46 protein-coding genes and 1 pseudogene (2 of these 47 running past the window's edge) are annotated in these 57,671 nt (G+C 63.3%); 34 read left to right on the top strand and 13 right to left on the bottom strand.

Going from position 1 to position 57,671, the window contains the following annotated elements; translation table 11 throughout:
• Together NFU04_RS04290 and NFU04_RS16480 are read right to left on the bottom strand one after the other, a co-directional pair.
• Positions 1-538: the 5' portion of a tyrosine-type recombinase/integrase gene (locus NFU04_RS04290; protein ID WP_251308269.1), read on the bottom strand. Its footprint begins 479 nt before the window's first position; only the first 538 of its 1,017 coding nucleotides appear in the window; the start codon lies at positions 536-538; its stop codon lies off the left edge, out of view.
• Between the two features lie 44 nt (positions 539-582).
• Positions 583-726 (bottom strand): annotated as a pseudogene (locus tag NFU04_RS16480) (helix-turn-helix domain-containing protein); the annotation flags it as partial.
• A gap of 121 nt (positions 727-847) precedes the next feature.
• Here NFU04_RS16480 and NFU04_RS04285 point away from each other — a divergent pair.
• Positions 848-1,720 carry a hypothetical protein gene (locus tag NFU04_RS04285; RefSeq protein ID WP_251308268.1) on the top strand — a complete coding sequence of 291 codons (873 nt, stop codon included), beginning with the start codon at positions 848-850 and terminating at the stop codon, positions 1,718-1,720.
• A gap of 109 nt (positions 1,721-1,829) precedes the next feature.
• Here the strand turns inward: NFU04_RS04285 and NFU04_RS04280 are convergent, their stop codons facing one another.
• The 3 genes from NFU04_RS04280 to NFU04_RS04270 all read right to left on the bottom strand — a co-directional run bounded on the left by NFU04_RS04280 (position 1,830) and on the right by NFU04_RS04270 (position 5,733).
• Positions 1,830-2,882: an IS481 family transposase gene (locus NFU04_RS04280; protein ID WP_251308267.1), complete on the bottom strand. Its 1,053-nt coding sequence runs from the start codon at positions 2,880-2,882 to the stop codon at positions 1,830-1,832.
• A 210-nt stretch (positions 2,883-3,092) separates the two neighbouring features.
• Positions 3,093-4,547, bottom strand: coding sequence for a YfjI family protein (locus NFU04_RS04275; protein WP_251308266.1), 1,455 nt, complete (start codon positions 4,545-4,547; stop codon positions 3,093-3,095).
• A gap of 499 nt (positions 4,548-5,046) precedes the next feature.
• A complete protein-coding gene (locus tag NFU04_RS04270; protein ID WP_251308265.1) occupies positions 5,047-5,733 on the bottom strand; it encodes a YagK/YfjJ domain-containing protein in 687 nt (228 codons plus the stop codon).
• A 697-nt stretch (positions 5,734-6,430) separates the two neighbouring features.
• Between NFU04_RS04270 and NFU04_RS04265 the strand changes: the two genes are divergently transcribed.
• The 6 genes from NFU04_RS04265 (at position 6,431) to radC (ending at position 10,093) form a co-directional block, all read left to right on the top strand.
• Positions 6,431-6,748 carry a hypothetical protein gene (locus NFU04_RS04265; RefSeq protein WP_251308264.1) on the top strand — a complete coding sequence of 106 codons (318 nt, stop codon included), beginning with the start codon at positions 6,431-6,433 and terminating at the stop codon, positions 6,746-6,748.
• Positions 6,749-6,815: 67 nt separating this feature from the next.
• Positions 6,816-7,784 carry a DUF932 domain-containing protein gene (locus NFU04_RS04260; protein ID WP_251308263.1) on the top strand — a complete coding sequence of 323 codons (969 nt, stop codon included), beginning with the start codon at positions 6,816-6,818 and terminating at the stop codon, positions 7,782-7,784.
• Between the two features lie 116 nt (positions 7,785-7,900).
• Positions 7,901-8,086 (top strand): hypothetical protein, encoded by a 186-nt coding sequence (locus NFU04_RS04255; RefSeq protein ID WP_251308262.1) that lies wholly within the window; start codon positions 7,901-7,903, stop codon positions 8,084-8,086.
• A gap of 10 nt (positions 8,087-8,096) precedes the next feature.
• Entirely contained in the window at positions 8,097-8,861 is a 765-nt protein-coding gene (locus NFU04_RS04250; protein WP_251308261.1) for an ERF family protein, read from the top strand.
• A gap of 111 nt (positions 8,862-8,972) precedes the next feature.
• Positions 8,973-9,584, top strand: coding sequence for a lambda exonuclease family protein (locus NFU04_RS04245; RefSeq protein WP_251308260.1), 612 nt, complete (start codon positions 8,973-8,975; stop codon positions 9,582-9,584).
• An 11-nt stretch (positions 9,585-9,595) separates the two neighbouring features.
• Entirely contained in the window at positions 9,596-10,093 is a 498-nt protein-coding gene (gene radC / locus NFU04_RS04240; RefSeq protein ID WP_251308259.1) for a RadC family protein, read from the top strand.
• Positions 10,094-10,215: 122 nt separating this feature from the next.
• Here radC and NFU04_RS04235 read toward each other — a convergent pair whose 3' ends face one another.
• The 3 genes from NFU04_RS04235 to NFU04_RS04225 all read right to left on the bottom strand — a co-directional run bounded on the left by NFU04_RS04235 (position 10,216) and on the right by NFU04_RS04225 (position 13,764).
• On the bottom strand, positions 10,216-11,916 hold the full coding sequence (locus tag NFU04_RS04235) for a DUF262 domain-containing protein (protein WP_251308258.1): 1,701 nt from the start codon (positions 11,914-11,916) through the stop codon (positions 10,216-10,218).
• Between the two features lie 159 nt (positions 11,917-12,075).
• Positions 12,076-13,098, bottom strand: coding sequence for a helix-turn-helix transcriptional regulator (locus tag NFU04_RS04230; protein WP_251308257.1), 1,023 nt, complete (start codon positions 13,096-13,098; stop codon positions 12,076-12,078).
• Between the two features lie 57 nt (positions 13,099-13,155).
• A complete protein-coding gene (locus tag NFU04_RS04225; RefSeq protein WP_251308256.1) occupies positions 13,156-13,764 on the bottom strand; it encodes a DUF2201 family putative metallopeptidase in 609 nt (202 codons plus the stop codon).
• A 223-nt stretch (positions 13,765-13,987) separates the two neighbouring features.
• On the opposite strand from NFU04_RS04225, the gene NFU04_RS16475 reads away from it, so the two are divergent.
• The 12 genes from NFU04_RS16475 (at position 13,988) to NFU04_RS04165 (ending at position 38,335) form a co-directional block, all read left to right on the top strand.
• Entirely contained in the window at positions 13,988-14,302 is a 315-nt protein-coding gene (locus tag NFU04_RS16475; protein WP_459382064.1) for a hypothetical protein, read from the top strand.
• A 248-nt stretch (positions 14,303-14,550) separates the two neighbouring features.
• On the top strand, positions 14,551-15,099 hold the full coding sequence (locus tag NFU04_RS04215; RefSeq protein ID WP_251308255.1) for a YkvA family protein: 549 nt from the start codon (positions 14,551-14,553) through the stop codon (positions 15,097-15,099).
• Between the two features lie 219 nt (positions 15,100-15,318).
• Positions 15,319-15,540: a methylation-associated defense system helix-turn-helix domain-containing protein MAD1 gene (gene mads1, locus NFU04_RS04210; RefSeq protein WP_251308254.1), complete on the top strand. Its 222-nt coding sequence runs from the start codon at positions 15,319-15,321 to the stop codon at positions 15,538-15,540.
• 2 nt (positions 15,541-15,542) lie between these two features.
• Entirely contained in the window at positions 15,543-19,709 is a 4,167-nt protein-coding gene (gene pglW, locus NFU04_RS04205; RefSeq protein ID WP_251308253.1) for a BREX system serine/threonine kinase PglW, read from the top strand.
• Between the two features lie 11 nt (positions 19,710-19,720).
• Positions 19,721-21,082 carry an AAA family ATPase gene (locus NFU04_RS04200; RefSeq protein WP_251308252.1) on the top strand — a complete coding sequence of 454 codons (1,362 nt, stop codon included), beginning with the start codon at positions 19,721-19,723 and terminating at the stop codon, positions 21,080-21,082.
• The gene (gene ptuB / locus NFU04_RS04195) at positions 21,075-21,707 is read left to right on the top strand and encodes a retron Ec78 anti-phage system effector HNH endonuclease PtuB (protein WP_251308251.1); all 633 of its coding nucleotides are present in this window, start codon (positions 21,075-21,077) and stop codon (positions 21,705-21,707) included. The genes NFU04_RS04200 and ptuB overlap by 8 nt, the downstream gene beginning before the upstream one ends.
• A 32-nt stretch (positions 21,708-21,739) precedes the next feature.
• Positions 21,740-25,426, top strand: coding sequence for a BREX-2 system adenine-specific DNA-methyltransferase PglX (pglX, locus tag NFU04_RS04190; RefSeq protein ID WP_251308250.1), 3,687 nt, complete (start codon positions 21,740-21,742; stop codon positions 25,424-25,426).
• Positions 25,427-25,445: 19 nt separating this feature from the next.
• The gene (locus tag NFU04_RS04185) at positions 25,446-29,153 is read left to right on the top strand and encodes a DUF6079 family protein (RefSeq protein WP_251308249.1); all 3,708 of its coding nucleotides are present in this window, start codon (positions 25,446-25,448) and stop codon (positions 29,151-29,153) included.
• Positions 29,153-31,990, top strand: coding sequence for a BREX-2 system phosphatase PglZ (gene pglZ, locus NFU04_RS04180; RefSeq protein WP_251308248.1), 2,838 nt, complete (start codon positions 29,153-29,155; stop codon positions 31,988-31,990). The genes NFU04_RS04185 and pglZ overlap by 1 nt, the downstream gene beginning before the upstream one ends.
• A gap of 10 nt (positions 31,991-32,000) precedes the next feature.
• A complete protein-coding gene (brxD, locus tag NFU04_RS04175) occupies positions 32,001-33,320 on the top strand; it encodes a BREX system ATP-binding protein BrxD (protein ID WP_251308247.1) in 1,320 nt (439 codons plus the stop codon).
• Positions 33,317-35,449, top strand: a complete 2,133-nt coding sequence (locus NFU04_RS04170) for a DEAD/DEAH box helicase (RefSeq protein ID WP_251308246.1) — start codon at positions 33,317-33,319, stop codon at positions 35,447-35,449. The genes brxD and NFU04_RS04170 overlap by 4 nt, the downstream gene beginning before the upstream one ends.
• 54 nt (positions 35,450-35,503) lie before the next feature.
• Positions 35,504-38,335 (top strand): SEC-C metal-binding domain-containing protein, encoded by a 2,832-nt coding sequence (locus NFU04_RS04165; protein ID WP_251308245.1) that lies wholly within the window; start codon positions 35,504-35,506, stop codon positions 38,333-38,335.
• Positions 38,336-38,919: 584 nt separating this feature from the next.
• Here NFU04_RS04165 and NFU04_RS04160 read toward each other — a convergent pair.
• Positions 38,920-39,240: an antibiotic biosynthesis monooxygenase family protein gene (locus tag NFU04_RS04160; protein ID WP_251308244.1), complete on the bottom strand. Its 321-nt coding sequence runs from the start codon at positions 39,238-39,240 to the stop codon at positions 38,920-38,922.
• A gap of 204 nt (positions 39,241-39,444) precedes the next feature.
• On the opposite strand from NFU04_RS04160, the gene rnk reads away from it, so the two are divergent.
• The 3 genes from rnk (at position 39,445) to NFU04_RS04145 (ending at position 41,827) form a co-directional block, all read left to right on the top strand.
• The gene (gene rnk / locus NFU04_RS04155; protein ID WP_251308243.1) at positions 39,445-39,858 is read left to right on the top strand and encodes a nucleoside diphosphate kinase regulator; all 414 of its coding nucleotides are present in this window, start codon (positions 39,445-39,447) and stop codon (positions 39,856-39,858) included.
• 81 nt (positions 39,859-39,939) lie between these two features.
• A complete protein-coding gene (locus NFU04_RS04150) occupies positions 39,940-40,554 on the top strand; it encodes a LysE family translocator (protein WP_251308242.1) in 615 nt (204 codons plus the stop codon).
• A gap of 91 nt (positions 40,555-40,645) precedes the next feature.
• The gene (locus NFU04_RS04145; protein ID WP_251308241.1) at positions 40,646-41,827 is read left to right on the top strand and encodes an EAL domain-containing response regulator; all 1,182 of its coding nucleotides are present in this window, start codon (positions 40,646-40,648) and stop codon (positions 41,825-41,827) included.
• A gap of 12 nt (positions 41,828-41,839) precedes the next feature.
• Here NFU04_RS04145 and NFU04_RS04140 read toward each other — a convergent pair whose 3' ends face one another.
• Both NFU04_RS04140 and NFU04_RS04135 read right to left on the bottom strand, forming a co-directional pair.
• Complete coding sequence (locus tag NFU04_RS04140) at positions 41,840-42,340, bottom strand: copper chaperone PCu(A)C (protein WP_251308240.1); 501 nt, start codon at positions 42,338-42,340, stop codon at positions 41,840-41,842.
• 76 nt (positions 42,341-42,416) lie between these two features.
• A complete protein-coding gene (locus NFU04_RS04135; RefSeq protein ID WP_251308239.1) occupies positions 42,417-44,066 on the bottom strand; it encodes an acyl-CoA dehydrogenase family protein in 1,650 nt (549 codons plus the stop codon).
• Positions 44,067-44,209: 143 nt separating this feature from the next.
• On the opposite strand from NFU04_RS04135, the gene NFU04_RS04130 reads away from it, so the two are divergent.
• The 5 genes from NFU04_RS04130 to NFU04_RS04110 all read left to right on the top strand — a co-directional run bounded on the left by NFU04_RS04130 (position 44,210) and on the right by NFU04_RS04110 (position 49,278).
• Positions 44,210-44,758, top strand: coding sequence for an NUDIX hydrolase (locus NFU04_RS04130; protein ID WP_251308238.1), 549 nt, complete (start codon positions 44,210-44,212; stop codon positions 44,756-44,758).
• A complete protein-coding gene (locus tag NFU04_RS04125; protein WP_251308237.1) occupies positions 44,755-45,693 on the top strand; it encodes an AAA family ATPase in 939 nt (312 codons plus the stop codon). Before NFU04_RS04130 ends, NFU04_RS04125 begins: the two co-directional genes overlap by 4 nt.
• 14 nt (positions 45,694-45,707) lie before the next feature.
• A complete protein-coding gene (locus tag NFU04_RS04120; protein ID WP_251308236.1) occupies positions 45,708-46,631 on the top strand; it encodes a DUF58 domain-containing protein in 924 nt (307 codons plus the stop codon).
• Positions 46,628-48,691 carry a transglutaminase TgpA family protein gene (locus tag NFU04_RS04115; protein WP_251308235.1) on the top strand — a complete coding sequence of 688 codons (2,064 nt, stop codon included), beginning with the start codon at positions 46,628-46,630 and terminating at the stop codon, positions 48,689-48,691. Before NFU04_RS04120 ends, NFU04_RS04115 begins: the two co-directional genes overlap by 4 nt.
• Positions 48,692-48,780: 89 nt before the next feature.
• Complete coding sequence (locus tag NFU04_RS04110; protein ID WP_251308234.1) at positions 48,781-49,278, top strand: glutathione peroxidase; 498 nt, start codon at positions 48,781-48,783, stop codon at positions 49,276-49,278.
• Here the strand turns inward: NFU04_RS04110 and NFU04_RS04105 are convergent.
• Entirely contained in the window at positions 49,275-49,682 is a 408-nt protein-coding gene (locus tag NFU04_RS04105) for a DUF7079 family protein (protein WP_251308233.1), read from the bottom strand. The genes NFU04_RS04110 and NFU04_RS04105 overlap by 4 nt on opposite strands.
• A 173-nt stretch (positions 49,683-49,855) precedes the next feature.
• On the opposite strand from NFU04_RS04105, the gene fabV reads away from it, so the two are divergent.
• The 3 genes from fabV to NFU04_RS04090 all read left to right on the top strand — a co-directional run bounded on the left by fabV (position 49,856) and on the right by NFU04_RS04090 (position 52,422).
• Positions 49,856-51,061, top strand: coding sequence for an enoyl-ACP reductase FabV (fabV, locus tag NFU04_RS04100; RefSeq protein ID WP_251308232.1), 1,206 nt, complete (start codon positions 49,856-49,858; stop codon positions 51,059-51,061).
• A 49-nt stretch (positions 51,062-51,110) separates the two neighbouring features.
• On the top strand, positions 51,111-51,311 hold the full coding sequence (locus tag NFU04_RS04095; protein WP_251308231.1) for a hypothetical protein: 201 nt from the start codon (positions 51,111-51,113) through the stop codon (positions 51,309-51,311).
• Between the two features lie 130 nt (positions 51,312-51,441).
• A complete protein-coding gene (locus tag NFU04_RS04090; protein WP_251308230.1) occupies positions 51,442-52,422 on the top strand; it encodes a GlxA family transcriptional regulator in 981 nt (326 codons plus the stop codon).
• Here the strand turns inward: NFU04_RS04090 and NFU04_RS04085 are convergent.
• Entirely contained in the window at positions 52,419-53,066 is a 648-nt protein-coding gene (locus NFU04_RS04085) for a class I SAM-dependent methyltransferase (RefSeq protein ID WP_251308229.1), read from the bottom strand. The genes NFU04_RS04090 and NFU04_RS04085 overlap by 4 nt on opposite strands.
• 117 nt (positions 53,067-53,183) lie before the next feature.
• On the opposite strand from NFU04_RS04085, the gene NFU04_RS04080 reads away from it, so the two are divergent.
• The 4 genes in view from NFU04_RS04080 to astD are tightly spaced (at most 47 nt apart) and all read left to right on the top strand, a layout consistent with a single transcriptional unit that may run on beyond the window.
• Complete coding sequence (locus tag NFU04_RS04080; RefSeq protein WP_251308228.1) at positions 53,184-54,398, top strand: aspartate aminotransferase family protein; 1,215 nt, start codon at positions 53,184-53,186, stop codon at positions 54,396-54,398.
• Positions 54,399-54,445: 47 nt separating this feature from the next.
• Positions 54,446-55,510: an arginine N-succinyltransferase gene (locus NFU04_RS04075; protein ID WP_251308227.1), complete on the top strand. Its 1,065-nt coding sequence runs from the start codon at positions 54,446-54,448 to the stop codon at positions 55,508-55,510.
• Positions 55,510-56,526: an arginine N-succinyltransferase gene (gene astA / locus NFU04_RS04070; protein WP_251308226.1), complete on the top strand. Its 1,017-nt coding sequence runs from the start codon at positions 55,510-55,512 to the stop codon at positions 56,524-56,526. Before NFU04_RS04075 ends, astA begins: the two co-directional genes overlap by 1 nt.
• A 9-nt stretch (positions 56,527-56,535) precedes the next feature.
• A protein-coding gene (gene astD / locus NFU04_RS04065; protein WP_251308225.1) for a succinylglutamate-semialdehyde dehydrogenase crosses the window boundary here: on the top strand, positions 56,536-57,671 show its 5' portion. The gene runs 334 nt beyond the window's last position; the window shows 1,136 of its 1,470 coding nt (coding positions 1-1,136); the start codon lies at positions 56,536-56,538; its stop codon lies off the right edge, out of view.

Below are 57,671 nucleotides of genomic sequence, written 5' to 3'. Positions count from 1 at the left end.
TGGCTTGCAGTAACTCGCCCAGGTCCTCGGTGGTCAGGTAGACGTGGCGCTCGTTCTTCGGTGACTTCTTCTTCAACTTGTCCCCCAGTGGCCGGTCCAGCCAGCCCCATTCGCGGTAGGCCAGGTTCAACACCCGCTTCACTACCTGGATATGGTTGTTGATGGTGCTCTGGGCCCGGCCCTTGCGGCGAAGGTCCCGCGCCATCTCCCGGGCCCGGTCGAGCGTCTCCTGCCCTAGCAGCACCCGGTCGCCCATGTAGTTGGCCACCGGGCGAATGGCCTTGATCTGGCTGGTCACGTCGTACTCGTCGATCCACCGCTCCAACCCCTCGAGGAAGGTGCGCCGCGGCTGGCGGCCCATCACCTCGCCGTGGAAAACGGCCTCGTTTAGTTCAGCTTCGCGCTTGGCGGCATACTCGCGTGCCTGGCGTTCCCCTTCTCGATCCCCCGTAAACGTTCGTTGATGTCGCTGACCGTTGTGCGTTTCCGTAACCACCCACCGGTCACGCTTTTCCCTGTATCGGACGGTGATTCCCATGTGTTGCGTTCCCCTGTCTGGGGGCCGCGCTTGCAGCCCTCAGCGTACCTCTCCACTGCGCTTTGCTCAAAGCGCACAGCAGTGCCTATCTGGACGAAACCGATACGGTGCTTGTTGCCATACACCCAGCTCAGGCTCATGCCCAGCCATTCAGCAACCTGCTCGGGTCTCAGTAGTGCTCTGGCCATCGCTGTTCCCTTCATTGGCTGGCTTGATGACCCAATCTTTGCAACCGTCTGTCAGCCGTGTACCGGCGATGCATGATGCTCTCGAATTTTTAAGGTTGGCTGTTGACTAAGATGGATTGGCGTGCTCTCGCCGTCCGGCGAATCTGGGTGGCCTCAGCCTGATGCTGGTGTTATAAAAACTAAATGGCTTGAGATGGGAGGTGGTAGAGACGTGGCGACTTTAGATCCTTGGTACCTGATCTTTGATAAAGCTGGAGATCTTGTTGACGCTTTATTGCACGAGCAGCCAAAAGGTGAGTTTGATGCGATTGATTTTGAAGGCACGATAAGTGACACCGTAGAGAAAATTGCAAGCGCGGAATTCAATCCTCAAGAAGATTGGTCGGTAATCATACGGCCAGTGAATAATGGTGAGAAGCTCGATGAGAAAATAGACCGCCATTTCGAAATTGCTGTACGTCAGTCAGTATATGTTCGTATTTTATATGAATATAACATGGGAAGAATAAAAGAAAATTATTCCGAGAGTTCACAGCCTGGAATGCTGATGAAAGTTGGAGAGACAATGCTTTCCGCTTTTGCTTGTGCTCAACAGCATGCCACGGCATGGCGGATTTTAAAGGAGGTTCGTAACAAGAGTTACGATAAGAGATCTCAAGCCGCGAATCAGATCAAAGCTGAGAAAAAATCAGAAAGGGAGTTATTGCTCCGTAGTTTGATAGAGCCAGCACTTGAAAGACTTCGCCCAAGTGGTAATTGGCGGAGCCATGTTTTCGCTGCACAGGTGATAGCAAAATATATATCAGAAATATCTTCTTCATGCTCCCTTCCTATCTCGGATAATGAAGATGAGCTTTCTGAAAAAATCGAGCGAATGATTTTCACGGAGTCGCGACTCAGGAAGGCTTACAATGAAAATGCAAAACAGCCGCTTGACGAGCCGGCGAAGACGCGAAAAATGAATATGCAGGTTAATTTTGGTGAGAAAAAGTAGAAGTAGGGTAGGAGGCACACATTTATGCCGCAGCCCTATTCCAACTGGATTGAATATGTGTGTACAGTGACGGTATTCACCTGACACATGCCCCCGTGGGTCTCTACAGTTAAGCAGTGTTTTCTGCCGTTTTCCTGGGTTCCTTTTTCGGTGTTTTGGGGAGCCCTTTCTTGAAGACGGCATAGGGCGTCATACCCTTCATGTTGCGCCCTTGGTGTGGGCGCTTCGTGTTGTAAACGACCAGGTAGTCCTCAAGGTCTTTCTGCATTTCCTCCACGGCTTCGTACCACTTGGTCCGACCCTGGATGCGGAAATGCTCGTCCAGCAGCGTTCGGTGTAGCCGCTCGACGAAGCCGTTACTCTGGGGCCGGCGTACCTTGGTGGTGCGGTGCTCGATCTCCTCCAGCTGCAGAAATAGTTCGTAGGGGTGTTGGTCCTTGCGGCCGCAGAACTCGCGGCCGTTGTCACTGAGCACGGTGCTGATCTTGGCACTGTGTGACTCGAAGAACGGCAGCACGTCGTTGTTCAGGACATGGACCGCGGTGATCGGCAGCTTGCTGGTGTACAGACGCCCCCAGGCGTAGCGACTGAAACAGTCGATGACGGATTGCAGGTAGACCTTGCCAACGCCCTTGAGCGTGCCGACGAAGAAGGTGTCGACGGCAACCAGCTCCCCGGTATGGTGGACCTCGATATGGCGTTCACGGAACTCCGGGCTGAATCGCTCCAGATGACGCACTTGGTCTTCGGTGAGCTCGATCTTCTGCTCACGTGTGGCCCGCTCGAGTCGCAGGAGGCGTTCGTGGCGAGTCAGCAGGTCATGGCGCCCCCAGACACCTCTCACACCGGTCGAGCTGACCTGGATGCCACACAGCGCCAGCTCTTGAGAGACCCGTACAGGGCCATGCGTCGGAAAGGCCAGGCTATGGTCGAGAATGGCCGCTTCGATCGCTTCACTGACTCGGTTGGGATGAGGGCCCCGCGGCCCGGGCAGTTTGTCGACTAGCCCTTCTGAGCCGAAGGTTTGGTAGTTGCGGCGGATCTCATAGAACTGCTGGCGGGAATAGCCCATCAGCTTGCAGGCCTTGCTGACGTTCTGTAAATCCTTGGCCAGCTCTAGGAGACTGAGCTTGCGTCGTGCTACTTTTTCCTCGGTGGTCATAGTCGTTTCCTCATGGGGTCATGGTCGAGCGTCAGACACTCGTCCTATAACCCACGAGGGGCACTATGGCCACTTTGCTTTCAACGGCCGACTGTCAGGTAAATACCATCACACCTCATGGCTTAAGTCCATTGGACAGGCCGGATTGCACCCTGCTTCCTCGGGCGCTTAGTACTTGCCGCCCCGTAGGGCGGCAAGGGAAAAAGAATATCAGAGCATGCTCAGGTCTGGCGGCCCCTGCCAAGGCATTAAGTCGATGTAGCGTGTTCGGTGGTGATTAAAAACTACCACCTGCTGATGGGCTATCAGCACATCTAGAGCGTCCTTGAGGCGCTTTCTATCACGCAGCGAACGTGGGGCTCGTTGGCGTACATCGTTGTACCGCATGATACGCCAGTTGAACTGCCGGAGCTCATTGAACCACTCGGTTAGCCGATGAGCATCTTGCTCTTCCTGGGGAGGTGGCATGAATACCTGCTGGAAGTGGCCAGAGTGATAGAGGCTGATATCCATTGCCATCAACACTGTCTCGGGGATGATCCCCCCCTCATGGCCCTCGAAAATGTGTATCAACGCCGCTACGCGAGCCACATTTTCCGCAAGCTTTGAACCATGATCGGGGCATGCCTCGTAATACCCGCCTGGGCCCATCTGTCGTTCGATCTCATTGGCCACTTGTACCCAGCAGGCCGCCCCCTCTTTTGTGAATTCCAGTACCTCACGCAGCGTGTCAGGCGCTTGAGTCAGAATCAGGTTCTCCTGCGTCAAGGTGGCCAAGCGTGCCTCAGCCTGCTCCCAGTTATCCCATGCCGGGGCACAATTCAACGAGTAGAAGCGCTGACCGCGAAACGATGGCGGTGCGCATACGAGGAAACGGGCAAGCATTCCAGAGTCCCTTGCCTGTTGACCCTGAGTTTCCATGTACTTTTGCAGGATGCCGGGCTGAACCATCAGCAGCAGCATCAGACGAGCATCGTCCAGCACGATATCTTCCTTGGTGGCCCTTGTAATGACCGTGCTACCGCCACTCCACAGTGAGTTGATGTGGCTGCGTGCCCGGTTCATGGCTCCCTTGAAGAAGACTTCCGCCTCGTCGGTGGCTAGGGCGGCGCTGGGGATGGCCTTTTCCAAGGCCGAGAATAGGGCTTCGGGCGTGGTGTCTTCATACAGCAGCCGGAACTCGCGGGGAGGTTCGGGCCTACGCTGATGCAGCTCTCGCAGCAATTGACGTTCACTCTCCGCTGTACCGCCTTTGGTCTGTTTGCGGTAGATTGCCTGCGTCAGCACCTTCTCCTCGGTACGCCACTCCTCTAGCTCCCCTTGGTAGGCATCCAACCGTTTGCGCCACTCCCTGCGCTGCTTGCGTTGCTCCTCTTGGATGGGATGCAGCACTTTGTCGGTAAGAGGGGATTTACCCTCACCCGATCCTGCCACGCCCAGTACGTTGATCGAGGTTGGCTTGATCGCACCATAGGGCATCTTCAAGTCGTAGCGTCCCTGAGCCACCATGCTGACCCCTGCTAGCAGGGTCAGAACGGTGAGATCCATCGACACCTTACAGTTCTGACTGAGCTCATTGCAGGATCGCCACAATAAAGTAGGTGCGACTCGTTGGGCATTGAAGTGGCCCGGAACAGGCAGTACCGGGTGGAAGGGGTGGTTCATTGTCACTCTCCTGTTGGGGGTGGGTGCCACAAGGCCTCGTTCTGTGGCAGGGCCGAGAGTGACGCTTCTAACGCAACATGGGATCAGCACTCCTTGAGAAACTGAAATTGACAAGGAGGGGTGTTGACATTGTAAGTAAAATGATTTCCAGAAATTAAGTGTCTGAGAGCGTCAGCGCAGTCGATGTGGTTATTCTGGCTACCAGTAGCCGGAATAACCGGTTCCTGGGGGATTTTGGGGGCTGCGCCGCATGCCTATGAGCAACTTGTTCAGGTAGTGCTTAATAAATGTGATAGAATGTTTTGTTATATAAATAGTCCTTTCATTGCCTTTCTTCTGGGCACTATTGGGCCTGCCACGTGCTTTGCCACCGAGAGTGGATGCCGTCTCGGGCTGTCGATAGGGGGTAATGGATTGGGGACTGACGCCGATGATGGTCTGATCCGAGCTTAGGTGGCCTGTCAGGTGGTCCAAGGATGGGGCTACTTCAGTTAAAAGCCTATCGGCGACTGCCCTCGTGACAGCGGATGCCCTGGGCGATCGGCTTGGAATAGGCCTTGCATAGATAGCTCGCCGCGTAGAACACCTGGGAGAAGGTCGCTGCGTCATCGCGGTGCAAGCAGTACACATAGGGCTGGCGTGTCAACTTGTCCGTGGCGACGTGAACCTTCCCCGCCATGTCGTGGATGGGCCAGCCAATCGCCCAGCTCCAGGCCCTGACACAGCGGTGGTAGAGATTGTCCAGCTCGTACCCCCCATCGAAGGAGGGGGAGAAGCTGCCCAGCGAGCAAAAGGCGTCATAGTTGAGCAGCAGCATCAGGTGGTAGTGGGGCTTGTCGCTGGTGTCCTGCTCTCGGGCCCATAGGTAGCGGATCTCGGTGTGGTACTTGGTGCCTGCCGCGTCGAGCTCCTTGCGCAAGGCGTAGAAGAAGCGACTGAGGCAGGCATTATCGGCGTGGATCGGTCCCGGTGGCATGTTCTGGGGGAATCGGAGGTCAAGACGGAACGCCAAGGTGCGGTTCTGCTGGGTGATGGTGTGCTGGAGTACCCGCAGGGTGGTCTCCAGGTAGTTCTCGATCTGCGGTCCTTGCTTACGCTGCTGGACCGGCAGCCCTTGGTACCAGTCATCGTAGTAGAGGCGGAGCTTGGGATTGTGGGGGTGACGCTTGGGGCTAGCCGTGAACATGGGAGTCTCCGGGGTGTCGCTCATGACACACGCGCACACGGCTCTCTCCGTCGTGAAGCGGTGGCTGTGGGTGAGGTCATTGGGGGGTATGGGTCTATCGTCGCTGGCCCCTTGGTAGGGGGACGTGGCGATCAAGGGACGTCAGCGCTTATGCGTAGCGCTATGGGGTGCTGGTCAGGTGGGCGCTTGTCTGGGAATCGCCTGTGGAAGGCGATCCTCTGTGGTGTCTGATCATCATGGGGGGTGATACTTCCTGTCGGTACTGTCATGGGCATGGCTGTGCTGCCATGCTTATTCCTCTGATGCTTTCTCCCTTTTTGGTAATGGGCTTCTCTGGCCTCTTCCTATGGGAGAGTCGGAGGCTCTGAAAGGCCTCCTCCCTTGGGGGGGCTACTCCTCTGTCCCTTCTGTTTTGTTATTACTATTGGGAATGGGGCCGCTGCCGCATATTACTATTACCGTCATAATGCCGACCTTGATGGTGGCATCATTACGATGCGATGCGTGATGGTCGTTGGTGTCTGTGTTGATGAGCCTTTACCAGAGCTGGAAATAATAATTCCATTTAATCAATAAGATAATGGAACCCCGTCGGGCTCACAATATCCTGCTAGCCAGTAAAAAAATGTTCAGACCTATATCACTCCTGCGAGTCGAGCCCTCCATAGGCTCGTTTCACCAGCACAGGAGATTCGATATGCCCCCACCCTGCTCGCGCTGTGACTCGCAGCGCGTGATCAACCTCGAGACCGCCCGCAAGCTGGGTACTGCTGCCGGCGCCCTGATCGGCACCGTGAAGGGAGCATATACCTCGCTCTATGCCCCCAGTCGCTGGATGACTGCCTCCACTTCTTTCCCCATGACCCGCATCGCCGCGGCGGTAGTGGCCGCGACATCGGGAGGTATCGCCGGCGCCGCTGCCGGGCAGCAGATAATGCAGTACCTCTTCACGCCCGGTGAGGGCACGCCCTGGCTGTGCCTGGGCTGCGGCCACGCTTTCCGCATTCTCGTCTGACCCCTGCTCTTTCCCTTCCCCCTATCCACCGGCGATCTGCCGGCTTTTTTCCTTAAGGAGCTTTTCCATGGCACACCAAATCGAACAAATGGCCTACGTTGGAGATACCCCCTGGCACGGTCTGGGGCAGCAGCTGTCCCGTCATCAACCGCTGGAGGTCTGGCGGCAGCAGGCCGGCATGGACTGGCACATCGAGGAGTCCCCGGTGCGCTTTATCGCCGAGGAGTCCGGGCACCTGGGCAGCATCCACTCCTTCCCGGAACAGAAGGTGCTCTACCGCTCGGATACCCGGGCACCGCTGTCGGTGGTCTCCCAGCGCTACAAGGTGGTCCAGCCCGAGGAGGTGCTGGAGTTCTACCGGGATCTGACCGAGTACGCAGGCTATGAGCTGGAGACCGCCGGGGTGCTCAAGGGAGGCCGCAAGTTCTGGGCGCTGGCTCGCAGTGGCCTGGGCACGGCCCTGAAGGGGCAGGACCAGGTCAACGCCTACCTCCTGCTGGCGACCTCCTGTGACGGCTCGCTGGCAACGGTGGCGACGCCGACATCGGTACGGGTGGTGTGCAACAACACCCTGACCATCGCCGTGGACGGCATGGCGCAAGGGGTGAAGGTGCCGCACAGCACCGAGTTCAACCCACAGCGCGTCAAGCAGCAGCTGGGCATCTCGGTCTCACAGTGGGATGACTTCATGTATTGCATGAAGACCCTGGCGGAGCGCAAGGTGAGCCAGGAGGAGGTGAGGACGTACTTCCAGTCGGTGATCTGCAACGCTGAGACGCCGCTGGATGATCCCTCCAAGCTGCCCAACGTCCGGGCACTCAACCGCGTCCAGAAGCTGTTCCATGGTGAAGGGCGTGGTGCTCGTCTGTGTACCGCGCAGGGCACCGCCTGGGGCCTGCTCAACGCCATCACCGAGTACGTGGATCACGAGAAGCGCGCCCGCAGCAACGACTACCGTATGGACTCTGCCTGGTTTGGCCAGGGGGCGAGCCTCAAGGACAAGGCACTGGAGTCGGCCATGGCGCTGATCGCCTGAACGGCTACATGGCCTGCGACAGCAGCGGTCATACACGCCCCCCAAACCATCCCATTCCCATCACGGCATAGCGCCCGGCCCACCACGGCCGGGCGTTTTTGTCTCTGGAGGATTCCATGTCATCGCGAATGTCATTCGAGATCTGCCGCGCCCTGACCCAGCTGACCCGCCAGTTGCTGGGGGCCGGTGAACGTGAAGCCCAGACCCATGTGCTGGCCAAGGGTCTGGTCTATCGCGTGGTCGTGTCCTTAGAGCCGGTACCCACCGAAGAGCTCCAGGATGTCATCAACCGCTACCTGTGAGGTGATTCCCATGGCAACACGCATTCCTCCCCAGAGCCGCCGGGGCAGTCAGCCCAACGGCCAGCTCACCACCGAGCCGACAACTCAGCCCCTGCAGGAGAGCACCGCGATCATCCAGGTGATCGAGCGGGCCGCCCTCAATCCCGAGGTCGATATCGACAAGATGGAGCGCCTGCTGCAGATGCAGGAGCGCGTGCTCGACCGCGAGGCGCTGATGGCCTACAGCGCCGCCATGGCGGCCATGCAGACGGAACTGCCGAGCATCGCCGAGCGGGGCAAAACCAACACCGGCTACTACGCGACCCTGGAGGATATCGTCGACACCGTTCGGCCGATCATGAAGAAGCATGGCTTCGCGGTGAGCTTCCGTATCCAGACCCAGGAGCGCGGTATTCAGGTTACCGGCGTGTTGATGCACAAGGACGGTCACCGGGAGGAGACCAGCATGCTGCTGCCGGCCGATACCAGCGGCAGCAAGAACGCTGTGCAGGCCTTCGGTTCCTCGACCAGCTACGGCAAGCGCTACGTGCTATGCGCTCTGCTCAACATCACCACCCGCGGGCAGGACGACAACGGCCATGCCGCCGTCCCGGTGAAGCTCGTCACCCCCTTCCAGGCAGGGCAACTCAGGCAGTTGATAGCGGCCTGTCCGCCCACGACCCAGGAGTGGTTCATCGGCAAGTACGGCAAGGCCGAGTACGTACCACGCAGCGACTTCGACAAGCTGCGGGCCTCTCTGCACAAGCGCGCTGTGCCCCGTCAGCAACGTCACTGATCTATCACCAGGTCGCATCCCCTACTTCCATCAAATACCCATGACACCCGCATACACCGGCGAGGGACTGCCCCTCGCCGCTATGCCGTCGTGTCTCGCAGGAGAATCGTCATGCAGATCCTGGCACTCGATCAGGGCGCGCCCGAGTGGCATGCCGCCCGTCTCGGCATCGTCACCATGTCCGAGCTGAAGACGCTGCTGGTCAAGGGAAAGGGGGCGGGCGGCTTCGGCACTGGGGCCATCAGCTACATGCACCAGCTGATTGGTGAGCGCATCACTGGCGAGCCCAGTGATGCCTTCCAAGGCAATGCCCATACTCAGCGTGGGCACGAGCTGGAGCCCGTGGCCCGCGAGCTCTACCATGAGGCCACCGGCCTACCCCGTCTGGAGCAGGTCGGCATCATCCTCAACCACGGGGTGGGCTACTCGCCCGACTGCCTGGTGGACAGCAATGGCCTGGTAGAGATCAAGACCAAGTTGCCCAAGTACCAGATCGAGCTGCTGCTGGCCGACGAGCTGCCCCAAGAGCACGTCGCCCAATGTCAGGGCGGTCTGTGGGTCAGCGAGCGGGAATGGATCGACTTCGTCAGCTACTGGCCGGGGATGCCGCTGTTCGTGAAGCGCGCCTATCGGGATGAGGCGCTGATCCGAACCGTCGCCGAGCGCATAGAGGCGTTCTACGAAGAGCTGGAGCGCCGCATGGCCTTGGTCATGGCGGCCTGAGGAGATACCCCATGAACCACCGCAAACTGAGAGCCGGCGAAGTCGCCGGCACCTATCGCATCACGGACACGGTCACCGAAGCGGAGCTCCTGAGCATCGCCAAGGCTTTTGCTCGTCGCCGACTGGCCAAGGGGCGCAAGATCACCCAGCCGGCGCTGGCCTTTGAGTACCTGCAGATCCTGTTGCAGGAGTACGAGCACGAGGTGTTCAGCGCCGTCTTCCTAGACAGCCAGCACCGTGTAATCAGCTTCGAGGAGCTGTTCCGCGGCACTATCGATTCGGCCAGCGTCTACCCCCGTGAGGTGGTCAAGCAGGCCCTGAAGCACAACGCCGCCGCCATGATCCTGGTCCACAACCACCCCTCGGGTGACCCCGAACCCAGCGACGCCGATCGGCGCATCACCCAGCGGCTGAAGGAGGCGCTGGGGCTGGTAGAGGTCCGGGTCATTGACCACATCGTGGTCGGCAGCGAGCGTTGTGTGTCTTTGGCAGAACGCGGCAACTTGTAGAACGCAAAGTCTGTTGGAGACCAGGGTGGATCGCGTCATAGCGCCGGTGCTGCCCTTGGGGGCGTCACTGGCGCTATGACGGATTCTTTTTTTTTTGGATTCTCAGGCTATATGCATGATGATCAGGGTGTCAGGTCCTCCCAGTAATGTTCGGCCCATTCGACCAGGCTCTTCTCACGCTCTTCTATCTGCTCCAGCGTCCAACTGCTGTATTCGTCAGCCAACTCGCGGGTGATAGCCAGGCCGGTTTGAGCGTACTCTTTCCTCTTCTCGGCATAGGGTTTTCGTCCCAGGCGGCTATTCACCGCTGGTGGTAGCACCACCAGGTTGCCTAGCCAGTGCTTAATCTCCTGCTGTTCCGGCGTGACTTGTTCGTAAAGTGCCTGCCATGCTGAGTCATCTTCCGGTTGCTGCGGCAGGATATGCTCAATGGAGCGCACGGCGCTGTCGCTCCAGATCTTGTTCCAAGAAGCGGTGCTGGGCTGATAACCATGTTCGGCTTCTAACCACCGCTCGCGGGCGTAGAAGAAATAGCGCAGCTCCTCTTCCCATCCTTCGTAGCAGTTGGCCCGACGCAATTCGGCAACTGCTTTAGCGGCGCTGAACTCACCACAGCCCAAGGCAATCAATGCCTGCATGGCATCTTGGTAAGCTGTCTCATCACCTCCGGAGGCATAAACCTGACAGGCCAGGCGCACATAGTCGCCCACACGGGTGCGGGAATCACGGCCACACATGCCATAGATGCGGAAGGTAACGTGTTCCCACTGCGTCAAGAGGCGCTCGCGATGGGTACCCTCGAAGCGGAGGGTAATCGCTACCGCCAGCAGGCGGGCATGAGCGATCTTGGTAACTGCTGCCTTCTGCTGATCGTGCAGCAGGCTATCCAGCGCTCTGGCCACTCGCTGCAGGAAGCGGGAGAGTTCTAGGGTCTGTGTTGGGCGGTTCGCCGCCAGCTTGCGGAAGGTATTTAGCGCATCGCTGTTGGCGAGGGTACGGCTGGTGTGGTCCGGGGTGATTAGGGTGGCGGCAAAACGTAGAGACTCTGAGCTCAGCCCCTGGCGCAGGCCGATACACTCGTAGATTCGCTGCCAGATATCGTGGAGTTCTCGCACCATTTCTTGCTGGTTGGCCGCGTGCTCAAAAGCAATTCCCATTAGCACTGCCTTGCAGCGGTCCAGCCAAGCCACTTCCAGACCACGGGTGTTGAGCACTTCAAACACCGTGTAGACCAGCTTCTCATCGTGGAGCTGGTAGTAAACGAAGCGCAGCCGATTTTTGATGAGTGCCAGTAGCTCCAGCAGCGTCCCTCCTGTCTTGGCCGGCCAGCTAGCGACGAATGTTTCCACCTCGGCAATCGCCTCGATGATGTTTCGCTCGGCGAGGGTATCAGCAGTCTCGACTTCAGGCCGCTTTCCGTGGCGCACGTAGTTGATGAAGTGATCATTGTAGTCGTGGTTGGTCTGCAGCAGCACCAGGGTATGGTCGTCATCCTTGACAAGCAGTTTTTCCAATGCAGGCTCAGAGAGCTGCTGTGAGATTGCCCGCAGCAGAAGAACCAGCGTGGTCAGGCGCTGCTGTCCGTCCACAATGTCGATCTGCTGATACTCATCGGAACCCAGTAGATATGGCCCGTTATCGACCCCGACCACCGTTGCCATGAAGTGAAACTCTTGCCGCTTCTGGTACAAGGTATGCAGATCATCAAAGAGATCGCGCCGATGCTCCGTCTGCCAGCTGTAGGGGCGTTGGTAAGGAGGAATACGGAACAGCCTGCCGTGCAGCAGGTCGTTAAGTTTGAGATTCTGTGGGTCCATGTTCATTAGATGTCCTCATTGGGAGCAGTGGTCGCGCTAACGAAGATGGTGCCACCGCGCTGCTACCTGTAGTGCCATATTTAGGTAATTCGTCACTTCGCGTAGAGGTTGCTTTCTTCAGAAACCGCTACAAAGGGCTACCAGTGTGGCCACGGATCGCCGTGATCATCTCGCTAATTGACTTGCGGAACGCGCCACAATTTCCCGTGCGGTATCCAGTATTTCTGACTGCCAGGCTTCGGGCGCCAAGACTTCCACATTGGACCCCATTCCCATCAGCCACCACAGGGTCTGTTGGTCATCGGGCACCTTGGCGGTCAGGCGCTGCCAGTCGCTGCCGGGCATAGGGTCGAGGCGCTGCTCGGCAGCCAGGGGCGTCTCGGTGAGCAGCCAGGCCACCTGAGGCGCTACGTCGGCGATCAGGGTCACGTCCTCGGGGCTCTGGCGGTAACCGAAGGCGCCGCCACGGATGTAGTCGTCGAGATCGAAGCCGGAAGCCTCCCGCCAGACCGTCTCGCTGAGGGTGGCTTCATCGATGCGGTGTAGGGCGAACTGGCGGATGTCGGTGTAGTCGTTCACCGTGGCCAGCAGGTAGGTCACGCTGTGGCGGCTGACCAGTCCTTGAGGATGCAGGGTGAATCGTTTCTCCTCCTCTGCGCTGCGCGACAGGTAGCTCACGTCGAGCGCACGCTGCTCCAGCAGCGCCTGCGTCACCGTCTGCCAGGTGGCCGCCGCCAGTGGAGCCGGCAGCAGCGCTTTGCCGTTGGGGATTGCGCGTACGCGCCGAGCCCACTGGCTCAGGCCATTCGCCTGCAGGTCGTCTAGCAGCTGCCGGGCATCACGGAACTGTGGGGTTAGTTGGCCGACCACCACCGGCGGCAGCAGCCCCTTCAGGTACTCCTCGGCCAGCACCAGCGTCAGAGCGCTGGGCACGTCCAGGGCCGGAAGGCTGCAGTGGAAGTCGCGATCGAAGTACCAGCGGTAGGGCCGCTGACTGTCGTCACAGCTCAGCGGGAAGTGCAGAGCCAGCTTGTCGCGCAGGTCGCGTTGCAGCGAGCGGGTGTCGATCTGGAAGCCTCGCTCGTGGAGCTTCTCCAGCAGCACGGGGGTCGAGATGCGCCCCGGGCTGCGAGGGATCAGCTGCAGCAGAGTCAGGTAGCGGAACAGGGTGTCACGGATCTCGGACATGGACGCTCCTTGTCGTGGGTAACCAAAGTGGGGCAGGGTAACCCTCGACACGCCGACTCACCAGCGGCCTAGTAGCCATGTCGCCACCGGCGTGGGTAGGTGAGGGCTGCCCAGGTGGCGCCTCACTAGCTCATGCACACGCTGCGCCCAGGTGTCGACGAGGGATGTCTCCGCGGTGACGACGAGCCAGGGAGGGGTATCCAAGCTGTGCTCGTGCTTGATCAGCGGATTATCGGCCAGCCAGGCGTACACTGCAGGCGGCGGCTGTCCGATACAGGCAGGAAACAGCACCGCTTGGGGTGACAGGGGAATTCCCAGCATCAGCAGCGTGGCATTGACTTCGTGGTCGCAGGCCAGGTGCCAGCGGCGTGGGTCCGCGCCGGGAGTCGGCTGCAGCCGGAAATGCCCCGCGGCGCAGTGCCACACCAGATGGGCTTGCACGAAGCGGCGCGTCGTGTCGTTCAGGCCGGCGCTCCACTCGGGGTTGACCAGCAGCCGCGAGCCATCGGTGGTAGCCGTCGCCACCTCGTCGGGCGCCCGCTCGATGGGCATCTCCTCGGCCAGCAGAGCCGTGGCGGGGTGCCGAGCGCGCCAGGCTCGTCGATCGGCCTCCCACTGCTGCAGTGCCTCGGCCCGGGTTTGGAGCGTTCTAGCAAGCACGCTCATCGCGCCATGTGATTCCGCCGCTCCTGCCATAATGACATCTCTCTGTCGTCTAGTGGTGGCCACCAGCGTCGTATCGGGATGCGACAATGGGCGTCGTATGCCGCGGAGACGGGTCGAATTGCCAAGATGGCGAAAGTGCGACAGGGAATGTCGCGTGAGCCGGACAGACTGGTCTCACCCGAGCCGCACCAGGCTGATAATTCGCCTTGAGGAGGGACCGCCCATGATCGATACCTTCACGGTCGATGGTCTTATCTACGAGTTGCACACCGATATCCAGCGAGGCGTCATTGATGGCATCGTCGAAGGTGTCAACCCTGCCTATCAGCCCGAGACGTATGGCCCCTTAGCCCCAGAGTGCCAGTTTCATGGCATTGAACACCGGCAGATCATACCTGGGTTGCCGCAGACGAATGCCATGGTGGACCGCTTCAACGGCCGTGTCAGCGACATGTTGGTGAAACGGCGCTATGCCTCAGGTGAGGCCTGGATAAGACGCTCAAACGTCACCCTTGACTGTAATCACTCTATCTCATAGAAGGTACTTCACCATCAATCATAGATTGCAGTAATAAAAGAGTGGCAGGTTAAATGGAAAGATTTTTCGCCGAGTGGGTGTTTGATCAGATAGTGTCTCCACTGGCGGAAAACATTCTGGGTTCTAAAGTTTTGTTGCTTTCTGCCGATAATCTCTTTTGTATATGTGGCGGGGAGGCTGGATTTTCCTCTATGTGGAATTTTTGGTATGGTCTAGGTGTTGTTTTTTTATAACTTTGAGGGTTTGCGATGAATGAGAAAGAGGTTTTGGATTACAAGGGGCAGGCTGCTATCGATGAAGCAGGTTTTTTGAAAAGCCGTGACGAAGGTGAGCTACCCCATTCTGCAGAAGAAGCATCTTCGGATGCTGCAGGGCAATATGATGCAGGTGGTATCAACGATGGCAGTCAGCCTTATCATGACCAGGAAACAAAAGAAGATGTGAGCGAGGAAACAGCTGAAGAAATAAAAAACCATGAGAAAAACTATTCTGACGACGGGTTTTGGAATAAAGCAACAAAATACGCAAAAAAGGCAGGGGAGAAGACCCTTTCTCCGGCCCTGAAATTGTACTATTCTGCAAAAGATCCTGATACTCCGACTTGGGCAAAGACAACAATGTACGGCGCCTTAGGGTATTTTATTTCACCTGTCGATGGCATACCAGACATAACGCCTGTACTGGGGTATACAGATGATGTTGGGGTTTTGGCAGGTGCAATAGGGATAGTGGCTGCACACATAAAAGACGAACATGCAGAGCAGGCAATGCAAACTCTTAAGCGCTGGTTCAGTTGACGCGTTGGCTTTGTTGCCCCTGGTTGTTCCGGGGGCTTTCCCTTTTCTTTAAATATATACTGTGCGTGTAAATATGGTCGCATTTCTCAGGCTCGGATTTTCGTCTTTGGCTCAGCTTTAGAGTGACTTTCTCTAAAGAAGCAACATCAACCCTTGTTAGCCCCCTAGCCTATGACTAGAATGCCCAGAATTGCACTCTTTTGACAGGTCGGGCAGGGGATGACAGAGCAGATCATGACCATCAAGGAGGTGGCGGGCTACCTCAAGGTCCACGAGCGGACTGTCTACCGGCTCGCCGCCAAGGGCGAGCTGCCGGCCTTCAAGGTCGCCAACGCCTGGCGTTTCCGCCAGCAGGATATCGATCACTGGATCAGCCAGCAGACGCGCTCACCTGCCGGTGCGGCCAACGGTGCCGAGACGGATCGCGGAGGTGAGACGTGAGCATGGCGTCGAATTGGAAGCAGATCACCCCCTCGGATTACGCTTGGGAGAGGGAGGCGTTGGAGTACCTGCGCGAGGCGCTGCCGGATCACGACCCCTACCGGGCCTGGTCGAATTTCGAGTTCATCGCCCAGGATGGCTCCATCAACGAGGTCGACCTGCTGGTCCTGACCCCTAAGGGCTGCTTTCTGGTGGAGGTGAAGTCGCACAGCGGTGAGCTGAGCGGTGATGCTAGCACCTGGGTCCAGGTAAAGCGCGACGGCCGCCGACAGTCGTTCGACAACCCGCGTCTGCTGGCCGACCGCAAGGCCAAGAAGCTGGCCTCTCTGCTGCAGGCCCAGCCCTCCAGCCGTAGAACCAACAAGGAACGGATCCCCTTCATCACCTCCATGGTGTTCCTCTCGTCGGAGAACCTGACGACTCGCCTGGAGGGCCCGGCGCGCATCAATGTCTGCACACGCAACGACGTGCTGGCGGCAATGACCGAGATGCACGAAGACTGGCCGCATCGCGTCATGACGCGCCCGGTGGCTACGCTTTTGTCGCGGGCCATGGAAGAGGCAGGGATCAAGGAGTCCAAGCGCCTGCGTCGCGTCGGCCAGTATGAGCTGACCGAGCTTTTCGACGAGTCGGATTACTACCAGGAGTGGCTGGCTCGGCACCTCGACGTGGGCATGGCCCGCAAGGTGCGCATCTATCTTACTCAGCACCGTCCGGTGGAGGAGGCAAGGCGGCTTCAGAAGGCCGCCGAGCTAGAGTTCCGCATCCTGGAAGGCATCGAGCACCCCGGCATCCTGCGCGCGCTGGATCTTCAGCAACACGACCACGGGCCTGCGCTGGTCTATGAGCACGACCCTGACGCCTTCCGTCTGGACCTGCTGCTGCGCAACAACGTGCGCCGGCTGGACACTCTCCAGGCGATCGACCTGGTGCGGCAGATTGCTGAGGCGGTGAAGTTCGCCCACGGGCAGCGTCTCTATCATCGGGCGCTCAGTCCGCAGAACGTCTACGTCAAGCAGTTGCCGGATGGCGAGCTGCGCTGCAAGATCGCCAACTGGTCCACGGCGACCCGCATCTTCGAAAGCGACACCCAACAGCTGAGCGTGCTGAGCCACCTGACCTACCTGGTGCGCGAGGAAGCGGGGCCCTACGTGGCGCTGGAGGCGCATCAGGGCCAGGGTGACGGGGTCCAGATGGATGTTTTCTCCCTGGGGGCCATCGCCTACCACCTCTTCACCGGCAGCAAGCCGGCAGAGAGCGACCTGGAGCTGCAGGACAAGCTGAGCCACGGCAAGGGGCTGCAGGTCACCGATGCACTTAACGGGGCCAGCCCCGAGATGCAGTATCTGGTGCAGTACGCCACTCATCCCGACGCCAGCAGCCGCATCGACTCCGTGGAGGAGTTCCTCGAGCTGCTCGACAAGCTGGAGCAGTCACTCGCCCATGCCGAGGGAGAAGTGCCCGCATCGCCCACCGAGGCTCAGCCCGAGCAGTTACTGACCGAGGGCATTCGCGTCATCAAACGGCTGGGTAAGGGGGCGTCGTCGGTGGTGTTCCTGGTGGACTACCAGGGCCAGGAGCGAGTCCTCAAGCTAGCGGTGACGCCGGACCACAACCCGCGCCTGCAACAGGAGGCCAATACCCTGGCCAGCCTGCGCCACCAGGCTATCGTTGGTTATCACGACAGGGTGGAGCTGGATGGGCATATCGGCCTGGTGCTCGACTATGCCGATCAGGGCACCCTGGCGCAGCGCCTGCGGCGCGAAGGAGCCGTGCCGCTCGGGATGCTCGAGCGTTTCGGTGAGGATCTTCTTGGTGCCCTGTTGCACCTGGAAGACCACGCCGTCTTCCACCGCGATATCAAGCCGGAGAACCTGGGGCTGCTCAAGCTGGGCGGCAGCCAGCTGCACCTGGTGATGTTCGACTTCTCGCTCTCCAATGCCGGGGCCGACAACATCACTGCCGGCACCCTGGCCTATATGGACCCCTTTATCCGTGATCCTGGCCGGCGCCGTTGGGACGACTATGCCGAGCGCTTCGCCGCGGCGTTGACGCTCTATGAAATGGCGGCAGGCAGCCTGCCGGGCTGGGCTGGTGATACCGGGCTTCCAGCACTGATCGAGGGCCAGTTGGAGATCGACAGCACCGTGTTTGATCCCAACGTGCGCGATCGGCTGACGGCCTTCTTCCACAAGGCGCTGACCCGCGATGTGCGCAAGCGCTTCGCTAATGCCGAGGAGATGATCAAGGAGTGGCGGCTAGTTTTCCTCAATGCCCAGCCAGCCACACAGTTTCCCCGCGTCGAGGCATCCGGCACCTGTCCCTTCCATGAGGCCTCGCTCGATACTCAGATCGGCCTGCTGCCGCTCTCCGCCGCCGCCCTGGATGCGCTGACCCGCCGCGGTGTGAACACCGTCGCGGACCTGATCGGGCTGAACCGCAGCAAGGTGAGAGTGTGGGTCGGCGTCAGCAGCCAGACCCGTGCGGATCTTTCCGAGGCGATCGGCACCTTGCAGGAACGGCTGCTGACCGAGCAGCAGTCCCGCGAGCAGATGCAGGGCAGCGATGAGCATGCCAGCATCGATCGCCTGTTTGGCATGGTGATGCCCGCCCGGCGTACCGACCCCCAGCGAGAGCAGTTCCTGAACGAGTACCTGGGACGACTGGATGGCGAAAAGCCCAGCGACAGCCACTCGGTGCACTGGCCGACCATGCTCAGCATCAGCGCCCACACTGGCCTCGAGACCAGTGAGGTGCGCGCCTTCCAGGAGAAGGTGATTGCCCTGTGGAGCAAGAACAAGTCGATCACCGAGGTCCGCGACGAGATCGCCGAGATTCTGGCCGACAATGGCGGCGTGATCACCGCACTGGAGATCTCCGAAGCGCTGCTGCTGCGCCGTGGTTCCCTGCAGGAGAGCCCGCTGCGCGAGCGCTGGGCCCAGGCCGTGGCGCGTGCCGCCGTGGAGACTGAGCTCGCCAAGCAGGAGCCGCGCTGGATCATTCGCCGCATCGGGCGTCGTCTGGTGCTGGCCGACAACATTCAGGGGCGTGGCGAGGAGCTCGCCGATTACGCCGAGGCGCTGGGGCAGCTCGCCGACGAGTGCGCGGAGCAGGAGACCCTGCTGTCGCCCAGCCGTACCCTCGACAAGGTGCGCAGCGTGCCCGCACCGGAAGTCTCCAAAAGCCTGAGCAATGCCCGCCTGTTGCGCCTGGCGGCAGCGGCGTCGCAGAAGGCCGCGCTCTCCAGCCGGGCCGAGTTCTATCCCATCGGCATGAAGGCCCCGCGTGCACTAGAGCTGGCCCAGGGGGCGCTACTCGGCAGCAAGGCGCTGACCGTGAAGGAGGTCCAAGAGCGCGTGCAGGGTCGCTACCCAATGGCTGAACCCCTGCCGGGCAGGCCCCAGTTGGACGACCTGATTCGCAGCTTGGACATGGGCTTCGACTGGGATGGTGACTACGAGATTCCTGGCAAGCGGCGGGGCGCCTACTGCCTGCCGCTGGCCAATTTCAGTACCAGTGGTACCCGCAGCCTGAGCCAGAGCCACCTCAGCAGCAGCGATGAAGGTCCTGGTGTCACCCTGCAGGACGTCAAGGCCCTGGAGCAGTCGATCGACAACGCCCTGGAAGGGGCTCGCTTCCTGGCGCTGACCGTGCAGCCTCGCAAGTGGGAGCAAGCCAAGGCCAAGCTGCGGGCCAACTACCCGCTGATGCTGATCAGCTTCGACGAGCTACTGCTGCGTCATCTGCATCGGCTGTGCGACAGCATGAAGCGCCCGCCGGACTGGTCCGTGGTGCTCAAGGCCGATGCTGCCGAGCGCACCAGCCGCGACTGGCAGAATCTGCAGCGCCTGGTGGCCCGGGTGCTCCCGGCCATGGCCGATGAGATTCGCCAGGCCGGCCAGCCGGTGCTGCTCACTGAGCCCGGCCTGTTGGCCCGCTATGAGCTGGTCACCACCTGGCTCAACGATCTGCGTCAGCAGCTAGTGACCTCCGCTGGCGATGGTGCCACCACCCATGCGCTGCTGCTACTGATTGCCGCCGATGCCCAACACGATGGCGCCACCATCGATGGCGAGACCGTCCCACGTGGGGCCGGTACCCGCGAATGGGCAAGGATTCCCAGCATCTGGCTGGAGAGTGACACCTTGGCCAGCGTGGCCGTGGCCTAAGGAGCGAGGGAATGAAACTCACACAGCTGTCGCTGGAGAACTTCCGGCACCTCGCCCACTTCGAGACAACGCTGGATGAGCGCTTGACGGTGCTGGTGGCCCGCAATGGCCAGGGCAAGACGACCGTGCTGGATGCCATCGCCGTGCTGCTGGGCTCCTTCGTTGGCGCCTTCGACATGGGCAAGGGGCGTCATATCGAGCGTTCCGATGCGCGGTATCGGCGCCAGGGCGAGGATGCCGAGCAGGAGCAGCAGTATCCGGTGCGCGTGGCCGCCACGCTCACCGGCCTGGAAGACGATCAGTCGACCTTGATTGCCCGTGAGCTAACTGGCCCCAAGAACCGCACCACCGTGAAGGATGCCGCTCCCCTGGCACAACACGGCAAGGGGCTGATGCAGCAGGTGCGTGACCTGGAATCGGTCACCCTGCCCCTGGTGAGCTACTACGGTACCGGTCGGTTGTGGCGGACTCACAAGAACCTCAAGCGCAAGGCGATGCTTAGCGAGAGTCGTACCTTGGGCTACGAGGATTGCCTGACCTCGGCCTCCAACTACTTGCAGTTGCAGGAGTGGATGGGCAAGGCCACCCTGGCTGCAATACAGCAGATAAATCGCAATTCTGGCACCTTCTCTCGGTTAGTGGGCCAGCTTAATGGCGTACAACACGCTGTCGATAAGGTGCTCGAGGCCGAGGGCTGGTCGGGCATCCACTACAGCCTGACCCATGAAGAGCTGGCCATGCAGCAGGAACGGCAGGGCATCCTGCCGGTCAGCCTGCTCAGCGACGGTGTGCGCACCATGGTCTCCATGGTTGCCGATATGGCCTGGCGCTGCGCCAAGCTCAACCCCCACCTCGGTGCTGATGCAGCCAAGGAAACCCCGGGCATCGTGTTGATCGACGAAGTCGACCTGCACCTGCATCCAGCCTGGCAGCAACGGGTTATCCAGAGCCTCGTCTCCACCTTCCCAAAGGTGCAATTCATCGTCACCACCCACAGCCCTCAGGTGCTGACCACGGTCTCCCGAGAGTGCATCCGCCTGATCGATACCCAGTGGGACGAGGAGGGTGAGGAGTGGGCCTGGACGGCCGCTGAGCCGGACTATCAGACCCGCGGCGTGTCCAGCGTGGAAACACTCTCCAAGATCATGGGCATCGACCCAGTTCCTGATGTGGAAGAAGCGAGGATCCTGGCCAAGTATCGCCAGATGATCGAGCAGGGCAGAGCAGATACAGACGAGGCCTTCGCCTATTACCAGCTTCTGGTGGATCATTTCGGCATTAATCACCCAGAAATTCTCGAGTGTGAGCGTCTGGAGCGTTTTCAATCGATGAAGCGGAGGATGAAAGGCAGGGAGCCCGCATCGGATGCATAAGCTGGTTAGACCCGAAGCTCCCAAGTGTTTGTCCCGATTTCGGCATGGTCGTGATAACTGGCGTAGAGACGTCAGCTTCGACGACAAGAGGGAAATATGGGAAAAGCTGGAGGCTATGCAGGGACACCGCTGTGCCTATTGCGAAGACAAGCTGCCAGAGGATAGGCGGCATATCGAGCATTTCCGCCAGCAGTCCAGCCACCCTCAGGGCGCCTTTCAGTGGGACAACCTATTTGGCTCCTGTGAAAAGCAAGAAAGCTGTGGCCGGCGCAAGGACAGAACTACCTACCGTGATGGCGATATCCTCAAGCCCGATGTCGATGATCCGGATGACTACCTGCAGTTTCTGGCCGATGGTCGCATCGTGCCGCGCAACGACCTGTCGGCCCGGGAGCATCACCGCGCCGAAGAGACGCTGCGTGTGTTCAATCTCGATCATGAGCGCGGCGCCCTGCGCCAGATGCGCCGGTCGGCAGTGCAGGGCTACCTCGGAACGGTGGAGGACCTGCAGGAATGCGCTGAGCTGGACGAAGATCTGTACTTCGAGTACCTCCACGAAGAACTCGAGGCGATTGCCGGGCAACCGTTCGAGACGGCCATCCGGCATCTGCTGATGGCGCACTGAGCGCCGCACAATGAACACGTAGGGAACCGGGAATGATTGATCGCGAGAAGCTGCTGAGCGACCTCAAGGGCGAGCTGCCGAAGATCGAGGCGGATATCCTCCACTACAGCGAGCGCCGCGCCGAGCTGGGCCAGCACCTGCAGGAGGAGTACCAGAAAGCAGTGGAGGCTGGCCGTACCGCCGAGCACTTCGTTGCCTGGCGGGAAGCGCAGATCACCCAGGCCGCCGCAGCCTGGGTGCTGACCTGTGTGTTCGTGCGCTTCCTGGAGGACAACGGCCTACTGGATGAGCCGGTGCTCTCCGGCCCGGTATCCCGCGAGGATGGCAGCCGCCCCTTGGCCCATGCCAAGGAGCGCATCACCCACCATTTCAGTGAGCATCCCGCCCACGCCGAACGCGAGTACCTGCTGGCCCTGTTCCGCGAGCTCGACCAGTTCCCGGTAATCGATGCGCTGCTCGACCCGCGGCATAACCCGCTTTGGCAGATCCCGGTCTCCGACGACGGTGCCAAGCGCCTGGTGGACTTCTTCCAGCGCATCGACCCGGAGAGCGGCGAGCTGGTCCATGATTTCACCGACCCGGAGTGGGACACCCGATTCCTGGGCGACCTCTACCAGGATCTCTCCGAGGCAGTGCGCAAGCGCTATGCGCTGCTGCAGACGCCGGAGTTCGTGGAGGAGTTCATCCTCGACTACACCCTGACTCCGGCCATCGAGACCTTCGGCCTGGAGGGGCTGCGGCTGATCGACCCAACATGCGGCAGCGGCCACTTTTTGCTCACCACCTTCGAGCGGGTGTTCGATGCCTGGCAGCGTCGCGAGCCGGCCACCAACGCCCGCCACTTGGCTCAGCGCGCCCTGGACGTGGTGCACGGGGTGGATATCAACCCCTACGCCATCGCCGTAGCCAAGTTCCGCCTGCTGATCGCTGCCCTCAAGGCGGCTGGCTCCGACAAGGTCCGCAACGCCCCGGACTTCGATTTCCACCTGGCGGTGGGCGACTCCTTACTGCACGGCAAACGCCATGAGTCCCAGGGGCAGGGCCTGCAGCTCGATACCTTCGACGACTCGCTCAAGCACGCCTTCAAGACCGAAGACCTGACCAAGCTGAACCAGATTCTGGGGCAGCGCTACCATGTGGTGGTAGGGAATCCGCCCTACATCCTCGTCAAGGATAAAGTGCTTAATCAGGCGTATCGGGATAAGTACCCCTCATGCCATATGAAGTACTCTTTGGGTGTGCCCTTCACCGAGCGTTTCTTCGATCTGGCACTGCCTATGGAAGGTAATCAGTCCGCTGGTTATATGGGTATGATTACTGCTAATAGCTTTATGAAGAGGGAGTTTGGTAAAAAGCTTATTGAAGGTTACTTGCCTAAAAAAGAGCTTACCCATGTAATCGATACTTCAGGAGCCTATATTCCTGGGCATGGCACGCCTACTGTTATCTTTCTCGCACGTAATCGCCAACCAATGCATGACAAGGTCCGTGCAATTCTCGGGATCCAAGGTGAACCCGGCACCCCGAAAGTAGCTGCAAAAGGAAAGGTGTGGAGTTCCATTGTTAATCTTTTGCACACCCCTGGAGTGGAAAATCAGTTCGTTAGCTGCGTAGATCAGGAAAGGTCATTGTACGCTTCCTATCCTTGGAGTCTTTCCGGTGGTGGTGCAACAGATTTGAAAGAAATGATAACAGGGAGGGTGGAGAAAACTTTAGGTGAAATCAGTGGCTCTATTGGATTTTCGTGCATTACAGGTGAAGATAGTGTGTATGTCGTTCCTGAGAAATATGCAAAAAGGTTAGGGTTAGAGTTTAGGGAGTTCTCTGAAGGCGACGCAATAAGGGATTGGGCGATTGCCTCAAGAGAAGTAGTTCTGTTTCCCTATCAAGAGAAAGATCGGGTTATACAGCATGTAGATACATCAGGCATCGATCACTATTGGCGTTTTCGAAGCATTCTGCGTGCTAGGAAAATTTTCGGGAAAACTCCCTTTGAGCATGGGTTTGGGTGGGGTAAATTAATTCACTTTTCTCAAGATAGATATTTTTCTGATCATCTAATTCCCTTTGCTTTTGTGGCTACTCATAATCATTTTATGCTTGGCCATGGTGGTAGGATCTTTAAACAATCGGCCCCTGTTGTTAAGCTTTTGAAGGGTGCTGGGGAGCATGATTTTTTATCTCTTTTGGGCCTAATGAATAGCTCCGTGGCTTGCTTTTGGATGAAGCAGGTGTTTCACAACAAAGGTAGCACTGTAGATAATAAAGGGGCCCGCCAGACAACGGTGGCATTTGAGAATTTTTATGAGTTCACTGGAACAGGGCTAAAGAGTTTTCCTGTTGTCAATGACCCCGGTAGGGAAGTTTTTGCATTATCTAGCACATTGGATCAGCTTGCTAAACAGCAACCTAGCCATGAACCTGAAAATGCGCTGCTTGAGAGTGCGCTATCCCTCCAAGGCGCGCTTGAAAAAGCAAGGACTGAAGATTCTGCATTATGGTCGCAGATGATCGCTCGCCAAGAGGAATTAGACTGGCATTGTTACCGTCTCTATGGCTTGCTGGACGACGATCTCTGCTATCAGGGCACGCCACCGCCCGTTAAGCTAGGCGAGCGCGCCTTCGAGATCGCTTTGGCCCGCCGTATGGCAGCCGGCGAGACCGAGATCACCTGGTTCGAACGCCATCGCAGCACCCCGATTACCGAGATCCCCGATCACTGGCCGGCGGATTACCGTGAGCTGGTGGAGCGTCGCCTCCAGGCTATCGAGGAGAACCGCTGGGTCAAGCTGGTGGAGCAGCCGGAGTACAAGCGGCGCTGGAACCGCGAACCCTGGGAGAAACGTCAGCAGCGTGCCCTCAAGGAGTGGCTGCTGGATCGCCTGGAAGAAGAGGCCAAGGCCAACGGTCCCGAGCTGATCACCGGCGCCCAACTGGCCGACCGAGTGCGCCATGATGAGAAGTTCCAGCAGGTCAGCGAACTCTATACCGGCAACCCTCTGTTTGACGCCCAGCAACTGGTCACCGAGCTGATCGCCGTCGACGAGGTGCCGCAGATGGCCCCGGCGCGTCTCAAGCCCGCGGCGATGAAGAAGTTCCGGGCGTGGCAGGAGACCTGGGACAAGCAGCGCCAGGAAGATGCTATCGACGCCGAGTTTGGCGTGGCGGAGCCGCTGAGCCCCGAAGACGCCGAGAATGCCGAGAAGGTGAAGGCCTACAAGGCTGCGCAGAAGCAGGCCGAGGCCAGGAAAGCCGCCGAGGTGGGCACCATCCCGGTGCCCCCCAAATATGCCGCCACCGATTTCCGCAAGGGCAGCTACTGGTCGCTTCGCGGCAAGCTCGACGTGCCCAAAGAACGCTTCTTCAGTCTGCCGGGCTGCGAGAAACCCGGTGACAGCACTCCGGTGATCGGCTGGGCGGGCCTGGATCATCTGCAGCGCGCCCAGGCCATCGCCGGCTGGTACATGGATCGCAAAGACCGGGACGGCTGGGAGGCCGACAAGCTGATGCCCATGCTGGTGGCCCTGGAGGAGTTGATCCCCTGGCTCAAGCAGTGGCACAACGAGCTGGACCCGGAGTACGGCGAGCGCATGGGTGACTTCTACGAGGGCTTCCTGTTCGAGGAGCTGCGTCAGCTCGAGCTCACCCGCGACAACCTGCTGGCTTGGCAGCCTCCGGCCGCCAAGCGTGGCCGTCGCCGCAAGACCACCAGCGCCTGATAGGGAAGGAAGGGTACCGATGATACTGATCAAAGAGCTGATCGAGATTCCCGAGAAGGTTCAGCGCGGGGATTTCGTGCTCAACCTCTCCCAGGGGCTGGAAGGCGACGCCGTTCACCAGACCCTGGCCCAGTATGTGGTGACCCCGCAGCTCGCCAAGGCTTTCGATGAGGCCCTGGCCTTCATCAAGAGCACCGTGGCGGACAACCAGAACCGCCAGAAGGGCGCCTATCTGCACGGCAGTTTCGGTAGCGGTAAATCGCACTTCATGGCGGTGCTGCACCTGCTGCTGCAGGGCAATCCCGAGGCGAGGGCGATCAAGGAACTGGCGCCTACCGTCAGCCGGCACGACGACTGGCTGCAACAGCACAATATCCTGCTGGTGCCGTACCACATGATCGGGGCGCCCAGCATCGAGGCGGGCATCCTCGGCGGCTATGTGCGCTACATCAAGAAGCGTCATCCGGAGGCTCCCCAGCCGGGCTTCTACCTGAGCGACCGGCTGTTCCGCGATGCGGAGGGCATGCGCAGCAAACTGGGTGACGACAAGTTCTTCGAGATCCTCAACCAGGAGGATGCCGGCCCAGTTGGTGACGATGGCTGGGGCGAGGTGGGTGACGAGCGCTGGACGCCGCAGAGCTTCGAAGCGGTACTGCAGGGGCGGGCCAGCATGGAGGACCATACCGCGCTGGTGTCGGCGCTGGTGGGTACCTTCTTCCAGTCCATGAGCGATCTCGCCAACGCCTCCAGCGACGAGCTGAAGTCGGGCGAGAAGGTGGGCTACGTCGATTTCGACGAAGGCCTGCGCATCATGACCCAGCACGCCAAATCGTTGGGTTACGATGCCGTGGTGCTGTTCCTCGATGAGCTGATCCTGTGGCTGGCCAGCCATATCTCCGACCAGCAGTTCATCGCCAACAACATCCAGAAGGTGGTGAAGCTGGTGGAGCCCAGCGAGCCCCGTGCGCTGCCCGTAGCCAGCTTTATCGCCCGGCAGCGCGACCTGCGCGAGTTCGTCGGTGAGCAGACGGTGGGGGCCGACCAGGTGGCCTTGAGCGACTCCCTGAAGTACTGGGAGGGTCGCTTCCACACCATCAAGCTGGAAGACCGCAACCTGCCGGTGATCGCCCAGCGGCGTCTGCTCAAACCCAAGGATGAGGCCGCGCGTCAGCAGATCCAGCAGGCCTTCGATGCCATCGACAAGGGCCTGCGCGATGAGGTGCACAACATCCTGTTGACCTCCCAGGGTGACCGGGAGATGTTCCGTGAGCTCTACCCCTTCAGTCCGGCACTGATACAGGCCCTTGTCGCGCTCTCCTCGGCGCTGCAGCGCGAGCGAACCGCCCTGAAGGTGATGCTGATGCTGCTGGTGGAGCAGCGCGATACTCTGGAACTGGGCGGGGTGATCCCGGTGGGGGATCTCTACGACGTGATCGCCTCCGAGGCGGAGCCCTTCTCCGAGCAGATGCGTGCCCACTTCGAGAACGCCAAGCAGCTATTCGAGCGCAAGCTGATTCCGATGCTCGAGGCGGAGCATGAGATCAGCTACGCCGAGTTCCAGGCGCTGCCGGTCGGGGATGCCAAGGCACGGACGTTCAACAACGACCTGCGGCTGCTCAAGACGCTGCTGCTGGCGGCACTGGTGCCCGAGGTGGAGTGCTTCAAGCTGCTCACAGCCAACAAGCTGGCCGCCCTCAACCACGGCACCATCAAATCGCCGATTCCCGGGCGCGAGGCCCAGGCGGTAATGACCCGCTGCCGGAAATGGGGTGGCCAGGTCGGCGAGATCAAGATCACCGACAACAGCAACAACCCCACCATTGCCATTCAGATCGCCGGGGTCGATACCGAAAGCATCCTCGAGCAGGCACAGATTCACGATAACCCCGGTTCGCGCAGTAAGATGATCAAGGACCTCGTATTCGAGGCCTTCGGCATCCACGACGACGGTCAGCTGTTCATCGAACACCGCTGGCTGTGGCGCGGTACCTGGCGACATGTCGATGTGCTGTTCCAGAACATCCGCGAGATCGACGACTTCAACACCTTCGAGGCCAACGGCGACGACTGGAAGCTGATCGTCGATTTCCCCTTCGATACCGGCAACCATTCGCCGGCGGATGATCGGGCACGGGTGCAGGAGTATCTCGACGCCGATAGAAGCTCACGCACCCTGTGCTGGCTGCCCTATTTCCTAAGCCAGCCGGCCCAGCGGGACCTCGGCATCCTGGTGCGACTCGACTATGTGCTGAAGAGCGACGACCGTTTCAGCTCCTTCAGCAAGCACCTCACCCCGGTGGATCGCGCCCAGGCCAGAACCCTGCTGGAGAATCAGCGCAGCCAGTTGCAGCAGCGCCTTAAGGACTGCCTGCTGGGGGCCTACGGCGGCAGCAGCGCCATCCCAGGTACCCTGGATGACTCCGTGACCATCGACGAGCAGGTGATGTCGCTGGAGCCGAGCTTCAAGCCACGCCTGCCTCACGGCGTGAACCTTGGCCAGGCCTTCGAGCAACTGCTCGACCAGGCCCTGCGCTTCCAGTACCCCGAGCACCCTGAGTTCAAGACCGAGGTGCGGGTCAACGACCTGGGCAAGGTGCTGGCGGAGATGCGCCGTGCGGTACATGCCCCCAACGGGCGTATCGACGTAGAGGGCTCGCTGCGTGGCCTGATGGAGAAGATCGCCGAGCCGCTGGGGCTCGGCACCATGCACGAGCGCCATTTCGTCTTCAAGGACACCTGGCCCAATCTGCTGCGCACCAGCCTAGCGAAGATGGGGCAGGGCAATACCTCGCTCAGCGTGGCTCAACTGCGCAGTGCCATCGATTTCCCGGATCCCAGGGGGCTGTCCATCGAGGTGCAGAACCTGCTGATCCTGGTGTTCATGGAGCACGGCCACTATGCCTGTCAGCTGCATGGCCAGGAGTACGACCCGGGACTCAAGGACCTGCCGGATAGCTTGGTACTGAGTAAGCAGGAACTGGCCGAACCCGCGGTGTGGAAGGGCGCGCTCGATAAGGCCGGCGCGATCCTCGGAATAACACTGCGCAGTCCGCTGCGGACTGCCAACCATCAGAATGAGCTGGTCAAGCAAGTGCATGGGGAAGCCGAGGCCTATGTGCCCAGCGCCGAGACGCTGGTCGATGTGCTCCGCCACCGGCATGCCCAGCTTGGCGTCGGCGATCAGGGGCAGCGGCTGGCCACGGCCGAGTACGCCGTGACGCTGATGAATGAACTGCGGGACCTTGAGGGCACGGCGCTCGTCAAGGCACTGGCCGACTGCCAGGCGCCCAGTTCGGATCAGGCACTGGGGCGCAGCCTCAAGACCGCCCAAGAGGTAGCCAGCCGGGTCAAGCATAATAACTGGGCCCTGCTGGAGAAGATCTGGAAGGGGGGCAACGCCGAGGCGCAGGCGATCAAGGAGCGTGTGATCGAAGCGTTGAAGGCGGACGAGCTCGCCAAGCCAGTCGGGCCGGTGCTGGAGCGGGCCCAGGAGGATGCCACCGCGCTGATTGACCCGACACCACCTGTGATCGATCCGCCGACACCGCCCGGTGGGGGAGGCGGCGGTACGGGGCCCACCAAGCGTGTGGTGCGCCAAGACCAGCGCCGCGGGCTGACTCGCCAGCAGGCAAGGCAGCTGTTTGCCGAGCTTGAGGCCGAGCTGTCGGATGAACAGCTCCTGGATGTGGAGTTTACGATCACGACCCGTGAAGGATGCGATGCCTGATGCCGGCCACGCGACTGACTCGACACGCCGATACGCTGCCTGGGGCGATCTACAACCAGCTTCAGGCCATCCTGCAGCGTGACCCCAATGCTGACAGGGTAGCGCTGCGTTGGCTTGACCCGTTGCAGCCCGAAGAGCAGATCCGCCAGATTGGTTCTCAGACGGTTAAGCTTGTTTGGTGCCCTTCCGAGCTGGCCATGCGCGAAGCTCTGGTCACCCATGATGATCCGGAGAAAGAGAGCCCAGAGAAGCTGGTGATCCTGGTCAACCTGGATCAAAGCCAACTGGGCAAGGATGTACTGGCTCGTCTGTGGAAGAATGAGCCGCAGCGCATCAGCCCCTGGCGAACCCTTGAGCAGCTGGCCCGGGTGCAGTCCATCGACCCTCGGCTGACACACCACCACCGCTGGATGGCCGACGCCCTCCTGAACAGCTTCGATCGTTTTCAGGGCCATATCGTGTTCGGCGAGGTGCTGGACCAGGAAACAGCCTGGCAGGCGCTGGCCTGGGGCTACCTGGATTACACCGAGGCCAAGCCGGAGCTGCCATCGCTATTCCGCTGGTCGCTGCAGGATACGGCTAAGCGGCGAGTCGAGGCCTTGCCCGAGAGCATGCACGAGCACTTGGGTGAGTGGCTGCAACCCGAACTGCCCCGCACGGGTGGGGTGGTAGAGACGCTGCTGCGAGAGGGCCATGCCCATGAGCTGCTGGCCGTGGGCCTGGCCTGCAGCGTGATGTATGCAAGCGAGCTGGAAGCCGCCGAGGAGATGACCGCCCCGGTGATCTATTCGGGGCGGGGGCGCTTCGTCGAGCGCTACCTGGATGGGCGAAAGTTTTCCCCGGAGGTGCTTAAGGCTTTCGGCCGCGAGGCGCGGGAAACAGCGAAGTCATTGCTTCGCCAGCAGGGGCTGAAACCGGTTAGCGCGAGCCTGAGCCAGGCGGAGCAGATCCTGGCCAGCCTCGACTTCATGCCGGCCCTGCGGATCTCTCCATTGCTGCCGGGGGCGCTGACGCAGCGCCTGGATGCCTTTGCGGCCACGCTTGGGAAGGCCCTGGATAAGGGCGCCAAACCGCCATTGTTGGCTCAGGCTGAACAGGCTTGGGACCAGCTCCAAGCCCATACGCTGGCCCATGAAACCCAGCGGCATGACCAAATGCGTCGTGCCGAGATGGCGCTGCGGCTGCTGCGCTGGCTGGGACAGGCACCTTCCGCCGTAAACGGGACAGCGCCGCAGATGCTCAGTCAGTACATCACTGACGGCAGTTTCGTCGATTGGGCGCGCACTCAGCTTTGGGCGGGGGAAGATCACGAGGCCCTGTCACGCGTCTACGCCGCACTCTCCGAGGCGGTCTCTCAGCGCCGTGAGCAGCAGAACCGCGGCTTTGCCAGGCATCTCCCGGCCATCGCCCGCGGGGACTCCCTGCCACCTTCCCTGGTGCCGGTTGAGAGAGCACTGGAAACGGTCGTGGCGCCGCTTCTGGCCGAGAAGAAGCCGACGCTGCTGCTGGTGCTGGATGGCATGAACGAGGCGGTCTACCGAGAGCTGCAGGAAGATCTGGCCGCCTACGGATGGATCGAGGTCAATGAAGAGGCCGACCCGCCGCCGCGTTGTCTGGTCTCTGCGCTGCCTTCCGCCACCGAGTTCAGCCGCTGCTCGCTTCTCTCCGGTGCCTTGGCGAGAGGCAATGCGGCTCAGGAGAAGCAGACCTTCGCCGGTCACAACAAGCTGAGACAGCAACTGTCGACCCGCTTCCCGCCGGTGCTACTGCACAAGCAGGACATTCAGCAGCCGGGGAGTGGTGGACTGGCCCCGGAGGCCAGGGCCCGTATTGCCGGTACCGAACACAAACTGGTCGGGGTGGTGATCAACGCTATCGATGATCAGCTCTCCAGCAGTTCCCAGGTCGTGGTGCACTGGAGCCTGCAGACGATCCCGATGCTGCGTCAGGTGCTGGAGGCCGCGCGAGAGGGCGGTCGTGCAGTGGTCATCACCAGTGATCATGGCCACGTGCTGGATCATGATTCCCAGTTTGCCCAGACCCAGGTCGAGACCCACAACGGCGAGCGTTATCGCGAAGAGGGCGCCGCGCCCAGCGAACAGGAGGTCGAGGTCAGCGGGTCCCGCGTCCTGACCGCATCTCAGCGTGCCGTGGTGCCCTGGTCAGAGAAGCTGCGCTACACCAAGAGCCGCAACCGTGGCTATCACGGCGGCGGCAGTTTGCAGGAAGTGGTCATCCCCCTTGGGATCTACATCAGTGCCAGCGATCCGGCGGGGATGCCAGGGTGGCGCGAGCTGCCGCGACGCCTGCCGAGCTGGTGGCAAAACGAGCCGCAGGGCGAAGCAGTGGATGGCTCAGTGGCCGAGGCTCCTGCTGAGGCGTTAGCGAAGCCTGCCAAGACGGGTCGCAAGACGAAGAAGCCCGTTGAGCCCGATATCTCCATGCCGGATCTGTTCGAAGAGGAATCACCGGAGCAAAGCGCTCCTGTCGAGGGGCGGGAACATCGTCTCGCAGTTGAGCCTGTGGGCACACGCAGCTGGATCGATGAACTGTTTGCGTCACCGGTCTTCGAGCAGAGTTTCCAGCGTGCAGGGCGGGTGCCGGTAACCAATGAGCAGATACGTCGCCTGCTGGAGCTGCTGGAGCAGGGCAAGGGCAGTGCCATGGAGACCCAGGTCGCCAAGCACCTGGTGATTCCCAGCATTCGCCTGCGGGGTTTCCTCTCCGCGGTGCAGAAGATTCTCAACGTGGATGGCTACCCGGTGCTGAAGACCGATCGGGAAAGTCGTACCGTGGTGTTGGACAAGGAATCCCTCAAACTCCAGTTTGAGCTGTAAGGAGTACGCCGTGAATATCAGCCGCCAGCGCCGTCAGGACATCATCGATGCGCTTCGTCGTGGCACCGTGCCCCAATACGGCCTGGATGCCCTGGCGGTGGGGTTGGGTCACCTGGAGCAGGCCTTCGATGATGAGCTGGCCAAAGTGGCTCGAGGCGGTGCTGTGTTCAAGGCGATCCGCGGCGAGTATGGCAGCGGCAAGACCTTCGTCAGCCGCTGGCTGCGCGAGCGCGCCCATGGCCTCGGCTTTGCCTGTGCCGAGGTGCAGGTCTCCGAGACTGAGACTCCGCTCCATCGCCTGGAGACCGTCTATCGGCGACTGATGGAGCGACTGACCACGGCGGATTCTCCCACGGGAGCCTTCCGTAGCATCATCGAATCCTGGTTCTATACCTTGGAAGAGGACGTGCTGTCACAGCAGTCGATCGACCCCGATGACGTGGAAGCCCTGGTGGAGGCGACCGATCGGTTGATGGAGCAGCGGCTGGGTGAGGTGGTTCGCTCGGCTCCCGCCTTCTCCCTGACGCTGCGCGCCTACCGCAAGGCGTTGCTGGAAGGTGAGGAGGAGATCGCCGATGGACTGCTGGCCTGGATGGCGGGGCAGCCAAACATCGCCGCCGCAGTGAAGCGCTATGCCCGCATTAAGGGCGACATCGATCACTTCGGTGCCCTGAGCTTCCTGCAGGGCATCTTGACCATCCTCAAGGACTCCGGGCATCCCGGGCTGCTGTTGGTACTCGATGAGGTCGAGACGTTGCAGCGCATGCGGGGAGACGTGCGTGACAAGAGCCTCAATGCGCTGCGGCAACTAATAGATGAGATCGACAGCGGCCGTTTCCCGGGGCTCTACCTGGTCATGACCGGCACCACGGCTTTCTTCGAAGGGCCCATGGGGGTGCAACGCCTGCCGCCTCTTGCCCAGCGTCTGGCGGTAGACTTCGCCACGGATGCTCGCTTCGATAACTCGCGTGCCGTGCAGATCCGGCTGAAGGGCTTCGATACCGGCCTGCTGCAGGAAGTGGGCTGCAAGGTACGCGACCTTTATGCCGCCAACAGCGAGGTGCCTGAGCGAATCCGTACTCGGGCCGATGATGCCTACGTCGAGAGCCTGGCGATGGCGGTGACTGGCGACCTGGGGGGCAAGGTCGGCATCGCCCCACGGATTTTCCTCAAGAAGCTGGTAGGGGAGGTGCTGGACCGCATCGACCAGTTCGAGGACTTCGACCCGCGACAGCACTACGCCCTGACGATTTCCGACACCGAGCTGTCGCCTGTCGAGCGAGCGGCCCGTCGGGCCGACTCGACGGATGATATCGAGCTGGATCTATGAGTGTCTTCGACCGACTGCATCCGGCGCTTCAGCACCATATCGTCAATAGCCTGGGCTGGCCGCGTCTTCGGCCCTTGCAGGAGGCGACCATCGAGCCGGTACTGCGCGGAGAGAATGCCATCCTCCTGGCACCCACGGCGGGTGGCAAGACCGAAGCGGCGTGCTTTCCTGTCCTCTCGCGAATGCTCTCGGAGAACTGGGACGGTATCAGCGTCCTGTACCTTTGCCCGATCAAGGCCCTGCTCAACAACCTGCTGCCCAGGCTTGAATACTACGCTGGCTTGCTGGGTCGCCGGGTAGCCCTCTGGCACGGCGATGTCAGCGCTTCCCGTAAGGCGAAGATCGTCGCGGAACCTCCCGATATCCTGCTGACCACGCCGGAGTCGCTGGAGGCGATGTTGGTTTCGTCCCGTATCGACCACCGTTGGCTGCTTGGTCGGGTACGTAGCGTAATCGTTGATGAGGTTCATGCCTTCGCCGGCGATGACCGAGGCTGGCACCTACTTTCCCTCATCGAGCGCATCCAGGGCCTGGCGGCCCAGGAGCTCCAGCGGCTCGGCCTTTCCGCGACGGTCGGCAACCCCGAGGCGCTGTGTGATTGGTTGGCCGGGGGCTGCCAGGCCAGGCGCAGTGTCATCAATCCGTTGACCGAGGGAGCAAAATCGTCAGAAGTTCAGCTCGACTGGGTTGGCTCGCTGAAGAACGCCGCCATTGTCATCTCTCGCCTGCATCGCGGTGAGAAGCGGCTGGTATTTGTGGATAGCCGCTCACGAGTCGAGCTGCTGGCCATGGAACTACGCGGCCTGGGCGTCAACACCTTCGTCTCACACAGCAGCCTCAGCTTGGAGGAGCGCAAGGCAGCGGAGACGGCATTCTCCGAGGGGAGTGACTGTGTCATCGTGGCGACCAGCACCCTTGAGCTGGGCATCGACGTGGGCGACCTGGACCGTGTGATTCAGGTCGACGCGCCTTTCAGTGTCAGCTCTTTCCTGCAGCGCATCGGTCGCACCGGGCGCAGGGCTGATGTGGCACGGAACTGCCTGTTCCTCGCGACAACAGAAGAAGCCTTCCTCAGAAGCATGGGGCTACTCTCCCTCTGGCGTTCGGGCTATGTGGAACCCGTTGAGCCTCCCGCGCTCCCCTTGCATATCTATGCCCAGCAGATCATGGGGCTTTGCCTGCAGGAGCGGGGCATCATCGAGGCGGATATCGACCGCTGGATCGGCAAGATGCCCGGCTTTCAGCGGATTGCCCCTGAGCATCGCAACGCTGTGCAGCGCTACATGCTGGAGACCGGCATCCTGCACAGTGACGGTGGCCTGCTGGGTATCGGTGATCGTGGCGAGCGCACCTTCGGCTACCAGCATTTCATGGAGCTGGTCTCCGTTTTCACGACTCCCCCGATGGTGAAGGTCTTTCATGGCAAGCAAGAGCTCGGCGAGGTCCACGAGCTGACCTTTGCCGTGGGCGACTCGGAAAGCCCGGATTTGCTCACACTGGGGGGTAGGAACTGGTCGACCACCTACGTGGACTGGCCCAGACGACGAGCCTTCGTGGAGCCCACAGAGCTGAAAGGCCGCTCACAATGGCTCGGTTCAGGGCAGCCAATGCACTTTGCCCTCTGCCAGGCCATCGAATCCGAACTGCTCTCTGAAGATATCCCCCAGGGGTACTCGAAGCGTGCCAAGGCGTTGCTTGAGCAGCTGCGTGAGGAGTTTGGCTGGCTGGAGGCGGGGCAGACCACGGTTCTGGTTGATAGCGACCGCAGCGCCACTTGGTGGACCTTCGCAGGTGCCGTCTTCAATGCGGCCATGGCCGATGCGCTGGGTGACCTGGCGGACAAGGTCAGCTCCGACAACCTGGCGATTTCGCTCAGCAAGGTGGTCGACACGCCGCGGCTGAAGAAGCGAATCCGGCAGTTGTTGGATTCAGAGGGAGGGTCTGTGGTGAAGATGCCGCTGGATGCTGGCTTTATCCAGGAGCTGAAGTTTGCCGAATGCTTGCCTCAGGATCTAACAGACGCAGAGCTATCCACGCGGTACTCCTGCTTGAATCAAAGGATACTGCTGGCCAGGCGACGGCTTGTCTTAATTAACTCCTATGCTAATGCTAGGAGCACTTCATCATGACCAAAATAACCTTTGGCCATGCATGTAGAGTGGGGGTTCAACGTGGGGTAATGTATGGACACTGTACGACCATCGGTCATAGATCCTGCACAGCTCAGCCGAATCGAGGCGACTCACAGAGGCTTTCTTTATCAGCATCTCTATGTGACCCGAACCCTTCTTCTAAGTGTTGGAACCGATGTGTCGGCGGTCGTAGTAGAGGGCGACGAGGATCTTGAAATACTCCGTCCTGCCAAGCGCGTTTATATTCAGGTAAAGCATCGTGCCGGAGTATTGGCGTGGTCCGACATTAAGGGCGCAGTCAGCCGCTTTGAAGATTATCGAGCTTCCCATGCTGCCGGTAAACGGAGTGGCGACGCGGAATTCGTGATCGCTAGCAGCGCCCCGCCAAGTCCGTCTCTACTTGAGCGCATGCAAAGCAGGGGGTGGCCGAAGGATGTTCGCATCGAGTGGCCGGGAGGAGCGGACATGCTTGACCCTGCCACACCCATGCCGAAAACCAATGTGCAGGAGATGGCGGACACGTGCCGTGAGATCGCCGGCAGGCTCCCATTTGCGGTCTTGACACCCGATACTCTAGTCTGGAAGCTCGCTGGTCAGGTGACCCTGGCCGCCGCGGGTCAGGAACCCCGCACGGACCACGCCTTCCGGGCCGATGAACTGCCGGACTTGTTCGAGCAGCTCATGGTTCAGTTACAGGCTTTCCCCGCTCCCCTGCCAGATTATCGGGCGCAGGAGGACGAGCCCAATCTCCTAGATGATTCCCCGATACGCCTAATTACAGGCTATTCCGGTGCCGGCAAAACATCTTGGGCGGCTCAGGCTGCGGTCCACGCTGCCGGGGAAGTTGCCTATTTCGATGTCCGAGATGTGCCTGGCGGCGGCCTCTCAGCCGGACTAGCCCGCGAACTGGCCGCTCGACGTCGAAAAGAAGGGGGCGGCCTGGGCCACGTATTGTTGCCTGGTGCCTCGGGGATTGAAATCCTCCAATACCTGAGCCGGGACTCGATTGAGTCAAGCCAGCCTCTCACCGTGGTGCTCGATAACATACATGAGCCGCCGCCCGCTGACGTAGAGGCCCTTGTGCGGGCAGCGTCCGGATTTCGCGTCGTTATGCTGGGTCAGCCGGGACCGAACAGTCAGGAACTAATGGCTCGGCTACGGATTAAGGGCGAAGCTCTAAACGGCTGGTCATCAGACTCTGTTGCGGCCGAGGCCGCCACCCATGGTTGCCGAGCTGACGCGGCGACGTGTCAGTCGCTGCTGGAGCAGACCGGTGGCCTGCCGCTTTATGTTCAGAATGCCGTAACGATTGCAGTTTCCGAGCATGGCGGTTCGCTAGCTGACCTTTGCCGCGACCTAGCGGCTCAGGCTCATTCTGTTGAAACCGCTCAGGAACTGATCCTTGCCCGTGTTATCGACGCGCTGCCCGTGACTACGGCCGAGGTTCTAGCCGTGCTCAGCCTCAGCGACATCCCCCTTGGCCGCAAAGAGGTGGCGGCGTTCATCAGGGAAGCTCTGAAGTTAGAGGAGTCTAAGCTCGCTGTGCACCTTAGACGCATGAGAACCACGGGCGTGATAGAGATGTTCGGGGGCGACAAGACGAAGGTCCACGATGCGATTAGGTTGATCGGACGTGCTCGACTGGTCGAGATGGGTGAGAAGGCCGCTAGTGCCGCTCGTCATGCTTTGACAGCAATGCTCTCCCAGTCATTGAAGACAGACTGGGAATATAAAAAGCTCGTGCTGTACATCCGGATGCTAGCCGAGATCGGTGATACCAAGACCTTGGTTGAGCTTGGTAGGGATGAAGCGTTCCATGAGATGGGCATTTGGCCGGTCATCGAGCCTTACCTTTTTAGGGCGTCAGCCTCGAAAGAGCTTAATCCGGATGAACGATTTTGGGCGCTCGATGGCATCGTTTTTAACAACATGCGGATAGGAAAAGAAGAGGGCACGGCAGACCATATTGCCTTGATGAATCAGCTTGTGGAAGAACATGGTCTTGGCGACGAAGCGCAGCTAGCCGTTGGTATGAAAGAAATGACTGTCTTGGCACTGGAAGGGGACGTTGGTGGCGCTAAGAGGTTAATGAAGATCGTTTCGGGTAGGCTAAAAAACACCCCGGCTCATAAACGGATTTTCCGGTACAACGCGGCAGCCACCATGTTCTTTTTGGGTGAATATGAATTTGTCGAGCGTGAAGCCTACGCGCTAATTGAAGAGTACTATGACTTGCTCGGCCTCACTCCGCAAATTGTGATGGGGCGTAATCCGCCTGAGCTGCGTCCGTTGCTTAAGAAAAGTCATGACCTCGACGACAATCTAAAGCACCTCGCCGACACACTGGACCTTTACGCAAAGGTAAGGACAGCTCAGAAAAAGATGCCGGGTCTTGCCCGTATTCATGCCATGAAATTTTACAGCATGGCTAATTCGCTTGAGTCGGTTTTCCGTGTTGGGCAAGATCTCGTAGATGAATTCGTAGCCCATCATGATTTTATGGGAGCTCGGGAAGTAATAGAGACCAACCTTCTACCTAATCTACAGGTTCTGAAGCTGGCCGACTACATCATACCCACCCGCTCCCAATATGCCGTCATCCTTGCTTACTGCGGTGATATCCAGAGAGCTGAGGCTGAAATGATGCGTCTCGCGCCCTACGAGGCGGGTCTTAATCTGGTTGGCCAAGAGGAGCTTCGGCGGCAGCGACAGCTAATTGGTGAGATCAAGCGATACGGCCCCCCTCCGCAGCGAAAATTTCCGTCGAATCAGCCGAAAACTGTAGAAGGGTTTCGTCAGAATATGGCTGTTAAGAAAGTCGGACGAAACGAGCGGTGCCCATGTGGCTCAGGCTTGAAGTATAAAAAATGTCATGGTTTTTAGATATCAGAGAGAATTTTAAGGCCGAAGTTCCTGAGTCCGGGTTATGAAATACCTGAGTTCCGATTGCCAATATGACAACTTGTGACAGGATGCATCTGTCGTGGCTCCATTGGTTCGTGGTACGGCGGTCTCAAGCTCCAAGCACAACACTATTGAAGGGTGCTCGGGCCGACAGCAGATCCCACTAGCACCTCGGGAGATACCAACGATCAAGCACTGCTGCCTACGCAGCAGCCAACCGTCTGCTGCGTAGGATGTTTCGATGTGGTCGCAGTTTGGTCGCAGATCATAGAGAATCCCCGTGTTGTGTGTAACCAGTGTAAAATTTCAATCTGTTGATTTATCGACAAAAGCCCGTAGCAAGCGCGGCCTGATGTTGTCGAAAAACGGATTCAAAATCCGCCGGGTGCAAGCCCTTGTCGGTTCGAGTCCGACCACCGGTACCATAAAATCAAGCGCTTAGTGGTTCCTTCCTGGCTTGGTTCTCTTAGCTCTCCCTAATGTGTCAACAAGGCGTCAACCGACTTTCGGTGCGTACTCGATCGCGTCGGCCAAGGGGGCGGGGGCCGCTTCGTGTCTCATGATCATGGCGTCTTCTCGGGCGGCATCACCACCCACTCAGGCTCTTCGAATTCGCCGATCAGGTGGATCTCGCAGTAGGGCGCGGCGGCGCGAATGATCTCCTTGACCACCGGGTCCTGTCGCGCCTCCATGGCGTCGCGGCTGGCCTTGCTGTCCCAGTGGGCGATGGCGATCAGGGTGCGCGGGTCGTCGATCTTGCGATGCAGCTCGGTACCCCGAGCGCCCGGGGCCCGCTGGATGCGCTGGCTGGCGCGGACCCAGGCCTCGGCATAGTCCTCGGCCCGATAACCGTCGCGGATTCGTACCTCGAAGAGATATTTCATTGTCCTTCCCCTGGTGGCTTCGGCGGCGTTGCCGAACAGTGTAGGCGCCTTGTCCTGCGGCCTTCGTGGGGCTGTCCAAGCCCGCCGTTAAGGCTTATGATGCGGTGAATTCACAGTCCTTCGCCCGCTTGCGGGCGGAGGACTGTTTTCGTTGGACGGTCGGTCTTTCGTCCATAGAGCGTTGATCGGCCTGTAGGAGGCACCATGTCGTCACGTCCCGCTATTATCATCAACCGTCTCGATGCCGAGCGCCTGCAGCGGCTGATCGATGCCGCCAGCGACAAGGACCTGCCGGTGGCGGAGTCCCTGGAGGAAGAGCTGACCCGGGGCGAGGTCATCGACCCGGAGGACATCCCCGAGGATGTGGTCAGCATGAACAGCCAGGTGCAGTTCACCGACCTGATCCGCGACCGCCAGATGATCCGTACCCTGGTCTATCCCCATGCCCTGGCCGCCACCGAGGATGGGCTCTCGGTGATGGCGCCCATCGGCGCGGCCCTGCTGGGCCTGCGCATCGGCGATATCATCGACTGGCCGCTGCCGGACGGCAGCGAGATCAAGCTGCGCATCGATGCCATCTTCTGGCAGCCGGAGCGGGAAGGGCAGTTCCATCGCTGAGCCCGCCGAGCGTTCCGGTCCTGGCCTTGGTAGGCTGAAAAAGTTACGTTCACGTCAATAAGCCAAGGGAGGAGAGGCGGGATGCCATTATCACTGTGGTTATCACTGGCGGCGGTCTGTGCCATGGGGGCGGTATCGCCGGGGCCCAGCCTGGCCCTGGTACTGCGCCATACCCTGGGCGGCGGTCGTGCTCCCGGGGTGACCGCGGCCGTCAGCCATGCCCTGGGAGTGGGGCTCTATGCGCTGCTGACCGTCTGGGGTCTGGGCACCCTGGTGGCCCGCCAGCCGGCGCTGTTCCAGGCCATCACCTGGCTGGGGGCGGCCTACCTGGCCTGGCTGGGCCTCAAGGCACTGCGCGCCGGCCGCGGCGCGGCCCTGGCCGCCGAGGGCGTGGCAACGACACCGCGCCAGGCGGCCCGGGAGGGGCTGCTGGTGGCCCTGGGCAACCCCAAGCTGATCCTCTTCTTCGTGGCCCTGCTGAGCCAGTTCGTGAGTCCCGAGATGTCGGTGGCCGCCAAGGCGCTGATCGTCGCCACTGCCATGATCATCGACGGCGGCTGGTATGCCCTGGTGGCGGTGGGGCTCTCCCATGGTCGGGTGTTGCCCTGGTTGCAGGCCCGGGCCCACTGGATCCATCGCATCACCGGGGTGTTGCTGCTGGGCCTGGCGATACGCGTGGTCTGGGGGCCGCTCTAGCGCCATCCTGCGTTGACGGCCCGCCTGGCGCCCCGGCCCGCCCCTGTTAGGCTTAGCCTGATATGGCCAGCCTATCCCGGGAGAGAACGGCATGACGTCGACGCATTCCAACGAGGCGGCGGTACTGGACAGCGACGAGGACGTGGCCGCCTCGCTCTCCCTGCAGTTGCATACCTTGGGCATTCATGCCCGCTACTATCAGAGTCGTCAGCGCCTGCTGGAGGAGCTGGAGCGGCGTCGTCCGCAACTGGTGGTGCTGGCGCTGGAGCCGGGGCGCATCGACAGCATCGCCGTGCTGCGCGACCTGGCCCGGCTCGGCTATGTCGGCGCCGTGCTGCTGCTCAGCGGGGTCGAGCGCAAGGTGGTACGCATCGCCGAGCGGGTCGGTCGCACCCTGGGGCTGCTGATGCTCGACTCCCTGCCCAAGGCCTTTCGCCTGGCGGAGCTGCGCCAGCGCCTCGATGGCCTGCATCCCTTGCCCCGGGAGCCCTGGCAGGCCCCGGCGGTGCCACTGGCACGTACCGTGGAGGAGATCGAGCGGGCCCTGATCGAGGGCGAGTTCCTCGTCTACTACCAGCCCCAACTGGAGCTGGCCGGGCAGCGCATCAGCGGCGTCGAGGCCTTGGTGCGCTGGCGGCATCCGCGGCGGGGCATCCTGGTGCCGGGCCAGTTCCTGGGGGCCATGACGCTCGAGCAGTATCGTCGCCTGACCCGCTGCATGCTGACGGGCGTGATGGCGGACGTGGTGCGCTGGCCGACCCTGCAGGGGCTCGACAGCATCTCGGTGAACGTGACCCCCGAGGAACTGATGAGCGAGGAACTGCTGCTGCTGATGGAGGAGCTGCGCGCCGGCCTGGCCAAGGCGCCGCCCCTGGTGCTGGAGGTCACCGAGACCGCGGCCATGGACGACGAATTGCTGGGCGGCGAGGTGGCGGCACGGCTGCACCTGCACGGCCTGGAGCTGGCCATCGATGACTTCGGGGTGGGCTTCTCCTCCCTGGCCCGGCTACAGATGCTGCCGGTCAGCGAGCTGAAGCTGGATCGCAGCTTCGTCAGCCACCTCCAGGAGGAGCCCCTGGACGCCGCCATCGTCGAGGCGGTGGCCCTGCTGGGGCGGCGCCTGGGGATCCGGGTGGTGGCGGAGGGCGTGGAATCCCTCGCCACCCTGGAGGCCCTGGCCCGCTATGGCTGCACCCATGCCCAGGGCTATGCCCTGGCCCCACCCATGCCGGCAGAGGCCCTGGCGGGGCTGCTGACCCGCCGCGCAGGCTGAGGGCGTCACGACTCAGTGGTGGTGGGCATCTGCCGCCTCGCTGCCTGCGGCGGCCTCTTCCACCCAGACTTCCACCTCGACGCTATCGCGCTCGGCGAACTCCAGGGTCAGCGGGAAGCGCTGGCCTACCGCCAGGGGGGCGTTCAGGTTGATCAGCATCAGGTGCTTGCCGCCGCCGGGACGCATGGTCAAGGTCTCGCCGGGGGCGATCTCGAAAGCCTCCCGTTGGCGCATCACCATGCGTTGCTCCTCCAGGGTCATGTCATGGAGCTCCACCACCTCGCTTACCGGGCTGCTGGCGCCGATCAGTCGCGCCGGCTGCTCGCCCCCGACGCCGATATCCAGGTAGGCGGCGCCATTGGGCGCCCCCGGTGGCGTGGGCGTGGCGAAGGGATGGGCGATACGCAGGTCCTCGTGATGGGCCTCGTGGGCCAGGGCGGAAGGGGGCAGGGCGGCCAGGGCGGCGACGGCCAGGCCGGCGGCGAGGCCGAGGCGAAGGGAAAGCGCGGGCATGATGCATCCTTGTCGTATGAGAGACGAATAAGCTTAGTCGCGGCCCCAGCGTAACCAAGGCGACGCTTTGTCGCACTCAGGGGGCGGGCAGTCGATCGAGGATCGGCGTCAGGGCCAGGTCGGCGGGCAGGCAGCCATAGGCGGGGCTGGCCTCCCCCAGGCGGCTGCGGCAGAAGCCCTCGGCCACCGCCGTCGGGACTCGATCGAGCAGCAGCGCCGCCTGGGTGACCTGGGCCAGGCGCTGGGTCAGCCAGCGGGCCCGCGGCTCCAGCGCCTCGGCGGGGCCGGCCAGCAGGCGGTGAATCTCTTCGAGGGCGCGATCATAGTCGCCCTGGCGACCCCGGGCCTTGGCCAGCAGGGCGAGCAGCGCCTCCAGGCTCCGGGGCTGGCGCCGTACCACCCGCAGCAGGTCCAGGCAGATCACGTTGCCGGAGCCCTCCCAGATCGAGTTCACCGGCGCCTCCCGATAGAGCCTGGCCAGGGGCGACTCCTCCACATAGCCGATGCCGCCCAGGCACTCCATGGCCTCGGCCATGAAGCCGGGGCCGCGGCGGTTATGCCAGTACTTGGCCAGGGTCGGCAGCAGCCGCGCCAGGGCCGCCTCCTCGGCGTCGCCGGCGGCGGCGTCGAAGGCCCGGGCGGCGCGCAGGCTAAGCGCCACCCCGGCCTCCACCTCCAGGGCCAGGTCGGCGATCACCCCGCGCATCAGCGGCTGCTCCGCCAGGCGCTTGCCGAAGGCGTGGCGACCGCAGGCATGCCGCCAGGCACACACCAGGGCCTGGCGCATCATGCCCACCGGGGCGGCGGCGGCGTCGAGGCGGGTCTGCTGGACCATCTCGAGGATGGTGGCGATGCCCCGGCCCGGGGCGCCCACCGGCAGGGCCCAGGCGCCCCGGTACTCGATCTCCGCCGAGGCATTGGCGCGGTTGCCGCACTTCTCCTTGAGGCGCTGCAGTTCGATGGCGTTGCGTGCGCCGTCCGGGGTGAAGCGGGGCACCAGGAAGCAGCTCAGGCCCTCGCTCTGCTGGGCCAGGGTCAGGAAACCGTCGGACATGGGAGCGCTGCAGAACCACTTGTGGCCGGTGAGGCGGTAGCTGTCGCCGTCGCGCTCGGCTCGGGTGGTGTTGGCGCGCACGTCGCTGCCGCCCTGCTTCTCGGTCATGGCCATGCCCAGGGTGGCGGCGGCCTTGTCCGCCAGGGGCAGGGCGCGGCCGTCGTAATCGTCAGCCAGCAGCTTGGGCTGCCACTCGGCGAGCACCTCGGGGGCGTGGCGAAGGGCGGGCAGGGCGGCATGGGTCATGGTGATCGGGCAGCAGAAGCCCGGCTCCGCCTGGGTCAGCAGATAGAGGGCCGCCACATGGGCCTGGTGGCCGCCACGGCCCTCTTCCCGCCAGGCCACGGCGTGCCAGCCGCCACGGCAGGCCAGCTCCATCAGTCGATGATAGGCGGGGTGATAGCGCACCTCGTCCAGGCGCCGCCCATAACGGTCGAACAGGCGCAGCTCCGGCGGGTGGCGATTGGCCGCCTCGCCCCAGGCCTGCACCTCGCGGCTGCCCACCGCCTGGCCGAGCGGCGCCAGGCGCTCGGCGACCCAGGCCGGGGCCTCGTGACTCAGGGCCTCGCGCAGCGGCAGGTCGTCGGCGACGGTGTCCCGGTCGTCATCCGGCGGCGGCTGATTCTCGACCGTATGGCTGGCCAGGGTCTCGCGGGGGGAAAAATCGCGCATCGAGGCACTCCTGAAGCGATGGGCTTGCCCCTAAGATAGCCCCTGGGCAAGAGTCTCGGCCGCTGGCCTGCTTCGACTCCCGCTCTTTCTGGCCCTATGGACGGGGACTGAGTAGGCTGAGGGGAGATCCACAGGAGAGTCCGATGACCGCCGATATTGCTTCGACCCTGGCCCTGCCCGAGCCGGTGATCGCCGATGAGTCCATCCAGTTGGTGGATGCCCGCAACCGCCCCTGTGGCAGTGCTCCCCGGGCGCAGATGCGGCGCTTTCGCTTCTGGCATCGGGCCACCTATGTGGTGGTACTCAATGGGCGCGGCGAGCTCTGTGTGCAGCGCCGTACCCTGATCAAGGAGGTCTTCCCCGGTCACCTGGACCTGGCCGCCGGGGGTGTGGTGGGCGCCGGCGAGGCGGAGCATGTGGCGGCCCGCCGCGAGCTCGCCGAGGAGCTGGGGATCCGCGGCGTGCCGCTGCGGCCCTGTGGCGGCTTCCGCTATGTGGAGGGCGGCCACCATATCTTCGGCAGCCTCTTCCTGGTGCATTACGACGGCCCCCTGAGGCTCCAGGCGGAGGAGGTGGCGGAGGCCTTCTGGCTGCCCCTGGACGAGGCCCTGGCCCTGGACTCGGTGACCCCGGACACCCGCCGTGCCATCGAGGTGCTGCGGCGCCGTGACCTGCTGGAGTCGCCGGCATGAATCGCCCCTTGCCGCCGCCGTTGAGCGAGGCGCGCCTGGCCCGGGTGGCCGAGGCCCTGGCTCGGGTGGTGCGCGGCAAGCCCCGGGAGGTGCGCCTGGCGCTGTGTTGCCTGCTATGCCGGGGCCACCTGCTGATCGAGGACCTGCCGGGGCTGGGCAAGACCACCCTGGCCCAGGCCCTGGCCCGGGTCACCGGCCTGGAGATGCAGCGCATCCAGTTTACCAGCGACCTGCTGCCGGCGGACGTGCTAGGGGTCTCGGTGTTCGATCCCCGGGATGCCAGCTTCCGCTTCCATCCCGGCCCCATCTTCCACGGCCTGGTGCTGGCCGACGAGATCAACCGCGCCACCCCCAAGACCCAGAGCGCCCTCCTCGAGGCCATGGAGGAGGGGCAGGTGACCATCGAGGGCGAGACCCGCGCCCTGCCCGATCCCTTCTTCGTCATCGCCACCCAGAATCCCCAGGAGCAGTCGGGGACCTTCCCGCTACCGGAGTCGCAGCTGGATCGCTTCCTGATGCGCCTCTCCCTGGGCTACCCCGATGCCAGGGCGGAGCGCGAGATCCTCAAGGGCGAGGCGGGGCGGGGGCGTCTCCATGAGCTCGCCGTCCTGCTCGACGCCGAGACCCTGCGCGGCTGGCAGGCGCGGGTCGCCGAGGTGCATGCCTCCGACAGCCTGCTCGACTATGTGCAGGCCCTGGCCAAGGCCAGCCGCGAGCACGCCGAACTGCCCTGGGGGCTCTCCACCCGGGGCGTGCTTGCCCTGCTGCATGCGGCCCGGGGCTGGGCCCTGCTGGAGGGGCGCGATCATGTGCTGCCGGAGGATGTCCAGGCGGTCTGGGTGCCGGTGGTGGGCCACCGCTTCAGCGAGGCGCGCCGGGAGGAGGGCGAGGGCCTGGCCTGGCAACTGCTCACCGCGGTACCGGTGCTGGGCTAGCCATGAGGCTGGGCATGGCGTCCCGGGCCTCCTGGCGGCAGCGCTGGCGACGCCGCCTGGCCACCCCCCAGGGGCAGCCGCTGCACCAGCGCCGCCTCTTCCTGCTGCCCACCGCCTTCGGCCTGGGCTGGGCCACCCTGGTGCTGGTGCTGTTGCTGTTCGGCATCAACTATCGGAACAACCTCGCCTATGGCCTGGCCTTCTGGCTCTTCGCCATCGCCCTGGTGGCGCTGTGGCGGGGCTGGCGCAACCTGCATGGCATCCGCGTCACCCTGCGCCCGCCCCCGGAGGTCTTCGCCGGCGGCGAGGCGCGCCTGGGGGTGCATCTCCAGGCGCCCCGGGCCCGCCAGGGCATCCAACTGCGCCTGGGAGGCGACCCGGTGACCTGCGTGATCGAGCACGGCGAGGGCCAGGCCCAGCTGACCCTGTCGGCGGCGCGCCGCGGTTGGCAGCCCCTGCCGCTGCTGCGCCTGCACAGCGACTGGCCCCTGGGGCTGGTGCGGGTGCTGGCCTGGGTGGCTCCCGGCGACCCGCTGCTGGTCTATCCGGCGCCCCTGGACGAGGCATCCCGCACCACCCGGGACGACGGGGAAGGGCAGGAGGAGCGCGACTTCAGCGGACTGCGCCGCTATGTGCCCGGCGATAATCCCTCCCGGCTGGCCTGGAAACAGTGGAGCCGCACCGGCATGCTGGCCACCAAGCAGTTCAGCCGGCCGCCGCGGCGGGTGCTGTGGCTCGATTTCGACGAGGCGCCGGGGGACCCCGAGCGTCGGCTGGCCTGGTTGTGCGCCCGGGTGCTGGCCCATCACCGCGCCGGCGACGCCTATGGCCTGCGCCTGCCCGGGGTGACCCTGGCCCCGGACGGCGGCGATGCCCAGCGCCGTCGCGCCCTGCGTGCCCTGGCCCTGTGGGGGAAGACCCCGGAGGTGCCCCCATGAGCGCGGCCCCGGTGGTGCTGGCGGATGGGCGCTCGCTGTCGGCGGCCATGCTGCGCCAGCTGTTTATCGGTCAGTGCCTGGTGGTGGCCTTGCACCTGGCCTGGATGCCTCCCTGGCTGCTGGGGGTGGCCCTGGCCGCCGCCGCCTGGCGCTATCTGCAACTGCGCGACCGGGTGCCCCGGGCCAGTATCCTGCTGCGGCTGACCGCGGTGGTCGGCGTGCTGGCGGCGCTGTGGGTGGAGTTCGGCAGCCTGCATGGCATGGATGGCCTGATCGGCGTGCTGCTGGGCATCTATCTGCTCAAGTTGCTGGAGACCCACAATCGCCGCGATGCCCGGGTGGTGATCTGCATCGGCTTCGTGGCCATGACGGTAGCCTTCCTCCATGACCAGGGCGTGCTGATGACGATCGGCGCCCTGCTGGCGGCGGTCTGGCTGCTGCAGTCCCTGGTGGGGCTGGCCGGGGCCGCCCAGCCCGCGAGCCGCTGGCGCGAGACCCTGTGGCTGGCGGGGCTGTCGCTGCCGCTGATGGTGGTGCTCTTCCTGGGCTTCCCGCGGCTGGGGCCGCTATGGAGCATGCCGCAGACGGAGCGCGCCGCCACCGGCCTCACCGAGGAGATCGCCCCCGGCGATATCGCCGAGCTGTCGCGCAGCGATGCCCGGGCCTTCCGGGCGCGCTTCGAGGGCCGCGAGCCGCGCCCCGACGAGCGCTACTGGCGGGTCTATACCCTGTCGCGCTTCGACGGCGAGCGCTGGTCGCGGCTGACCCCGGTGGAGCTGGCCCGGGCCCTGGGTCGGGCGGAGGAGCGCCTGGCGGTGCCGGCCACCCGCTCGCCCTTCGCCGACGGGGCGCCGACGCGCTTCCGCGCCGAGCTGCTGCTGGAGGCCGACAGCCGCCCCTGGCGTCCCTCCCTGGGCGCCCCCCTGGCCAGCGATGTACGCCAGCGCTACCTCACCGATGGCACCCTGGAGGGGCTGGAGCCCCTGGCCGGCCGCAGCCTGCTGCGCCTGGCCAGCAGCGGCGAGGCCCCGGCCCATGCCGACCCCGCGGGGCCGGCCTGGTACACCTGGCTCCCCGAGGGCACCAACCCGCGCAGCCGGGCGCTGGCCCGGCGCCTGTGGCAAGCGGCGGGCGGTGACCCCCAGGCCTATCTGGCGGCGCTGATGGCACGTTTCGGCGAGGCGCCCTTCCGCTATACCCTGGCCCCGCCGCGGCTCACCGGGCGCGATCGGGTCGACGAGTTCCTCTTCGAGTCCCGGGCCGGCTACTGCACCCACTACGCCTCCGCCACCGCGGTGATGGCCCGGGTGGTGGGCATCCCGACGCGCATCGTGGTGGGCTTCCTGGGCGGCGAGCGCCATCCCGATGGCCATTACACGGTGCGTGACCATGACGCCCACGCCTGGACCGAGGTGTGGCTCGACGGCGCCTGGCGGCGCCTCGATCCCACCGCCGCCATCGCCCCGGAGCGTATCGAGGAGGGACCCCAGGCGGTGAATGACGCCGACCAGGCCTACCTGGCCAATGCGCCCTTCTCGCCGCTGCGGCTGCGGGAAGTGAGCTGGCTCAACCGGGCGCGCCTGGAGTGGGAGCGCCTGGAGTATCGCTGGCAGCGCGGCGTGGTGGGCTATCAGCAGCAACGCCGGGAGGCGGTGCTGGCCCGGCTCCAGCAATGGTGGGGCGAAGCCTGGGAGGCGTTGGCCTCGGGGGCTCGTGGGCCCTTGCTGCTGGCGCTGTTGGTGGGGCTGAGTGGGATCCTCGTCCTGGCGCTACGCCGGGGCTGGCCGCGCTTTCGAGCGCGGCGCCATGAGGCCTGGCTGATGCGCCGCCTGCAGGCCTGGCTGGCTCGCCACGGGCAAGAGGCCTTGCCCGGCGAGTCGCCGGCGGCCCATCTGCGCCGGGTGGCCGCCCAGGGACTGGCGCCGGCGCCCCTGGACGAGGCGGCCCGGGCCTATGAGCGCCTGGCCTATGCGCGATTGAGCGAGGCGGAACGCCAGCAGCGCCGCGACCAGCTGGCCCGGGCCTGTCGGCGTATTAGACACCAGTGGCCACGCCACTAGCTCGAGTGGTGGGGCGAGGGCCACGGCAAGGGTGGCATCCCCCGCGGCGTCATGGCATCTTTGAATCTCTTGAACTGCGGGCCTTCGGCATGTCGCTCTACGATATCGATTGCCATACCCACCTCGGCGAACCCTTCAACCTGCGCGCCCTGCGCGGACAGGTGCTGTTGATCACCAATGTGGCCAGTCGCTGCGGCTTCACGCCCCAGCTCGAGGAGCTGGAGGCTCTCTATCGGGGCTATCGCGACCAGGGCTTTATGGTGCTGGGCTTTCCCTGCAACCAGTTCGCCCGCCAGTCGCCGGAGTCGGCCCGCGATTTCTGTGCCTTCTGTGGCCGGGAGTACCGGGTCACCTTCCCGCTGATGGAGAAGGTCAAGGTCAATGGCGCCGCGGCCCATCCGCTGTTTCTCGAGCTACGCCGCCAGGCGCCGGGGGTGCTGGGCAGTACCCTGATCAAGTGGAACTTCACCAAGTTCCTGGTGGGCCGCGATGGCCGGGTACTGGCACGCTTCGCGCCCCGGGACGGCCAACGGGTGATGCGCCCCGCCCTGGAGCGGGCCCTGGAGAGTCCCTTCAAGGCCGGCTAGTCGGCCCGCTCGGCGTCCGGCGACGCCTCGTCCTCGGCCAACTGCACCCGCATCATCAGCTCCTGCCAGCGGTGGCGGGTCATCATGGTGGTCAGCCCCGAGAAGAGTGCCCAGCACTGGCGTCGCCAGCCGCGCAGGCGGCGATTGTGGGCCACCAGCTGACGCAGCAGCCGCGTCTCGTCGAAGGCTCGCCACTCTCCGGCCACCGACATCTGGTGCCGCGACAGCACCGGGGCCAGTTCCAGGCGGAAGACCCACTCCAACTGCCTGAGGGTGAGGCCGCTGCGCCGGACCGCCGCCACCATGCGGGCATAGTCCCGCTCGCCGGGCTCGCGATCGAGCCAGAGCGGGGCCAGCACCAACCAGAGGTCGCGGCGCTCCTCGACCAGTGTCTCGATATCCATCCTGACTACCTTTACGTAGTGCGCCCGTCGGGCGCCTTGCCGGCATCTTCGTTGATATGGCCGCCCTGCTCAAGGGCGGACAGCCCGGCGGCGAGTCGGTAGAATGGCCGCATTACTCGGCGTGGCCGGCAGGCGGCCGCGAAGGATCGAACAGCAAGAAGTCGAGGTCAGTCGTGATCATCAAACCCAAGGTTCGCGGTTTTATCTGCACCACCACCCATCCCGTCGGCTGCGAGCAGAACGTGCTCGAGCAGATCGAGGCGACTCGTGCCCGGGGCCTCGATAAGGCCGCCGGTCCCAAGAAGGTGCTGGTGATCGGCGCCTCCAGCGGCTACGGCCTGGCGGCGCGCATCACCGCGGCCTTCGGCTATGGCGCCGACACCCTGGGGGTGTTCTTCGAGAAGTCCGGCACCGAGAAGAAGCCCGGCACCGCCGGCTGGTACAACTCCGCCGCCTTCGACAAGTTCGCCAAGGCCGAGGGCCTCTACAGCAAGGCGATCAATGGCGACGCCTTCTCCCATGAGGTGCGGGCCAAGGCCATCGAGCTGATCAAGGAAGACCTCGGCCAGGTCGACCTGGTGGTCTACTCCCTGGCCTCGCCGGTGCGCAAGCTGCCCGACAGCGGCGAGCTCAAGCGCTCCAGCCTCAAGCCGATCGGCGAGACCTACCGCGCCACCGCCATCGACACCAACAAGGACGCCATCATCGAGGCCGAGGTGGAGCCCGCCACCCAGGAGGAGATCGAGGACACCATCACCGTGATGGGCGGCGAGGACTGGGAGCTGTGGATCGATGCCCTGGACAAGGCCGGCGTGCTGGCCCCGGGGGCCCGCAGCGTGGCCTTCAGCTATATCGGCACCGAGATCACCTGGCCGATCTACTGGCACGGGGCGCTGGGCAAGGCCAAGGAAGACCTGGATCGCGCCGCCGGTGAGATCGACCGTCGCCTGGCGGCCTCCGGTGGCGGCGCCAATGTGGCGGTGCTCAAGTCGGTGGTCACCCAGGCCAGCGCCGCCATCCCGGTGATGCCGCTGTATATCGCCATGGTCTACCGGGTGATGAAGGCCCAGGGCCTCCACGAGGGCACCATCGATCAGCTCAACCGGCTGTTCGGCGAGCGCCTCTATGCGGGGCAGGGCGGCGACATGGCCACCGACGAGGCGGGCCGCCTGCGCCTCGACGACTGGGAGCTGCGCGACGACGTCCAGCAGGCCTGCAAGGACCTCTGGCCCAAGGTCACCACCGAGAATCTCTTCGAGATTACCGACTATGCTGGGTATAAGCATGAATTCCTGAAGCTCTTCGGCTTCGAGCGCGACGACGTGGACTACGATGCCGACGTCGATCCGGTGGCGGAATTCGATGTGATCAGCGTCTGATCGGTGCCTCGGCGCCGGTCGGCAAGTGCAACTGGCGCGGAGGCTCGCGATGGATACTCGTGAAAGCAAGACCCCGGAAGAGGAACGTCAACACCTCAAGGAAGTCAGGCAGCCGGAGGATTTCAGCAATCCCGAACCCGACGAGGATCAACCCGAGGCCCGGGAGTCGGCCCATGGCGTGCACCGGGTCCTGCTGATCGCCATCCTGGTGGGTATCATCGCGGTGGGCTTCTTCCTCTTCGGTCGCTGATCGCCATCGCAGGCCGCCCCCCGGGGCGGCCTTTGTGCTTCTGGGACGGCTTTTTCTCTCGGCCCGCCCCGGCGCTTTTCCCTCCCGAACGATGGGGTAAGATGGTGGGTTCCGCGATCGGAGTCTGCTCATGCACGATGCCCCCTTTTCCAGCGCCAACCTCGGACACCCCCGCCGCGTGGGGGCGGTGATGCTGCCGGGTTTCTCGCTGCTGGCCCAGGCCTGTGCCCTGGAGCCCCTGGTGGTGGCCAACCAGCTCGCCGGGCGGCGCCTCTACGAGTTGCACAGCCTGGGCCTGGACGGCCGGGAGGTGGGCAGTGTCGCCGAGGTGGCGCTGCTGCCCGGCGAGCGCATCGACGAGCTGGACGCGGCCCCGGACCTGCTGCTGGTCTGTGCCCCCTCGCCCCTGACGGGGAGCCTGGCGCCGTCCCTGGACGAGTGGCTGCGGCGGCTGGCGCGGGGCGGGGTGGTGCTGGGCGGCATCGCCGGCGGCGCCGAGGTGCTGGCCCGGGCCGGGGTGCTGGACGGCTACCGGGCGACCCTGCCCTGGCAGCGCTTCGACGCCTTCGCCCGGGACTATCCCCGGGTGCGGCTCTCCCATCAGCTGTTCGAGATCGACCGGGACCGCCTCACCTGCGGCGGCGGCACCGCCGGCATGGACATGATGATGACCCTGATCGGCATGCAGCACGGCCAGCCCCTGGCCGAGGCGGTCTCCGAGCACTTCGTGCTGGAGCGCATCCGCATGGCCGACGAGCCCCAGCATGTGCCGCTGCGCTCGCGGCTGGGCCACGCCCCCCAGAGCCTGATCGATGCGGTGACCCTGATGGAGGCCAATATCGAGGAGCCCCTCACCACCCACGAGCTGGCCGAGCACCTGGGCATCTCCCGGCGCCAGCTGGAGCGATTGTTCAAGAAGTACCTGCAGGCGGTGCCCAGCCGCTACTACCTCAACCTGCGCCTGCAGCAGGCCCGCAAGCTGCTGCGGGAGAGCGATCAGGCGGTAGGCGAGATCGCCCTGCAGACCGGCTTCTCCTCCGGCGCTCACTTCTCTACGGCCTACCGCAATCATTTCGGCATCACGCCCCGGGAGGAGCGCCTGACCGCTTAACTCTCGTCGTGAGCCCGCGCCGGGGGAGTGGCCTTACGGGCCCGCAGGGCGCGAAACAGCGAACCCATCAGTACCGGCCGGTCGGCCTCGATCACGAAGCCGGCGCCTTCCAGCAGCGGCCGGGCCTGGCGGGTGATATCGGTGGCGATGGCGCGGGTTACCAGGTTGAGGGCGCGCCGCCCCAGGCCGGCGGGCCGCTCGTCGGCCTGGAACTTGTCCATCACCGCGAGCTTCCCCGAGTCGCGCAATACCCGGTGGGCCTCGGCCAGGCCCCGTTCGGGGGCCGGCATCACCGCCAGGATCAGGTGCATTACCACCACGTCGAAGTGCCGGTCCGGGTAGTCCAGGTCGGCGGCATCCATCACCCGACAGTGCACTTCCCGGCCCAGCGCCTCGGCGCGGCGGGCGATTCGTCGTACCATGGCCGGTGACAGGTCGGTGGCATGCACCTCGGCGTCCTCCGGCAGCCAGGGCAGGTCGAGGCCGGTACCGGCCCCCACCAGCAGTACCCGGGCCCGGGGCGGCCACGCCAGCTGGGCCAGGGCCTGTTGGCGTGGCCGCCGGAAGGCGCGCTCGGCCACGGCGTCATAGATCGGCGCATAGAGGCCGTAGCGCAGGCGATTCCAGGTCGTGGCATCGAACATCGCAGTCCTCGTCACCCTAACCGCTTTTGATAATTCGCCGTCCCATCGATGAAAGCTTCCTTGGGCCGGCGTCCCTATACTCCCATGATCGAGCATTCCCACAGGATGGAGAAGACCATGAGCTATACCCCGACTCGCAGCGACTTCGACCAGTACATGGTGCCCAACTACGCCCCCCAGCAGGTGATTCCGGTGCGTGGCGAGGGCAGCCGCCTGTGGGACCAGCAGGACCGCGAGTACATCGACTTCGCCGGCGGGATCTCCGTCAACGCCCTGGGTCACTGCCATCCGGTGCTGGTCGAGGCCCTCAAGGCCCAGGCCGACAAGCTCTGGCATCTCTCCAACGTCTACACCAACGAGCCGGCCCTGGCCCTGGCCAAGTCCCTGGTGGAGCGCACCTTCGCCGACAAGGCCTACTTCTGCTCCTCCGGCGGCGAGGCCAACGAGGCGGCCCTGAAGCTGGCCCGTCGCTGGGCCCATGACACCCATGGCGCCCACAAGGACAAGATCATCTCCTTCCGCCAGTCCTTCCACGGCCGCACCTTCTTCACCGTCAGCGTCGGCGGCCAGCCCAAGTACTCCCAGGGCTTCGGGCCGGTGCCCGGCGGCATCCTGCATGCCGAGTTCAACGACCTGGAGAGCGTCCGCGCGCTGGTCGGCGACGACACCTGCGCCATCATGGTCGAGCCGATGCAGGGCGAGGGCGGCATCGTGCCGGCCACCCCGGAGTTCCTCCAGGGCCTGCGCGATCTGTGTGATGCCAACGACGCCCTGCTGATCTTCGACGAGGTGCAGACCGGCGTCGGTCGTACCGGCAAGCTCTACGCCTACATGAACTATGGCGTCACCCCGGACATCCTGACCACCGCCAAGTCCCTGGGCGGCGGCTTCCCGGTGGGCGCCATGCTGACCACCGACAAGGTGGCGCCGTCCCTGGCCATCGGCACCCACGGTTCCACCTACGGCGGTAACGCCCTGGCCTCCGCCGTGGCCCTGGCCGCGGTGGAAACCATCGACACCCCCGAGGTGCTGGGTGGCGTCGAGGAGCGCCACGCCCTGTTCCGCGAGCTGCTCGAGGCGATCAATCGCAAGCACGGCCTCTTCAAGGAGGTACGCGGCATGGGCCTGCTGATCGGCGCCCAGATGGCCGACGCCTGGGAAGGTCGCGCCAAGGACATCCTGCCGCTGGCCATCGAGGAGGGCGTGATGGCCCTGATCGCCGGCCCCAATGTACTGCGCATGGCGCCCTCCCTGGTGATTCCCGAGGCGGATATCCGCGAGGGCATGGCTCGCCTCGAGCGCGCCATCGACCGCCTCGTCGCCCAGGGATGAGGTCACCCATGCCCGAGAGCCAACCCCTGTCCCCTGGAGGACTCGCCATGCTGGTCGTACGCCCCGTGCGGCCGGCGGACCTGCCGGCCCTGGAGCGGCTGGCGGGCTCCGCCACGCCGCGGCTGACCAACCTGCCGGCCCATCGCGACCGGCTGGAGGAGCGCATCACCCGCTCGCAACGCGCCTTCGGCCGTGAGGTCGATTTCCCGGGTGACGAGCACTACACCTTCGTGATCGAGGATCGCGAGCGCGACGAGGTGGTGGGTACCGCCACCATCCGCGCCCAGGCGGGGGCCAACGAGGCCTACTACACCTACCGCCAGGAGACGCTGATCCACGCCTCCCAGCAGCTCAATGTGCGCCGCGAGGTGCAGACCCTGTCGCTCTCCCACGAGGTCTCCGAGGCGACCCTGCTGTGCGCCCTCTCCCTGGACGAGCGCTACAAGGGCACCAGCGCAGAGAGCCTGCTGCGCCGCGCGCGACTGATGTTTATCGCCCAGTACCCGGAGCGCTTCGCCGAGATCCTGGCGGTGGCCTTCCCCGGCTTCCTGGACGCCGAGGGCGAGTCGCCGTTCTGGAACAGCGTGGGCAATCACTTCTTCGCCCGCGGCTACCAGGACATCAACCATATCGCCGGGGTGCGCTCGAAGAGCTTCATCGCCGAGGTGATGCCCCAGTTCCCGCTCTACCTGCCGCTGCTCACGCCCCAGGCGCGGGCCGCCATCGGTCGCGAGCACCCGGTCCACGAGACGCCCATGCAGGAGATGCTGGCGGAGGGCTTCGTGCGCTCCCGTCATGTGGACATCTTCGATGCCGGCCCGGTGATCAAGGGCGAACGCGAGCGCCTGGAGACCTTCCGCCGCGCCGCCTGGCACCCGGTGCGGGTGCGTCCGGCGGCCAGCCTGCCGGACGCCGAGCCGGCGATGATCGCCAACCAGAAGCTGGGCGAGTTCCGCTGCGTGGTGGCCCGCTATGCGCTCTCGCCCACCGGCCAGCTGATGCTGTCGCCGGAGCACGCCGAGGTGCTCGGCGTGGAGGAAGGTCGCGCGGTGCTGGCGGCCCCCCTGGCCCTGCCCGCCGTGGATGACGTCTATGACGAGGGAGAGCTGTGATGCGTATTCGTCCCATCGCCCGTGATGACCTGGACGGTCTCCAGGCCCTGGCCCAGCAGACCGGGGTCGGCTTCACCTCGCTGCCCGACAACCGCGACTTCCTGGCCGGCAAGATCGAGGCCGCCGCCAGCGCCTTCGAGGAGCGCACCCCGGTCGACGACCGCCTCTACTTCTTCGTCCTCGAGGACGAGGCGAGCGGCGAGCTGGCCGGCTGCTGCGCGGTGGTCGGCCAGGTCGGCCACGACGCCCCCTTCTACAACTACCGCCTGGGGACCCTGGCCCACTCCTCGGTGCAGCTCGACCTGCACCGCACCATCGATACGCTCTTCCTGAGCTCCGATCACACCGGCGACGCCGAGGTCTGCTCGCTCTACCTGCGTCCCGAATACCGCAAGGACCGCAACGGCACCCTGCTCTCCAAGGCGCGCTGGCTGTTCATGGCGCAGTTCCGCGACCGCTTCCCGGACAAGGTGCTGGCGGAGATGCGCGGGCGCTTCGACGAGAATGGCGTCAGCCCCTTCTGGCAGTGCCTGGGCAGCCACTTCTTCCCCATGGACTTCAACGAGGCGGACCGCCTCACCGGCCTGGGGCAGAAGAGCTTTATCGGCGAGCTGATGCCCAAGTTCCCCATCTACACGACCTTCCTCAGCGAGGAGGCCCGGGAGTGCATCGGCCAGGTCCACGAGCACACCCGCCCGGCCCTGGAGATGCTCAAGAAGGAAGGGCTGCGCTGGGAAGGCTTTATCGACATCTTCGATGGTGGCCCCACCGTCGAGGCCTATATCGACGACGTGCGCGCGGTGCGCACCTCGCGGCTCTGCCAGGTGGAAGTGGTAGCGAATGCCGAGAGCGACGCGCGCCCCGGCTGGCTCGCCTCCAGCACCTCGATGCTGGACTTCCGTGCCGGCTGGGTGGGGCGTGGCCCCAACGCCGACGATGTCATCGTATTGACCGAGGAGGAGTCGCGCCGACTGGGTGTCGGCGCGGGCGATTCCCTCCGCCTACTCGAGACTTAGGAGACACGCATGCAGGCCAAGCAGCAGCAGTTGATCGGCGGCACCTGGCTCGACGGCGAAGCGGAGGCGCTTGCCAAGACCGACCCGGTGTCCGGCCAGGCCCTCTGGGAGGGCCGCTGTGCCAGCCCCGCCCAGGTGGAGGCGGCGGTGGCCGCCGCCCGCGCCGCCTTCCCGGCCTGGGCCAGGACACCCTTCGCCGAGCGCCAGGCGCTGGTGGAACGCTTCCGCGAAGTGCTGGAGCGTCACCGGGAAGCCCTGGCCACGGCCATCGCCGGCGAGACCGGCAAGCCGCTGTGGGAGGCGCGCACCGAGGTGGGCGCCATGATCGGCAAGGTGGCCCTGTCGCTTCGCGCCTACGAGGAGCGCACCGGCGAGCGTCAGCGCGACCTGGGCGACGCCAAGGCGGTGCTGCGCCATCGGCCCCACGGGGTGATGGCGGTCTTCGGCCCCTACAACTTCCCCGGCCACCTGCCCAACGGGCACATGGTGCCGGCGCTGCTGGCCGGCAATACCGTGGTCTTCAAGCCCAGCGAGCAGACCCCGCTGACCGCCGACCTGGCCCTGCAGTGCTGGCGCGAGGCGGGCCTGCCCGACGGCGTCATCAACCTGGTGCAGGGCGCGGCCCCGGTGGGCCAGGCCCTGGCCTCGGCGCCGGATATCGACGGCCTGCTGTTCACCGGTAGCGCCAAGGTGGGCGGCCTGCTGCACAAGCAGTTTGCCGGCCAACTGGACAAGATCCTCGCCCTGGAGCTGGGCGGCAACAATCCCCTGGTGATCAAGGACGTGCCGGATCAGGATGCCGCCGTGCTGACCATCCTGCAGTCCGCCTTCCTCTCCGGCGGCCAGCGCTGCACCTGCGCCCGGCGCCTGATGGTGCCCGAGGGCGAGGTGGGCGATCGCCTGATCGAGGCCCTGGTCTCGGCCATCGACAAGCTGCGGGTGGCCGGCCAGTTCAGCGAGCCCGCCCCCTTCTACGGCGGCCTGGTCAGCGTGGCCGCCGCCGACGGCCTGCTCAAGGCCCAGGACGAGCTGGAGGCCCTGGGCGGGACGGTGCTCTCGCGGATGCAGCGCCTGGAGGAAAACACCAGCCTGCTGAGCCCGGCGCTGATCGATGTCACCGGCCTGCCGGTGCCCGACGAGGAGCA

This window comes from Halomonas sp. NCCP-2165, from assembly GCF_023708045.1.
Taxonomy (GTDB): Bacteria; Pseudomonadota; Gammaproteobacteria; order Pseudomonadales; family Halomonadaceae; genus Bisbaumannia; species Bisbaumannia pacifica.
The sequence above is the reverse complement of the archived record's forward strand: the minus strand, read 5'-3'. Positions and strand labels throughout refer to the sequence as shown.

Excerpts from the sequence above, each read along its gene's own strand:
- NFU04_RS04280 (WP_251308267.1), bottom strand. The coding sequence starts at position 2,882 with ATGACCACCGAGGAAAAAGTAGCACGACGCAAGCTCAGTCTCCTAGAG.
- NFU04_RS04275 (WP_251308266.1), bottom strand. The coding sequence starts at position 4,547 with ATGAACCACCCCTTCCACCCGGTACTGCCTGTTCCGGGCCACTTCAAT.
- NFU04_RS04270 (WP_251308265.1), bottom strand. The coding sequence starts at position 5,733 with ATGTTCACGGCTAGCCCCAAGCGTCACCCCCACAATCCCAAGCTCCGC.
- NFU04_RS04265 (WP_251308264.1), top strand. The coding sequence starts at position 6,431 with ATGCCCCCACCCTGCTCGCGCTGTGACTCGCAGCGCGTGATCAACCTC.
- NFU04_RS04260 (WP_251308263.1), top strand. The coding sequence starts at position 6,816 with ATGGCACACCAAATCGAACAAATGGCCTACGTTGGAGATACCCCCTGG.
- NFU04_RS04255 (WP_251308262.1), top strand. The coding sequence starts at position 7,901 with ATGTCATCGCGAATGTCATTCGAGATCTGCCGCGCCCTGACCCAGCTG.
- NFU04_RS04250 (WP_251308261.1), top strand. The coding sequence starts at position 8,097 with ATGGCAACACGCATTCCTCCCCAGAGCCGCCGGGGCAGTCAGCCCAAC.
- NFU04_RS04245 (WP_251308260.1), top strand. The coding sequence starts at position 8,973 with ATGCAGATCCTGGCACTCGATCAGGGCGCGCCCGAGTGGCATGCCGCC.
- radC (WP_251308259.1), top strand. The coding sequence starts at position 9,596 with ATGAACCACCGCAAACTGAGAGCCGGCGAAGTCGCCGGCACCTATCGC.
- NFU04_RS04235 (WP_251308258.1), bottom strand. The coding sequence starts at position 11,916 with ATGAACATGGACCCACAGAATCTCAAACTTAACGACCTGCTGCACGGC.
- NFU04_RS04230 (WP_251308257.1), bottom strand. The coding sequence starts at position 13,098 with ATGTCCGAGATCCGTGACACCCTGTTCCGCTACCTGACTCTGCTGCAG.
- NFU04_RS04225 (WP_251308256.1), bottom strand. The coding sequence starts at position 13,764 with ATGAGCGTGCTTGCTAGAACGCTCCAAACCCGGGCCGAGGCACTGCAG.
- NFU04_RS16475 (WP_459382064.1), top strand. The coding sequence starts at position 13,988 with ATGATCGATACCTTCACGGTCGATGGTCTTATCTACGAGTTGCACACC.
- NFU04_RS04215 (WP_251308255.1), top strand. The coding sequence starts at position 14,551 with ATGAATGAGAAAGAGGTTTTGGATTACAAGGGGCAGGCTGCTATCGAT.
- mads1 (WP_251308254.1), top strand. The coding sequence starts at position 15,319 with ATGACAGAGCAGATCATGACCATCAAGGAGGTGGCGGGCTACCTCAAG.
- pglW (WP_251308253.1), top strand. The coding sequence starts at position 15,543 with ATGGCGTCGAATTGGAAGCAGATCACCCCCTCGGATTACGCTTGGGAG.
- NFU04_RS04200 (WP_251308252.1), top strand. The coding sequence starts at position 19,721 with ATGAAACTCACACAGCTGTCGCTGGAGAACTTCCGGCACCTCGCCCAC.
- ptuB (WP_251308251.1), top strand. The coding sequence starts at position 21,075 with ATGCATAAGCTGGTTAGACCCGAAGCTCCCAAGTGTTTGTCCCGATTT.
- pglX (WP_251308250.1), top strand. The coding sequence starts at position 21,740 with ATGATTGATCGCGAGAAGCTGCTGAGCGACCTCAAGGGCGAGCTGCCG.
- NFU04_RS04185 (WP_251308249.1), top strand. The coding sequence starts at position 25,446 with ATGATACTGATCAAAGAGCTGATCGAGATTCCCGAGAAGGTTCAGCGC.
- pglZ (WP_251308248.1), top strand. The coding sequence starts at position 29,153 with ATGCCGGCCACGCGACTGACTCGACACGCCGATACGCTGCCTGGGGCG.
- NFU04_RS04170 (WP_251308246.1), top strand. The coding sequence starts at position 33,317 with ATGAGTGTCTTCGACCGACTGCATCCGGCGCTTCAGCACCATATCGTC.
- NFU04_RS04165 (WP_251308245.1), top strand. The coding sequence starts at position 35,504 with ATGGACACTGTACGACCATCGGTCATAGATCCTGCACAGCTCAGCCGA.
- NFU04_RS04160 (WP_251308244.1), bottom strand. The coding sequence starts at position 39,240 with ATGAAATATCTCTTCGAGGTACGAATCCGCGACGGTTATCGGGCCGAG.
- rnk (WP_251308243.1), top strand. The coding sequence starts at position 39,445 with ATGTCGTCACGTCCCGCTATTATCATCAACCGTCTCGATGCCGAGCGC.
- NFU04_RS04150 (WP_251308242.1), top strand. The coding sequence starts at position 39,940 with ATGCCATTATCACTGTGGTTATCACTGGCGGCGGTCTGTGCCATGGGG.
- NFU04_RS04145 (WP_251308241.1), top strand. The coding sequence starts at position 40,646 with ATGACGTCGACGCATTCCAACGAGGCGGCGGTACTGGACAGCGACGAG.
- NFU04_RS04140 (WP_251308240.1), bottom strand. The coding sequence starts at position 42,340 with ATGCCCGCGCTTTCCCTTCGCCTCGGCCTCGCCGCCGGCCTGGCCGTC.
- NFU04_RS04135 (WP_251308239.1), bottom strand. The coding sequence starts at position 44,066 with ATGCGCGATTTTTCCCCCCGCGAGACCCTGGCCAGCCATACGGTCGAG.
- NFU04_RS04130 (WP_251308238.1), top strand. The coding sequence starts at position 44,210 with ATGACCGCCGATATTGCTTCGACCCTGGCCCTGCCCGAGCCGGTGATC.
- NFU04_RS04125 (WP_251308237.1), top strand. The coding sequence starts at position 44,755 with ATGAATCGCCCCTTGCCGCCGCCGTTGAGCGAGGCGCGCCTGGCCCGG.
- NFU04_RS04120 (WP_251308236.1), top strand. The coding sequence starts at position 45,708 with ATGGCGTCCCGGGCCTCCTGGCGGCAGCGCTGGCGACGCCGCCTGGCC.
- NFU04_RS04115 (WP_251308235.1), top strand. The coding sequence starts at position 46,628 with ATGAGCGCGGCCCCGGTGGTGCTGGCGGATGGGCGCTCGCTGTCGGCG.
- NFU04_RS04110 (WP_251308234.1), top strand. The coding sequence starts at position 48,781 with ATGTCGCTCTACGATATCGATTGCCATACCCACCTCGGCGAACCCTTC.
- NFU04_RS04105 (WP_251308233.1), bottom strand. The coding sequence starts at position 49,682 with ATGGATATCGAGACACTGGTCGAGGAGCGCCGCGACCTCTGGTTGGTG.
- NFU04_RS04095 (WP_251308231.1), top strand. The coding sequence starts at position 51,111 with ATGGATACTCGTGAAAGCAAGACCCCGGAAGAGGAACGTCAACACCTC.
- NFU04_RS04090 (WP_251308230.1), top strand. The coding sequence starts at position 51,442 with ATGCACGATGCCCCCTTTTCCAGCGCCAACCTCGGACACCCCCGCCGC.
- NFU04_RS04085 (WP_251308229.1), bottom strand. The coding sequence starts at position 53,066 with ATGTTCGATGCCACGACCTGGAATCGCCTGCGCTACGGCCTCTATGCG.
- NFU04_RS04080 (WP_251308228.1), top strand. The coding sequence starts at position 53,184 with ATGAGCTATACCCCGACTCGCAGCGACTTCGACCAGTACATGGTGCCC.
- NFU04_RS04075 (WP_251308227.1), top strand. The coding sequence starts at position 54,446 with ATGCTGGTCGTACGCCCCGTGCGGCCGGCGGACCTGCCGGCCCTGGAG.
- astA (WP_251308226.1), top strand. The coding sequence starts at position 55,510 with ATGCGTATTCGTCCCATCGCCCGTGATGACCTGGACGGTCTCCAGGCC.